This window comes from Rhodococcus sp. 5A-K4, assembly GCF_046097995.1.
Taxonomy (GTDB): domain Bacteria; phylum Actinomycetota; class Actinomycetes; order Mycobacteriales; family Mycobacteriaceae; genus Rhodococcus_F; species Rhodococcus_F erythropolis.
On record NZ_JBJURM010000023.1, the window covers coordinates 1 to 57,671 of the forward strand.

Annotated in this window: 42 protein-coding genes (1 of these 42 running past the window's edge); 30 read left to right on the top strand and 12 right to left on the bottom strand. The window is 62.4% G+C overall.

Annotation, left to right across the window (positions count from 1 at the left end; all coding sequences use genetic code 11):
• From ACKAMS_RS25145 to ACKAMS_RS25230, 18 genes are all read left to right on the top strand, one after another.
• Positions 1–846: polysaccharide biosynthesis C-terminal domain-containing protein (locus ACKAMS_RS25145; protein WP_408989738.1), on the top strand; the 846-nt coding region annotated here is incomplete at its 5' end.
• A complete protein-coding gene (locus tag ACKAMS_RS25150; protein WP_408989739.1) occupies positions 839–1,903 on the top strand; it encodes a polysaccharide pyruvyl transferase family protein in 1,065 nt (354 codons plus the stop codon). The genes ACKAMS_RS25145 and ACKAMS_RS25150, both read left to right, overlap by 8 nt.
• Before the next feature lie 100 nt (positions 1,904–2,003).
• Positions 2,004–3,035 carry a GDP-mannose 4,6-dehydratase gene (gene gmd, locus ACKAMS_RS25155; RefSeq protein WP_020968749.1) on the top strand — a complete coding sequence of 344 codons (1,032 nt, stop codon included), beginning with the start codon at positions 2,004–2,006 and terminating at the stop codon, positions 3,033–3,035.
• Positions 3,032–4,000, top strand: coding sequence for a GDP-L-fucose synthase (locus tag ACKAMS_RS25160; RefSeq protein ID WP_019747431.1), 969 nt, complete (start codon positions 3,032–3,034; stop codon positions 3,998–4,000). Before gmd (ACKAMS_RS25155) ends, ACKAMS_RS25160 begins: the two co-directional genes overlap by 4 nt.
• 52 nt (positions 4,001–4,052) lie before the next feature.
• Positions 4,053–5,378 (top strand): UDP-glucose/GDP-mannose dehydrogenase family protein, encoded by a 1,326-nt coding sequence (locus tag ACKAMS_RS25165; protein ID WP_019747430.1) that lies wholly within the window; start codon positions 4,053–4,055, stop codon positions 5,376–5,378.
• A 682-nt stretch (positions 5,379–6,060) separates the two neighbouring features.
• Positions 6,061–7,506 carry a polysaccharide biosynthesis tyrosine autokinase gene (locus tag ACKAMS_RS25170; protein WP_019747429.1) on the top strand — a complete coding sequence of 482 codons (1,446 nt, stop codon included), beginning with the start codon at positions 6,061–6,063 and terminating at the stop codon, positions 7,504–7,506.
• Between the two features lie 418 nt (positions 7,507–7,924).
• On the top strand, positions 7,925–8,302 hold the full coding sequence (locus ACKAMS_RS25175; RefSeq protein ID WP_408989759.1) for a GNAT family N-acetyltransferase: 378 nt from the start codon (positions 7,925–7,927) through the stop codon (positions 8,300–8,302).
• 825 nt (positions 8,303–9,127) lie between these two features.
• On the top strand, positions 9,128–10,651 hold the full coding sequence (locus ACKAMS_RS25180; protein ID WP_269577931.1) for a sugar transferase: 1,524 nt from the start codon (positions 9,128–9,130) through the stop codon (positions 10,649–10,651).
• On the top strand, positions 10,638–11,948 hold the full coding sequence (locus ACKAMS_RS25185) for an O-antigen ligase (RefSeq protein WP_070797266.1): 1,311 nt from the start codon (positions 10,638–10,640) through the stop codon (positions 11,946–11,948). The genes ACKAMS_RS25180 and ACKAMS_RS25185 overlap by 14 nt, the downstream gene beginning before the upstream one ends.
• A 1-nt stretch (position 11,949) precedes the next feature.
• The gene (locus ACKAMS_RS25190) at positions 11,950–13,161 is read left to right on the top strand and encodes a glycosyltransferase family 4 protein (RefSeq protein ID WP_021333834.1); all 1,212 of its coding nucleotides are present in this window, start codon (positions 11,950–11,952) and stop codon (positions 13,159–13,161) included.
• Positions 13,158–14,369: a hypothetical protein gene (locus tag ACKAMS_RS25195; protein WP_408989740.1), complete on the top strand. Its 1,212-nt coding sequence runs from the start codon at positions 13,158–13,160 to the stop codon at positions 14,367–14,369. The genes ACKAMS_RS25190 and ACKAMS_RS25195 overlap by 4 nt, the downstream gene beginning before the upstream one ends.
• Complete coding sequence (locus tag ACKAMS_RS25200; protein ID WP_355334069.1) at positions 14,366–15,262, top strand: glycosyltransferase; 897 nt, start codon at positions 14,366–14,368, stop codon at positions 15,260–15,262. Before ACKAMS_RS25195 ends, ACKAMS_RS25200 begins: the two co-directional genes overlap by 4 nt.
• Positions 15,259–16,425, top strand: coding sequence for a glycosyltransferase family 4 protein (locus ACKAMS_RS25205; RefSeq protein WP_355334066.1), 1,167 nt, complete (start codon positions 15,259–15,261; stop codon positions 16,423–16,425). Before ACKAMS_RS25200 ends, ACKAMS_RS25205 begins: the two co-directional genes overlap by 4 nt.
• 5 nt (positions 16,426–16,430) lie before the next feature.
• Complete coding sequence (locus ACKAMS_RS25210; protein WP_019747422.1) at positions 16,431–17,228, top strand: WecB/TagA/CpsF family glycosyltransferase; 798 nt, start codon at positions 16,431–16,433, stop codon at positions 17,226–17,228.
• A gap of 97 nt (positions 17,229–17,325) precedes the next feature.
• Positions 17,326–18,357: a GDP-mannose 4,6-dehydratase gene (gmd, locus tag ACKAMS_RS25215; RefSeq protein ID WP_019747421.1), complete on the top strand. Its 1,032-nt coding sequence runs from the start codon at positions 17,326–17,328 to the stop codon at positions 18,355–18,357.
• Positions 18,354–19,322, top strand: a complete 969-nt coding sequence (locus ACKAMS_RS25220) for a GDP-L-fucose synthase (RefSeq protein WP_029254711.1) — start codon at positions 18,354–18,356, stop codon at positions 19,320–19,322. The genes gmd (ACKAMS_RS25215) and ACKAMS_RS25220 overlap by 4 nt, the downstream gene beginning before the upstream one ends.
• Before the next feature lie 53 nt (positions 19,323–19,375).
• A complete protein-coding gene (locus ACKAMS_RS25225) occupies positions 19,376–20,701 on the top strand; it encodes a UDP-glucose dehydrogenase family protein (RefSeq protein WP_408989741.1) in 1,326 nt (441 codons plus the stop codon).
• 130 nt (positions 20,702–20,831) lie between these two features.
• Complete coding sequence (locus ACKAMS_RS25230; protein WP_019747418.1) at positions 20,832–22,256, top strand: polysaccharide biosynthesis tyrosine autokinase; 1,425 nt, start codon at positions 20,832–20,834, stop codon at positions 22,254–22,256.
• Here ACKAMS_RS25230 and ACKAMS_RS25235 read toward each other — a convergent pair.
• On the bottom strand, positions 22,228–22,752 hold the full coding sequence (locus tag ACKAMS_RS25235; RefSeq protein WP_029254712.1) for a protein-tyrosine-phosphatase: 525 nt from the start codon (positions 22,750–22,752) through the stop codon (positions 22,228–22,230). The genes ACKAMS_RS25230 and ACKAMS_RS25235 overlap by 29 nt on opposite strands.
• Positions 22,753–22,860: 108 nt before the next feature.
• Here ACKAMS_RS25235 and ACKAMS_RS25240 point away from each other — a divergent pair, with 108 nt between their 5' ends.
• Positions 22,861–24,180, top strand: a complete 1,320-nt coding sequence (locus ACKAMS_RS25240) for a UDP-glucose dehydrogenase family protein (protein WP_408989742.1) — start codon at positions 22,861–22,863, stop codon at positions 24,178–24,180.
• A 149-nt stretch (positions 24,181–24,329) separates the two neighbouring features.
• Complete coding sequence (locus ACKAMS_RS25245) at positions 24,330–26,006, top strand: Hsp70 family protein (protein WP_229757253.1); 1,677 nt, start codon at positions 24,330–24,332, stop codon at positions 26,004–26,006.
• Between the two features lie 9 nt (positions 26,007–26,015).
• Here the strand turns inward: ACKAMS_RS25245 and ACKAMS_RS25250 are convergent, their stop codons facing one another.
• Together ACKAMS_RS25250 and ACKAMS_RS25255 are read right to left on the bottom strand one after the other, a co-directional pair.
• The gene (locus ACKAMS_RS25250) at positions 26,016–27,278 is read right to left on the bottom strand and encodes a YibE/F family protein (protein ID WP_019747414.1); all 1,263 of its coding nucleotides are present in this window, start codon (positions 27,276–27,278) and stop codon (positions 26,016–26,018) included.
• A 488-nt stretch (positions 27,279–27,766) separates the two neighbouring features.
• On the bottom strand, positions 27,767–29,020 hold the full coding sequence (locus tag ACKAMS_RS25255) for a pyridoxal phosphate-dependent aminotransferase (RefSeq protein ID WP_019747413.1): 1,254 nt from the start codon (positions 29,018–29,020) through the stop codon (positions 27,767–27,769).
• A gap of 76 nt (positions 29,021–29,096) precedes the next feature.
• Between ACKAMS_RS25255 and ACKAMS_RS25260 the strand changes: the two genes are divergently transcribed.
• Positions 29,097–31,025, top strand: coding sequence for a prolyl oligopeptidase family serine peptidase (locus ACKAMS_RS25260; RefSeq protein WP_408989743.1), 1,929 nt, complete (start codon positions 29,097–29,099; stop codon positions 31,023–31,025).
• Here ACKAMS_RS25260 and ACKAMS_RS25265 read toward each other — a convergent pair.
• Positions 30,950–31,933, bottom strand: a complete 984-nt coding sequence (locus tag ACKAMS_RS25265) for a hypothetical protein (protein WP_408989744.1) — start codon at positions 31,931–31,933, stop codon at positions 30,950–30,952. The two genes, ACKAMS_RS25260 and ACKAMS_RS25265, sit on opposite strands and share 76 nt — an antisense overlap.
• A 245-nt stretch (positions 31,934–32,178) precedes the next feature.
• On the opposite strand from ACKAMS_RS25265, the gene ACKAMS_RS25270 reads away from it, so the two are divergent.
• On the top strand, positions 32,179–33,456 hold the full coding sequence (locus ACKAMS_RS25270) for a DUF6745 domain-containing protein (protein ID WP_408989745.1): 1,278 nt from the start codon (positions 32,179–32,181) through the stop codon (positions 33,454–33,456).
• Positions 33,457–33,516: 60 nt separating this feature from the next.
• A complete protein-coding gene (locus tag ACKAMS_RS25275; protein WP_029254716.1) occupies positions 33,517–33,972 on the top strand; it encodes a hypothetical protein in 456 nt (151 codons plus the stop codon).
• A 177-nt stretch (positions 33,973–34,149) separates the two neighbouring features.
• Here the strand turns inward: ACKAMS_RS25275 and ACKAMS_RS25280 are convergent, their stop codons facing one another.
• On the bottom strand, positions 34,150–37,344 hold the full coding sequence (locus ACKAMS_RS25280) for a (Fe-S)-binding protein (protein WP_259120647.1): 3,195 nt from the start codon (positions 37,342–37,344) through the stop codon (positions 34,150–34,152).
• 359 nt (positions 37,345–37,703) lie between these two features.
• Between ACKAMS_RS25280 and ACKAMS_RS25285 the strand changes: the two genes are divergently transcribed.
• On the top strand, positions 37,704–38,354 hold the full coding sequence (locus ACKAMS_RS25285; protein ID WP_029538545.1) for a glycine zipper family protein: 651 nt from the start codon (positions 37,704–37,706) through the stop codon (positions 38,352–38,354).
• A 95-nt stretch (positions 38,355–38,449) separates the two neighbouring features.
• Here ACKAMS_RS25285 and ACKAMS_RS25290 read toward each other — a convergent pair whose 3' ends face one another.
• From ACKAMS_RS25290 to ACKAMS_RS25310, 5 genes are all read right to left on the bottom strand, one after another.
• Positions 38,450–39,760, bottom strand: a complete 1,311-nt coding sequence (locus ACKAMS_RS25290; RefSeq protein ID WP_029254718.1) for a S1 family peptidase — start codon at positions 39,758–39,760, stop codon at positions 38,450–38,452.
• 223 nt (positions 39,761–39,983) lie between these two features.
• Entirely contained in the window at positions 39,984–41,324 is a 1,341-nt protein-coding gene (locus ACKAMS_RS25295) for a S1 family peptidase (RefSeq protein WP_019749373.1), read from the bottom strand.
• Between the two features lie 109 nt (positions 41,325–41,433).
• Entirely contained in the window at positions 41,434–42,681 is a 1,248-nt protein-coding gene (locus tag ACKAMS_RS25300; protein WP_020968770.1) for a hypothetical protein, read from the bottom strand.
• A gap of 111 nt (positions 42,682–42,792) precedes the next feature.
• Positions 42,793–45,228 (bottom strand): LuxR C-terminal-related transcriptional regulator, encoded by a 2,436-nt coding sequence (locus ACKAMS_RS25305; RefSeq protein WP_029254720.1) that lies wholly within the window; start codon positions 45,226–45,228, stop codon positions 42,793–42,795.
• A 14-nt stretch (positions 45,229–45,242) separates the two neighbouring features.
• Positions 45,243–46,964 carry an Hsp70 family protein gene (locus ACKAMS_RS25310; RefSeq protein ID WP_408989746.1) on the bottom strand — a complete coding sequence of 574 codons (1,722 nt, stop codon included), beginning with the start codon at positions 46,962–46,964 and terminating at the stop codon, positions 45,243–45,245.
• 335 nt (positions 46,965–47,299) lie between these two features.
• Between ACKAMS_RS25310 and ACKAMS_RS25315 the strand changes: the two genes are divergently transcribed.
• The 5 genes from ACKAMS_RS25315 (at position 47,300) to ACKAMS_RS25335 (ending at position 55,414) form a co-directional block, all read left to right on the top strand.
• Positions 47,300–49,585 carry an IniB N-terminal domain-containing protein gene (locus ACKAMS_RS25315; protein ID WP_408989747.1) on the top strand — a complete coding sequence of 762 codons (2,286 nt, stop codon included), beginning with the start codon at positions 47,300–47,302 and terminating at the stop codon, positions 49,583–49,585.
• Positions 49,586–49,708: 123 nt separating this feature from the next.
• Complete coding sequence (locus ACKAMS_RS25320; RefSeq protein ID WP_408989748.1) at positions 49,709–51,577, top strand: dynamin family protein; 1,869 nt, start codon at positions 49,709–49,711, stop codon at positions 51,575–51,577.
• Positions 51,574–53,058 carry a dynamin family protein gene (locus ACKAMS_RS25325; RefSeq protein WP_021334269.1) on the top strand — a complete coding sequence of 495 codons (1,485 nt, stop codon included), beginning with the start codon at positions 51,574–51,576 and terminating at the stop codon, positions 53,056–53,058. Before ACKAMS_RS25320 ends, ACKAMS_RS25325 begins: the two co-directional genes overlap by 4 nt.
• Before the next feature lie 104 nt (positions 53,059–53,162).
• On the top strand, positions 53,163–54,746 hold the full coding sequence (locus tag ACKAMS_RS25330) for an MFS transporter (protein ID WP_019749380.1): 1,584 nt from the start codon (positions 53,163–53,165) through the stop codon (positions 54,744–54,746).
• A gap of 23 nt (positions 54,747–54,769) precedes the next feature.
• Positions 54,770–55,414, top strand: coding sequence for an FMN-dependent NADH-azoreductase (locus ACKAMS_RS25335; protein ID WP_019749381.1), 645 nt, complete (start codon positions 54,770–54,772; stop codon positions 55,412–55,414).
• A gap of 19 nt (positions 55,415–55,433) precedes the next feature.
• Here ACKAMS_RS25335 and ACKAMS_RS25340 read toward each other — a convergent pair whose 3' ends face one another.
• Together ACKAMS_RS25340 and ACKAMS_RS25345 are read right to left on the bottom strand one after the other, a co-directional pair.
• Entirely contained in the window at positions 55,434–56,438 is a 1,005-nt protein-coding gene (locus ACKAMS_RS25340) for a TIGR03617 family F420-dependent LLM class oxidoreductase (RefSeq protein ID WP_182261666.1), read from the bottom strand.
• Positions 56,435–57,010: a hypothetical protein gene (locus tag ACKAMS_RS25345; protein WP_021343221.1), complete on the bottom strand. Its 576-nt coding sequence runs from the start codon at positions 57,008–57,010 to the stop codon at positions 56,435–56,437. Before ACKAMS_RS25345 ends, ACKAMS_RS25340 begins: the two co-directional genes overlap by 4 nt.
• Positions 57,011–57,272: 262 nt before the next feature.
• Here ACKAMS_RS25345 and dnaK point away from each other — a divergent pair, with 262 nt between their 5' ends.
• Positions 57,273–57,671, top strand: the beginning of a protein-coding gene (gene dnaK, locus ACKAMS_RS25350; protein WP_019749384.1) for a molecular chaperone DnaK. The gene runs 1,455 nt beyond the window's last position; the window shows 399 of its 1,854 coding nt (coding positions 1–399); it begins with the start codon at positions 57,273–57,275; the stop codon falls past the right edge of the window.

Here is a 57,671-nt window from a genome sequence, read left to right on the forward strand (position 1 = left end):
AATTACGTCGAGACGCTGCTCTCGCTACCACTCGCTGACGGGAATACCTGGCAGAACGCGGTGTCGTTGCTCCTCCGGCGAGCACTTGCTCTCGTTTTTGTTGCGGCGGCTTGGCTCGCAGGAGTCGACGCAGTGTTCTGGTATTCCGTGGGCCTCGCGTTCTCTTCGATGATCGCTGTCTTCGTGGCCATTCGGCTCGGACCGGCGATCACTCGTGTGAGATCGAGACGCTCGTACAAGTCGATCATCGGCAAGTCTTCGCACTTCTGGTTGAATTCCGTTGCTACTCAGACGCGCAACTTCGACGTACTGCTGGTTGGACTTGTCACGTCGCCGGCCGTCTCCGGAATCTACGGCGTGACGAGTCGTATCACCACGCCGTTGCGGCTGATTCCCACATCATTTGCGGCAGTTCTCATGCCGGCGGCGGCGCGCTCGACGACCGGGCGAATCACCCAGGGCATTCTGCGACCCGCGATGTACGTATGCATCGCAAGCGCGGTGATCTTCGGTGTGATCGCAGCTGCCATACCTGTGCTCGTTCCACCGATTTTGGGCGATGCGTACGTAGACGCGGTACCGGTAATGCAGGTCGTCTGCTTCAGTTTGATCTTCGCAGCGATCTCGTCCCAATTGAATGCGATTCTGCAAGGTACGGGCAGAGTTGAAATTGTCTCCTACATAACGGTTGTGAGCACCTTGATCTGCCTCGTCGGAATCGTGCTTGCTGCCCCCCGTTACGGGGCGCTCGGAGCGGGGTGGTCGCTCTCGCTCAGCTATGTACTTCAAACCGCATTGCTGACCTGTGTCGTTGTCGTTGCAATGAGGAGGGATCCCCATGCGTAGGTTCTTCATGAGTATCGCAGCAGCTCAGGGCAATCTGGGTGACATCGAGATACGGCGAACAGCAGTCGACTACATGCGTGAACTGGGGTTCAAACCCGTTGTCTTTTCCGGCAGTATGAGCGCGGAGTACGTCGATACCTTCGATTGGGAACCAACCGACGAGGTCATGGATTCGGGTATCAGCTTCTGGCGAGCGATTTTGTCCGATACGGTGCGCCGAAAGCGGGCAGTGATCGTGATGGCACCTGGGCCGGCGGTTCTGGGGGCTTCAGCAGCAAGCGTCGTCAAGCACTCGTTGTTGGTGACAGTCTTTGCGGTGCTGCGCATTTTCGGTACACGAGTCCTCGTTTTGGGACGGTCGATCGAGGTGCGAAGCTCGATGGCGGCAGTACCCGAGAAGATCCTCGTCGGCGTAGCCGACGTCTACGCGGCACGTGACAAAAGGACGTGTGAGTACCTGCGAGGCAAGAGTCGGTTCTATCCCGATCTCGCGTTCCGGGCCGGCGTATCCGACGGAGCGAAGTCTGCAGGCCGAGAATCTGCGAGCCGAGAAATAGCCTTGCTTTCACTTCGGCATGACCGACCGGTGAACTACGCGGTTCTTCGGTCGATCCACAGTCAGGTCGAGGCAATCGGCTTGAATCTGGTGGCCTGCTGCCAAGTTGCCGAGGACGACAACCACAATCGTGAAGTTGCTGCAACGCTGGGTATTCAGTACGTGGGATGGGACGATGACGTGACCCATCGGCAACAGGAGTCCGCTGTCCGCGCCCTGTACGAGCGCGCTGCCGTAACCATCAGTGACCGCCTCCATGTTTTGATCCTGAGCGCTCGAGGCGGATCGATACCGGTGATGGCGGGCAGCAGTTCGGTACCGAAGCTGAGGGATTCGCTGGAACCGGTACTCGCGCCGCAGGCCTCCTGGATGGACGATGCGACGGGTGGCAGCTTGAATCTCGGGCACGACGAATCTACCCGTATCTCTCGCGGAATGGATTCCGCTGCCGCGGAACTGGAGGATTTGAGATCGCGGATCAAGGGGGCAGTAATGCCGTGAGGGTTTCTCAGTTCTGGTTGTGGGTTCGTTACTCCCACACAACACAATTCGGCCGATGACTACTCGCAGACAAGTATCTGCTTCGAGGACGGAGTTTCAAGTGAAACGTGCACTGATTACAGGAATTACAGGCCAAGACGGTTCATACCTGGCCGAGCTGTTGTTGAGCAAGGGATACGAGGTCCACGGACTTATTCGTAGGTCGTCCACGTTCAATACAGCTCGAATCGATCACATGTATGTGGATCCCCACACGCCGGATGCAAAACTGTTCCTTCACTACGGAGATCTCAGCGACGGGGCGCGTTTGGTCACTCTTCTCGCACAGATACGCCCGGACGAGGTCTACAACCTCGCAGCGCAGTCCCATGTACGGGTGAGTTTCGACGAGCCAGAACATACCGGTGACACGACCGGAATCGGGTCGATCAGGTTGCTCGAAGCAGTCCGGATGGCTGGTCTCGAATGCAGGTTCTACCAGGCATCCAGTTCCGAGATGTTCGGTGCGACACCGCCTCCGCAAGACGAGCAGACTCCCTTCTACCCGCGATCGCCGTACGGTGCGGCGAAGGTGTACTCGTACTGGATCACCAAGAACTACCGCGAGGCGTACGGGATCTTTGCCGTGAACGGAATTCTGTTCAACCACGAATCTCCCCGGCGAGGCGAAACATTCGTCACTCGCAAGATCACGCGAGCGGTGGCGCGGATCAAGGCCGGTCTGGAAAGCCATTTGTACATGGGCAATCTCGATGCAATCCGCGACTGGGGCTATGCGCCGGAGTACGTGGAGGGAATGTGGAGAATGCTTCAGGCCGACGAACCGGACGATTACGTGCTCGCGACAGGCGGTAACTACTCGGTCAAGGATTTCCTGACGGTGGCCTTCGAGCACGCCGGCCTGAACTGGGAAGATCACGTGCGCTTCGACGAGCGCTATCTGCGGCCGACGGAAGTAGATGCGTTGATCGGAGATGCCGGTAAGGCGGAGCAGAAGCTCGGTTGGAAGGCGACTGTGCATACCCCGGAGCTGGCTCGAATCATGGTCGATGCGGACATCGAGGCTCTGACGTGTGAGGGCAAGCCCTGGATCGACCGTCCGAATCTGGTGGATTGGGAGCACGCTCGATGACGGGGGAGTACACGCAGAAGTCCCTCGATCGGAGCGACGCGGTATACGTTGCGGGCCATCGTGGACTCGTTGGTTCAGCGATTTGGCGTCGGTTGGAAGCCGACGGCTTCAATCGCCTTGTCGGTCGCACGTCCGCCGAACTCGATCTTCGCGACCGCGGTGCCGTGTTCGAATTCTTCGCCGCTGAGAGGCCGAAGAACGTGGTCCTCGCGGCGGCCAGAGTGGGCGGGATACTGGCGAACAGCACACTGCCGGTGGACTTCATCTCCGACAACCTTCGCATCCAGGTGAACGTGATGGACGCGGCGGCCGAATTCGACGTAGATCGCCTTCTATTCCTCGGATCATCCTGCATCTACCCGAAATTCGCGCCTCAACCGATTCGCGAAGAGTATCTACTGACCGGTCATCTGGAACCGACGAACGATGCATATGCCATCGCAAAGATCGCGGGAATCCTGCAGGTACAGGCTGTTCGCAAGCAGTTCGGGCGACCGTGGATCTCCGCGATGCCGACGAACCTCTACGGCCCGGGTGACAACTTCTCTGCCAAGGGCTCTCATGTGCTGCCGGCCCTCATCAGGCGCTTCGACGACGCGCGCCGTGATGGAGCTGCGTCAGTCGTGAACTGGGGCAGCGGGACGCCGAGGCGCGAGTTTCTCCACGTCGACGACATGGCGGATGCCTGCCTTCATTTGCTCGACCACTATGACGGAGCAGAACACGTCAATGTTGGTACGGGCGAGGACCAGAGTATCGCGGAGATTTCCGCGATCGTGGCGGACGAGATCGGGTTCGACGGCGAGATCGAATGGGATCACTCGAAACCTGACGGGACGCCGCGGAAGTTGCTTGACATCGGGAAGCTTCGAGATTTGGGGTGGCAGCCCAGGATTGATCTTCGTGCGGGGATCGCATCGACCGTGGAGTGGTATCGACAGAATGTCGATTCGATCAGGACATGAAGTACTACAGCATTATTCGACGTAAACCCGACTTCGACAGGCAGACATCGTTATGACTTCTCGTATTGCGGTATTCGGCACCGGCTACCTCGGGGCGACACATGCAGCTTGCATGGCCGAGTTGGGTCACGAGGTTCTCGGGGTGGATGTTGATCCGAACAAGCTCGCTATGCTCGAAGCTGGGGAGGTTCCCTTCTACGAACCGGGCCTCGAGGAAGTGCTGCGCCGCAACATAGCCGCGGGACGTCTTCGATTCACGGCTTCCTACGAGGAGGCCGCAGAGTTCGCCGACATCCATTTCCTCGGCGTCGGTACGCCGCAGAAGAAGGGGGAGTTCGCGGCCGACATGCGTTTTGTCGATTCGGTGATCGAGACGCTTGCACCCCTCTTGACCAGGCCGACCGTCATTTTCGGGAAATCAACTGTGCCAGTGGGTACAGCAGAGCGATTGGGTTCGCGGGCACGGGAACTGGCCCCTGCCGGACAAGACGTCGAGGTGGCGTGGAACCCGGAATTTCTCCGGGAAGGCTACGCGGTGAAAGACACGCTTCACCCGGACCGGCTTGTGCTCGGGGTCGACCGTAATCGACCCGGACGTGCGGAATCGGTTGCGCGTGAAGTGTACGAGCAGCTCTTGAACGAAGGTATTCCCTTCGTTGTGACCGACCTTGCGACTTCGGAGTTGGTCAAAGCGTCAGCCAATGCATTTCTGGCGACGAAGATCTCGTTCATCAATGCGATCTCGGAGGTGTGCGAGGCGTCGGGCGCGGATGTGACCGTTCTTGCCGATGCCATCGGCCACGACGAGAGAATTGGTAGGCGATTCCTCAACGCCGGAATCGGTTTCGGTGGTGGCTGCCTACCTAAGGACATCCGTGCTTTCATGGCACGTGCGGGTGAGCTGGGAGCAGACCAAGCACTCACTTTCCTACGCGAAGTCGACAATATCAACATGCGTCGTCGTACTCGGATGGTCGAACTGGCTCGAGAAGCGTGTGGTTCTCTACTCGGAGCCAATGTGGCGGTTCTCGGTGCAGCCTTCAAGCCTGACTCCGACGACGTGCGCGACTCACCTGCGCTGAACGTTGCCGGCCAGATTCAGCTCCAAGGCGCTGCCGTCAATGTCTATGACCCGAAGGCCATGGGAAACTCGAAGGCGTTGTTCCCCACCCTCACTTACACTTCGAGTGCACTTGACGCGTGTGCAGGGGCTGATGTCGTCTTGGTTCTGACCGAGTGGACCGAGTTTCGAAAGTTGTTGCCGTCGGATCTCGAAGCGGTCGTCCGCAAGAAGGTCATCATCGACGGACGTAACTGCCTGGAACCGACCACCTGGCGCGACGCAGGGTGGACCTATCGAGGTCTTGGAAGGCCGTAGATCGGTGAAACCATCAGTGAGGGATGGTTATTGCACGGCGTCGAGGGGAGTGCCCGCGTGTCTGGGACGAAGGTCCGTCAGTAGATGAACTGTTCCGGTGTGGAAACTTCGATCGCCGCCCGTCGATTTCGGGGCGAGTGGTGTTTGCCCTGTTCGATTGGTGTGCACCGGCTTCCGGTGGCGGCGGGCGTTGTTGGATGTTCGCGGACTTTGGTCCTACGGCCGGCTGAGGGTGTGTGATCTTCGCGTGGTCAGCACATTCGGCTGGCGAAATCGAGGGGTTTCGATGCTGCGTTGCGGTGGTGAAAAGAACCACGACACAGTAGAGTTCAGCCTGGCTGCACGTTACGTCCGCTCTCTTCGATGTGCAGTGAACTCCAGGTGGCGGTGTCGGCCGATGAGGCTGACGAAGAGAACTGGACCCGATGTCCGTGTCGCAGGTTCGCCGCTGCGTCAACATGTAGTCGTGCCGTCAAGTGTGGACCACGAACTGAGATGCGTGAGATGCCACGAAGGTTTCTTGTCCCTGCCTGTTTCGGGATCGACCTCTCTGTGACGCAGGGACGCGCGATAAAAAGATTGGCTGCCTCGTTCAGCCTGGATTGAGTGCAGCGGCTCGACAAGCGGCTGTCGATTACTACTCGAATACGTACTACGTGCTCGAGCCGAAGGAGATTCGACGATGGATGTACGGGACTACCTGAAGATCTTGCAGGCACGGTGGAAAATAGTCGTTGTCGTCACCGTGGTTGTGATCTTGGGCGCTTTGGGTGCCTCGTTGATTGCGACACCGGTCTACCAGGCTTCCACGCGCCTGTTCGTGTCGACTTCCACTGGAACGACTGTGAACGAGGCTTACCAAGGCAACCAGCTTTCACAGCAGTTGGTCACCTCCTACGCCAAGCTCCTCACTGGGGAGACGCTCGCGCAGCGAACAATCGATGCAGTGGGGTCAGATCGATTGGGTGGGCTGTCCGCGGCGGAGATCTCGTCGAAGGTGACCGCCACATCGGCGCCGGATACTGTACTTCTCGATTTGAGCGTGCAAGATGCGTCGCCTGAACTGGCACGCGAAATCGCAAATGCGCTGTCGGACGAGTTTGTCGTGATGGTCAAAGATCTGGGTACGCCCGCGAATGGTGGCACAGCGCCGGCGCGCGTCGTTGTCGAGCAGCGAGCACAAACTCCCGCGGAACCGGTGTCGCCGAAGACTTCGCGGAACGTGGCGCTCGGTGCCGCGATCGGGCTTCTGCTGGGGATCGGATTGGCTGTCGTGCGTGATCGCCTGGACAACACCGTCAAAGAGCGCAAGGTGGTCGAAGACATCGCCGGCGCGGCGATGGTGGGAACAATTCCGTTCGACAAGGAACGCGAAGTTCATCAAGCGATCAACTTCCACGAGGGCAACTCCGCAAGTGCCGAGGCGTACCGCGAACTGCGAACCAATCTGCAGTTCCTGGCCGTGGATCGTCCACCGAGTGTCATCGTCGTCACGAGTTCTCTTCCCTCCGAGGGAAAGACCACGACCGCGGTGAACATCGCACTCGTGCTGGCCGAGGCAGGCAAGAAGGTGTGTCTCGTCGAAGGTGACCTCCGTAAGCCTCGCGTTTCGAAGTACCTTGGACTTATCGGAAGCGTCGGTCTGAGCTCGGTCTTGGCTGGGCAAGCAGATCTCGACGACGTACTTCAAGTCACGAGCAACGCTGACCTGACGGTTCTTGCTTCAGGTCCGATTCCCCCGAACCCGAGCGAACTGCTGGGGACTGACACTGCCCATGCAGTCTTTACCGATCTCCGCAGAAGGTTCGACTACGTCATCATCGACGCCTCGCCGTTGCTTCCGGTTACGGATGCTGCAGTGCTTTCAGCGCTGGCGGACGGTGCGCTCGTGATTGCTCGTCACGGCTCGACGAAGAGGGATCAGCTGAGCAGGGCGGTCGGCAATCTCCACAGTGTGGGCGCGACAATTCTCGGCACTGTCATCACGATGACCCCGCTGAACGGTCGTGGTGTCTACGAGTACAAGTACTACTACGATTCCGATCCGGTTGTCGCAGACGTGGCCGTGGGAGGTTCCGTGGACAGCAATCCAGTCGGCGAACGAAGGGTAACGTCGACAGTCAACTGATCTGGTCGTACGTTAAATCCCGACGCCTCACAGGGCCCTCGAGCAACGCTCGAGGGCCCTTCTCTATGTGGTGAATCGGACGCAATTCACTAGTCGGGGCCTCTGAGTCTGCGACGCTGCGGTCTGACCTGTCCTACTTGACCGGTGCCGCTGTGGCTTTCGATCTGGTTGCGCCTGACGAGCCGTTGTGGGCTTCCTGTCGGAGTCGTGTGACGAGTATGGCGGACCGCAGGCGGACCAGCACGGTTCGGCGATTGGAGTTGCGCAACGTCTAGATCTCGGTTTGGCATCCCGTGCTGGATTCAGGCAGTGGGTGCAGTAGCTGTTGGCGCAGCCAGAGTCGTGGACGGGGCCCGACATTGTCCCGGCAACCAACTGGTGGATCGCTCGCGGCGGCCGGTATCTCGGTGCTATCCAGATGCGGCACAGCATGAACGAGATCTTGGCCGATTTCGGTGGTCATATCGGCTATGGAGTCCGGCCGCCGGAACGCCGGCAAGGTATCGCGTCGACGGCTCTGCAGGAGATGCTCACGTATGCCACACAACCGGTGGGCCTCGGTCGAGTCCTGATTGCCCGCAACGAGATGAACGTGGGTTCACGCAAGGCCATCGAGGTTTGCGGGGGTCTACTCGCGAGCGTGCGCCCAGCTGATCAGTCGACCGCAACCTCGGCTGTTCGAGAGACACGCTCCGCTACTGGGCGCCAACGAGCATGTCGAGCGTCAGTTGACCTATACGCGGCCGCGCACACTTGCCATGGCCGCGCACGCTTGCATGGACATAGCCGTCGGTAGCGGTCGCCCCGCTTTGTAGTCGAACGGCTGCACAATTCCCCCTTCTCGAATTGGATTGTGCTGCAGATTTTTCTGCACCGCATAGACGGTCAGTGGCGGTCCAGGCTCCTCCTTTTGCATGTCTAAATTCTCGGTGTCGCCCGATCGTAGGTTCGCGCATTGCCGGCCAGTCGTAAGTAAAGCGCGCAGAGGCCAAGTGCCGGACAATCGTCCAAGTCTGAGGCGACGCTGAACGCATCAAAGTATGGTTTGCAGAGCGATTACCAACTGCGTGCTGGTTTCCGTCCAAACGTGGAGTCCAATTGATCAAGGCGATGAAAACTATAGGTACGCAATGGTAATGGTGAGGAATGTTCGCACCCTCCTGATTGGAGGGTGAATAACTGACCTCAATGCTGGCGTTCGGAAGAAGTTCGGAAAGCGCTATTGCCACACTGTCCGGAATGTGGCAAACTCCTCACTGGTACTGACCAGCTAGCCGAAAAATTGCCAAGACGTGAGTCCTGACAATATCGAGGCTGGCGACGTCAGCGGGCGATGAGAAATCGCCGATCGTCCTGTGTTTGGGTCGTTAGTGGACTCTGCTTCAATCATGGGGTGTGAGCTGCGGCAATGCCGCATAAATCGACAGTTGGGCCGAGGCCTGACAACAGTCGCCGGGTTAACTGCAAGGCGCACGTAATGCGACCATTCGCACTGAACGCAGCAATGCGGAGCAGTTGCTTCGCTGTCGAAGTTTCGGGATTCGGCAAGGCGGTCCGATGGACCTCGGCCGGCGAACAGCTTCAGGCCGAATTTTGTGCATGGGGAAAGGTTTCTGAACACATGACGGTTCTCGAGATGGCCGCGCCCACGAAAGAACGGCCACAACAACACCGACGAGTAGCGCCGGAGAGGGCTGGTGGAGTTTCCGCACGCAGGAAATGGCAATCTGCGTATCTTCGTCGTCTGGCGATCACCGACACGATCATTGTTGCGGCAGTTGTGTTTCTGGCTCAATGGTGGCGATTCGGTAGCGACGCGGATGTCGTCGACGGTGAAGCATTCGGCCATTTCAGCTACACCGCACTGTCTTTCGCCTTGATTATCGGCTGGTTCGCCGTATTGAGAGTATTTCGCACCAGATCTCCTCGCGTGATCGGAAGCGGCCCTGAAGAGTACCGATTGATCGCTGTCGGAACGCTCCGCCTGTTCGGACTGATTGCGATTGCCAGCCTTCTCCTTCACCTGGAGATCGCGCGCCTGTACCTGGCCGTGGCGTTTCCGATGGGATTGACCGCCTTGATCGCGAGTCGTTGGATCTGGCGACGGGTGATTGCTCGTGAGCGAGCCCGAGGTGAATTTCGAACTGCCGTACTTGTGGTCGGTGTGCGAGGGGCAGTTGTCGATCTTGCACGCAACCTCGAGCGAGACGATGCCCATGGATACCGAGTCGTCGGAGTCTGCGTACCTGGCTACGGAGGAGACGTGGGCGAAGTTGTCACAGTGAACGGTCGGGACATTCCGGTGCTCGGAGATGAGCACAGTGTCACGGACGCAATCGAACAGGTCGGTGCCGACACGGTGGCAGTGACGGCGTCGGAGCGATTCGGACCGGAAAGGCTGCGCACGTTGGCCTGGGATCTCGAGCGCGATCATGTGGACCTTGTTGTTGCACCAGGGATTCTGGATGTGTCCGGACCGAGACTGTCGATGCGCCCGGTCGCTGGATTTCCGCTGATCCATGTCGAGCGTCCGCGCTATCACGGCGCGCAGAAGTTCACGAAGACGACCTTCGACATCGTCTTCTCGACCGTGGTACTCGCCGTGATCAGTCCGGTGCTTCTGGCGGCTGCGATCGCAGTCAAGCTCACGAGCAAGGGGCCGGTTCTGTACAAGTCCGAGCGGATGGGGTTGGACGGGCAGCCGTTCCCCATGCTCAAGTTCCGCTCGATGGTCCAGAATGCGGATTCTCAAGTCACGGCGCTGATGAAGGAGAACGAAGGCGCCGGAGTGCTTTTCAAGATGCGAGATGATCCGCGTGTGACGACGGTCGGTCGCTTCATGCGTCGGTACTCGATCGACGAGTTGCCCCAGTTCGTCAATGTTCTTCGGCGCGAGATGAGCGTCGTCGGACCGCGGCCACCGCTTCGGCGCGAGGTCGAGATGTACGACGGTGCGGTCAGTCGCCGGCTACTGGTCAAGCCCGGTGTCACCGGTCTGTGGCAAGTCAGCGGACGTTCTGATCTGTCGTGGGAAGACACTGTCCGCCTTGATCTTTCCTACGTCGACAACTGGTCGATGATGGGTGACGTCATGATCGTCGCGAAGACGCTCAAGGCGGTGGTGGGAAGTGATGGCGCCTACTGACAAGAATGCGGCACCGGCGCCTTGCGAAAATGAGGCACCGAACAATCCGCTGATCTTGCGAACGGCATTGGTGATCGCGGTCATCGGCGCGACCGGAGCCTTTCAGGCCTACACGCAGAAGACAGCGCTCGGATCGTTGCTCGTACACGGTTCGGCTGTTCTCTCGGCGACACTCGCGTTGGTCTACTTCCTCGACCGGCGATACTCACGCAACGCGTCCTGGCCTGTCTTCACGCTTCTGATCGCGGCCGGCGTTCCGGCAACCAGCTGGTACTGGTCGACGTTGCCCCGGAACTCCGTCGTCGCCGGCATCGTCATCGTGTGCCTGGCGATCACGGGAATCATGGTCGCCCGCGAGTTGACCTTCCCGGTGCGAGTGCGGACTGTGGCCGTCACCTTGCTGGTACTACTCGTGCTGTCGCTGATGGTCGTGGTCCTCGATCCTTCGACCGGCATCGATGTGGACACCCGCACTGTTGCCTATCGCGGAATCTTCACGCACAAGAATACTTTGGGCCGAATGGCTGCGATCGAAGTTGTCCTTGTTGCTGTCATGCTCATGCTTCCCGACGTCAAGCGTATTCCGTGGGTGGCGGCGCTGGCTGTTGCCGGCATCGTGTTGTTCGAAGCCCGGAGCCAGACCAGTCTCGTCGCTGCAGGCATTGCGCTGGCGACAGTGCTTGCTCTGAAGTGCCTTCGACGGACACCTAACGCTCGCCTCGCCTCGACGGTGATCATCGGGCTGTACATCGGGGTGTCCGGCGCGATGAAGGTGCTCGGACCCGATGTCGCAGCGCTACTCTCGCGAGATGTCACGTTGACCGGCCGGCTGCATCTCTGGACGGTATCCGAGTACTACGCCGAACAGCGGCCCCTGCTCGGATGGGGCTTCGGCTCGGTCTGGGCACCTGACAGCGTTGTCGGACAGATGATCCGGTCCAAGCTGTCCTTTCCGGCGACCAGCGCGCACAACGGAATGCTCGACATTCGTCTCCAGATCGGTTGGATCGGATTCCTGCTGCTGTTGGCCGGCTATTACCTGCTTCTGAACACGGCGCTCGGGCGAGCTCGCAGCAGAACGGAGTACATCGCCGTCGTCGCGATCATGGTTCTCGTCTTCTCGATGGACTTGACGGAGTCGACGCTCTTCTTCGGCGCCATGTGGCTGATCGCATGGGTCTTCCTGGCGCCGTACGGACCCTCGACGCACCGCTCTCACAGTGCAGGCAACGCCGAATTGTCGATCCGTAGGGGTCGTGCGTACGGGTTCGCTCCGGAGCGAAGAGGAGGTCAGTGAGATGTACAAGTCGTTCGATGTGGCGCGTTCGAAGCCTGAAGTGAACCCGACGTCCGCCGGTGGATCCACGCCGCCGAAAGCCTTGATGTTCCATGCGATCTATCGGAATCCGGGTGGTGAGGAGCAGAGCTTCGCGAACGAATCCAAGCTCCTCGAATCGATCGGATACGAGACGGTTCAGTGCACCACCGAGAATTCCAAGATCTCCCGGGGACCGTGGGCGGCAGTCACCGCAGTGTTCAGTCCTCGAGTACTCGTCGATGCGTTGCGCATCATTCGTTCGGAGCGACCGGACATCGTCTACGTGAACAATCTCTGGCCGGCGTTCTCGGCTTCGTTGCTCGTGGCCGCACGAACCGCCGCAATTCCTACGTTGCAGGCGGTTCGGAACTATCGCCTGGCCACACCGTCAGCCAAGTTGCGCGCAGATGGCACGTGCACCGAATGCGGTTCCACCAATTACTTCACGAGTTGTGTCCGCAACGGATGCTACGGAAACAGCCGACTGCAGAGCCTTGTCTGCTACCTGAGCGCTGCGGCGGTCAAGCTGAGCGTCTTGGGGTGGAAGCAGCACAGGTTCGTCGCAACGAGCGCAATGACAGCACGTCTGGTCGAGGGACGACTGATCGATTCTGGTCGCGTCGTGGTTCGTCCGAACTTCGGATTCGAAGAAAATGAACCCGAGTTCCGGAGCACTGATTCGGTTGTGTGCGTCAGCCGACTGACACCGGAGAAGGGCGTCCTGGACTTGGTGCGCAACTGGCCGCAGGGCGCTGGAAGTCCCTCGCTCACAGTTCTCGGTGACGGACCGCAGTACGGCGAGATCTCCAGCATAAGCGCAGCTCTCGACAACGTCACGCTGGCCGGATTCACTTCACACGAAGATGTGATCGAGATACTCCGCGACAGTGCGGCGTCCGTGGTGCCGTCTCAATGGGCAGAACCGTTCGGGCGGGTTGCGATCGAGTCGATGTCGGTTGGCACCCCGGTCATCTACGCAACCAGCGGTGCACTCGCGGACATCGTCGGACCGGGCGGAACGCCTCTCCATACCTTGGAAGAGTCGTCGATACGCGAGGCCCTCGACCGAATCTTCGGAGCGGACGACCGATCGGCGATACGCAGATCCGCTTATCGTCACTACTCGAATCGCTTCACATCGAGCAAAGCGGCGACGTCGATGCGTGAGCTCATCAACGAGGTGAGATCGTGAACGATCGCACTCGGCATGTGACATTCATGGCCGATCAAGGGCTTTCGAGCGTCCTCACTTTTGTCGTTCTCACCTCGGTGGCACGACTCGGTGGTCCGATCGAAGTCGGCCAGGTTGCCGTGATTCAATCGGCGGGTCTGTTGGCACTGGCACTGGGGAGAGCGATCGGCGTCGACGTCTGGCTGTCGCGAGGGGCGGGGTCCGACGAGCGTGGACCGGCGTTGGCACCCACGATCGTGCTGGCGGCGGTATCGGTGACATCGGTGTGGGCACTGTTCCTGATCGGCGGCTCGGACTCGATGAATCTCACGGTATACGCCTTGGCTGCAGCTGGTTTCGTGGTTTTGGACGTGATACGCACGATGCTGATGCACGACGGAGCGAGTTGGATCTCTGCGTCGATACAGATCGTGACACTCTCGTTCGTCCTTATTGCAGCTTTCCTGGTCGAGAATCTGACACTTGCACTCGTGACCTATACGGTCGGTGTCTTCGTCGCGCTCGCGCTCGGTCACGCATCCATGCGTCTGGTACCGCCGGTGCCGTCGGTCAGGTACTCGCGCACTCACCGATATAGATCCGTGCCGTTTGCGATCGAGATATTGATGGGATCAGCTGCGCAGCAGGCGATGTTCTTGATACTCACCGTGGTGGCGTCGATCTCGATGATCGGTGAGATCAGAACTGCCCAGACACTGCTCGGTCCACTGTCCTTGATGTTCGCGGGCATCTCGCCAATTCTGATGCGTAAGTTCGGCAGTGGTGTCGAAGCGAGGAGCGCGAGCGAGTGCATGGCACTCGGCCGCCGAGTGGGCTTGCAGATCTTCTGGGTTTCGATCATCTGCGTTTCGCTGATCTGTCTCACGCTCGAGATTCGACTCTCGGGAGTGCGATTGATGGATCATCTGGTCGGGCCGCACTTTCCGAACTTGATACCGGTCATTCTGCTCTGCGGGTTGGCGGTGGCGTTCAACGGGATTCTGCTGGGAGTCGGCACGTCGATCCGCGTCGTGGACAAGACGGGAAACCTCAACAGATTTCGCGCCTTGCTGTTGCCTCTGCAGTTTCTGATCGTTCTCGGGGCAGGACTGACCGACAGCGCCGTACACGTCGCAGGAGCATTGGCCGCGTCGGCGTGCGTCAGCGCGAGCGTCGCACTCCTGGTCTCGATGAACCGTGGCGCCCGACCGAAAGTTGACCTCTCATGAAGAATCCCAGCGGCGTCATAGTGGCGATTCTGACCTTCCGTCGCGAATCGGAACTGGCTGTATGCATCGACAGCGTCCGGGCATCGATCCAGGCTTCCGGTGTCTCCGCCCAGGTCGTAGTAGGCGACAACGACCCGGAATCCACCACGCCGACGTATGTTGCCGACGGGATCGAACGACTGCATCTCGGATTCGGCGGGGTATCTCCGGCGCGACGTGCGCTGGTCGATCTCGCCCGTGCACGAGATCGTCGGTACATCGTCTTCGTCGACGACGACGAGTACGTCGATGTCGACTGGCTGTCGAATCTCCTCACCTGCGCCGCAGATTTCGACGCAGGTGCTGTGGCCGGTCCTGTGATTCCGGTGGGTCTGCCTGCCTCAGAACTTCCATTGCACACTCGCGTTCGCCATTCGACCGGCACCCCGGTCGCGTCTGCAGGCGCTGGAAATCTGTTGTTGGACCTGAAGACTTTGAACGGCTTGAACTTCAGTGACGACTGGGATCTACCTGGCGGCGAGGACACCGAGTTCACGCTCAGAATGAGCGCCGGCGGTGTCCGGTTGTTGTGGTGCGACGAGGCGCTTGCGTACGAACCCGTCGACGAGGATCGGCGTCGGGACTCCTGGCTCTTCGCCCGGTATGTCAACAACGGACGAATCCTCGCGGTCTGTCAGGGACAGCTCGACCTGCCACTGTTGACGGCTCAGAGTGCCAAACGCGCTCTGCTCGTACTCGCGTCGGCGACGTTGATCCCCGTTGCCCTGATCAGTCCACGGATCAAACGCGTGGTTCTCGACCACGGTGCACGCAACATCGGTTGGTTCTCAGAGCGATTCAGCTGCCGCGATTCTCGGAAACCGCGCGCACAGAGGCTGGTGGTAGCGCGATGACACGGTTGTTGATGACGGCATACGCCTGCGATCCGAATCAGGGGAGTGAATCCGGTGCGGGTTGGGCGCTTCTCTCGGCGGCTTCCGAACTGTGTGAGTCGATCACGGTGGTGACTCGCTCCGGTGAGGCTCCCGCATTGGAATCGGAGTGTGAAAAGCTCGGTTGCGAAGTTCGTGTCGTGCGAATAGCGACTTTGACCGCCGAAGAAGCCGGATCATACGGTCGCTACCTCCGATGGCTCTGGCGCACTTCAGTGTTCGTTCGGCGTGAAGCGGCAAACTACGACGTCCTGCACCATGCAACATTCGCCTCCGACTGGCTGCCTCCACCGGTGCTGTTCGGTGGAGCCGGCGGCGCACGACTCGTATGGGGGCCTGCCGGGGGCAACACCTACCCGCCGATGCCGCTCGCCAAGCGCATCGGTGTGCGGTATCTGGCATCCACGGTAGTTCGAACCTGCTCGACGAAAGCCGTTCGGTCACTGACACATGTCTTCATGGCCGGAAGAGTCGACACTTTCATCGCGATGAACTCCGACAGCGGGCGTGGCGCACCGCGGGCACGCAACGTCGTCATCCAACCCAATTGTGTTCTGGACTACGACGGAATCGAGAAGCAAGCGGTACCCCGGCCGAAACGAAGGCTCTTGTTCGTAGGAAGACTGTTGCAGTACAAAGGAATCGACCTGATTCTGGACGCGCTCGAGCATTTGGGCGCCGAGTGGTCCATGACCTTTGTCGGGGAGGGACCCGCCCGCGGGCGGATTGAGAAGTCGCTTCCGTATCGGCGCGGTCAGGTCACGCTTCGCGGGTGGCTCGACAGATCGGAAGTGGTGGGCGAGATGGGGGCCTCCTCCGTTCTGCTCTTCCCGAGCATGCACGATTCGGGCGGCTGGGTGGCGGCCGAAGCGGCTGCGGTGGGCCTCCCGGTGGTCTGTTTGGATCTCGGCGGTGTGCCGACACTGGCCGGTAGTAACGCCGTGGCGATCCCGGTTGCTCCGGCCTCGACTCTCGCCTCTCGTATCGCTCGATCGGTTGTCGAGACAGAACTTTCTTTCTTTGAACCGCAGCGTGATTGGACTCGATCTCGGTTGAAATCGGTCTTGTCGCGCAGTTACGGCCAGTGCAATGAACGTCAACAAACGAACTCGAAGAAGTGGTGAGACAGATGAGCAGTCCGTTCGAGGTCATCGAGGTGGGTGGCATTCCGTTTGCCGCGACCAATCTCGAGGGAGCTACCGATTGGGTAGTCAACGACAGACGAGAGGGAGCGGGAACCGGAGTCTCCGTGAGGTTGTCGAACTCCTACTGCGTGTCGGCGGCGCACAGCGATCGCGACTACTCCGCGGTTTTGAAGGGTCCCGGTGTGAACTTCGCAGACGGAACCCCGGTCAACTGGGTGATGCGCCTGATCGGCGGCACCGCTTCCGATCACGTCGGTGTTCGACCAGTCCGGGGTCCGTCGTTCTTCGAGGCCACCCTGGACAAGGGGCGCCGCTACGGCCTCCGTCACCACTTTGTCGGCACGACAGAAGAGACGTTGAGCCTCTTGACGGATCGAGTCGAGGAGTTATACCCGGGCATCGAGGTGGCTGGCACTTATGCCCCGCCGTTTGCCGCGTTCAGCAAGGAGTTCGTCGATGACATCATCACGAAGGTCGGTCCGTCGGCCCCGGACATCGTGTGGGTCGGCTTGGGAGCTCCGAAGCAGGATTTTGTCACGAAGGCGATAGCGGATCGAACCGACTACGTGGCCGTCGGTGTCGGCGCGGCCTTCGACTTCTTGGCCGGAACTGTCTCGGAGGCACCATCTTTCGTCCAGAACTCGGGTTTCGAGTGGCTGTATCGACTTGCATCGGAACCCAAACGTCTGTGGCGGCGCTACCTGTTCGGTAACTCGACCTTCGTTCGGTTGGCATCGCGCGACATTCGAAAGTTCCTCGGCCGTTCGGGGGGACGCACATGAGCGAGATCAAGACTGCCGGGCGATTCGGAGGAATACGGACCACAACCGTGGTTTCGCAACTATCAGGCGGGCTGTCCCGCAACGGAAGGAACGCAGGATGAAACGCGCACTGATTACCGGAATCACGGGACAGGACGGCTCTTACCTCGCCGAGTTGCTGCTCTCCAAAGGCTACGAGGTTCACGGACTGATCCGTCGATCGTCGACGTTCAATACTTCGAGGATCAACCACATTTATGTGGACCCCCACCATGCGGATGCACGGCTTTTCCTTCACTACGGTGACCTCAGTGACGGAGCGCGCCTGGTGACGCTGCTCGCGCAGATCAAACCGGACGAGGTATACAACCTCGCTGCGCAGTCTCACGTCAGAGTCAGCTTCGACGAACCCGAACACACGGGGAACACGACAGGTGTGGGGTCGATCCGACTACTGGAGGCGGTTCGGATGGCCGGACTCGACTGCCGGTTCTACCAGGCGTCGAGCTCTGAGATGTTCGGTGCCACACCACCACCGCAGAACGAGGAGACACCGTTCTATCCACGCTCGCCCTACGGTGCGGCGAAGGTGTACTCGTACTGGATCACCAAGAACTACCGTGAGGCGTACGGAATCTTCGCGGTGAACGGAATTCTGTTCAATCACGAGTCCCCCAGGCGCGGCGAGACGTTCGTGACGCGCAAGATCACGCGGGCAGTCGCACGTATCAAGGCCGGGATCGAGGATCATCTGTACATGGGTAATCTCGATGCGATACGCGATTGGGGGTACGCGCCGGAGTATGTCGAGGGAATGTGGCGCATGCTGCAGGTCGACGAGCCTGAGGATTTTGTGCTGGCCACCGGTGGCAACTACTCGGTGCGCGACTTCCTCACAGTCGCTTTCGAACACGCAGGTCTGAACTGGGAGAACCACGTTCGATTCGACGAACGGTATCTTCGGCCGACCGAGGTGGACGCACTGATCGGGGATCCGAGCCATGCCGAGCGCAAACTCGGTTGGAAGGCCGGCGTGCACACACCCGAACTGGCTCGGATCATGGTCGAGGCAGACATCGAAGCGCTCGAACATGAAGGGCGCCCGTGGATCGACACTCCGGCACTTCCCGACTGGTTGGCGACGCGATGAGTGATTCATTCGCAGCGCGACCACTCGATCGAGGCGCACCGTTCTACGTGGCTGGACACCGAGGTTTGGTCGGCTCTTCGGTGTGGCGAAAACTGGAATCTGCCGGCTTCTCACGGTTGCTCGGACAGACCTCCGCCGAACTCGATCTGCGTGAGCGGGAAGCTGTTTTCGATTTTTTCGCCCGCGAAAAGCCGACCAACGTGATCCTTGCAGCAGCAAAAGTTGGTGGGATTGCGGCGAACAGCACGTTCCTCGTCGACTTCCTGTCGGAGAATCTTCGTATCCAGGTGAACGTGCTCGACGCTGCCCTTGCACACGGCGTCGAGCGTCTCCTGTTCCTCGGATCATCGTGCATCTACCCGAAATTGGCGCCGCAGCCGATCAAGGAGGAATACCTGCTCACCGGGCATCTCGAGCCGACCAACGACGCCTATGCAATAGCAAAGATTGCGGGAATACTCCATGTTCAAGCTGCCAGGCGGCAGCATGGTCGATCGTGGATCTCGGCGATGCCCACCAACCTGTACGGCCCGGGAGACAATTTCTCGCCGCGTGGATCGCATGTACTTCCCGCCCTCGTTCGGCGCTACGACGAGGCGCAGTCATCCGCAGTGCCGTTGGTTGTCAACTGGGGGAGTGGCAATCCTCGACGTGAATTTCTGCATGTCGACGATCTGGCGTCGGCGTGTCTGCATCTGCTCGACAACTACGACGGTGCATCGCACGTCAACGTGGGAACCGGCGAGGACCACACAATTCGTGAGATCGCTTCGATGGTCGCCGACGAGGTCGGATACACCGGCGAGACGCGGTGGGACACCTCGAAGCCTGACGGAACAATGCAGAAACTTCTGGACGTGAGCATGATTCGTGAACTCGGATGGCGGCCGACAATCGGATTGCGCGAAGGAATCGCGTCGACGGTCTCGTGGTACCGAGACAACATCGGTGCCGTGCGCACCTGAATTACCCATCCCATCAACACTTCACACACTGTCGAGAAAGCAGATCGAGCAACATGAGCACTCGCATAGCAGTTTTCGGCACGGGATACCTGGGCGCGACACACGCGGCGTGTATGGCCGAACTCGGTCACGAGGTCCTCGGAGTGGATGTCGACGCGGCAAAGCTGGAGAAACTGGCAGCAGGGGAAGTTCCTTTCTACGAGCCAGGTTTGGGCGAGGTCCTACGACGAAACATCGATCGAGGAAGGCTGAAGTTCACGTCGTCTTACGAGGAAGCCGCTGAATTTGCGGACGTGTTCTTCCTCGGGGTCGGTACGCCGCAGAAGAAGGGTGAGTTCGCCGCTGACATGGTCTACGTGGATGCCGTGATCGAAACTCTGGCACCGCTGCTCACCAAACCCGCGGTCATCTTCGGGAAGTCCACGGTGCCGGTGGGAACCGCGGAACGGCTCGGTAAGCGCGCGCGGGAACTGGCACCGGTTGGTGACGGCGTCGAAGTCGCATGGAATCCCGAGTTTCTGCGCGAGGGGTTTGCCGTCCAGGACACATTGCATCCAGATCGTCTGGTGCTCGGGGTCGACCGCGGTCGACACGGTCGCGCGGAATCTGCTGCGCGCGAGGTTTATGCAGACCTCCTCGATGAGGGAATTCCCTTTCTCGTCACGGACCTCGCTACGTCCGAGTTGGTCAAAGCGTCAGCGAATGCATTCCTGGCCACGAAAATCTCGTTCATCAACGCGATTTCCGAAGTGTGCGAGGCTGCCGGCGCCGACGTCACAGTGCTCGCCGACGCGATCGGGTACGACGTTCGGATCGGACGTCGATTCCTCAACGCGGGAATTGGTTTCGGCGGCGGTTGCCTACCCAAGGACATCCGTGCCTTCATGGCTCGCGCCGGTGAACTCGGCGCCGACCAAGCACTGACGTTCCTACGCGAAGTCGACAACATCAACATGCGCAGACGGACACGCATGGTCGAACTGGCGCGGGAGGCATGCGGATCGCTTCTCGGTGCGAGAGTCGCAGTTCTGGGTGCCGCGTTCAAACCGGACTCGGACGACGTTCGTGATTCGCCGGCGCTCAACGTCGCGGGTCAGATTCAGCTTCAAGGCGCAGCAGTGAACGTGTACGACCCGAAGGCCATGGAAAATTCGCGTGCGCTGTTCCCGACGTTGACCTATTCGGCAAATGCGTTGGAGGCGTGCGAAGGCGCCGATGTCGTCCTGGTGTTGACCGAGTGGCCCGAATTTTTGAAGTTGCAGCCGTCCGATCTCGATGCAGTCGTTCGCAAGAAGGTGATCGTCGACGGGCGCAATTGCCTTTCCCCCGACGAGTGGCGAGGCGCAGGTTGGAACTACCGCGGACTGGGACGCCCGTGAGCACAGGACGTTTCGTCCGTCGCAGCTGATCGATATCGAAATTGAGAAAGCCCGGTTCGCCCTCGCGGTCTGACCGGCAAAGACCGCTCAGACCCGCAGTGGACATGCGTGAGCCGAAGGAGACATCAAGATGGAAATTGTCGACTACCTGAAGATATTGCAAGCCAGATGGCGAATAGTCGCTGCTGTAACCGTGCTCGGAATCCTGGGAGCCCTTTGCGCTTCTCTTCTTTCGACGCCCGTTTACCAGGCCTCGACGAGGCTGTTCGTTTCGACGTCGGCGGGTACCTCGGTCAACGAGGCACTGCAGGGCAGTCAACTTTCACAGCAGCGAGTTCTGTCCTATACAAAACTCCTGACCGGCCGGACACTTGCGCAGCGGACGATCGACGAACTGGGACCGAGGGTGGTCGGCGGGATGTCGGCTGAAGAGTTGGCCTCCAAGGTCACTGCGACGTCGGCGCCCGACACTGTGTTGATCGACCTCGGAGTCAAGGATCCTTCACCGGAGCTCGCGCGAGAGATCGCAAATACTCTGTCGTCCGAATTCGTCGCACTGGCAAAGGAACTGGAGACACCCGAGAACGGCGGAACGCCGCCTGCACGTGTGGTCGTCGAGCAACAGGCCCAAGAGCCGTCTGTTCCCGTTTCGCCCAAGACTTCGCGCAATCTCGCTCTCGGAGCAGTGGCGGGACTGGTGTCGGGAATCGCGCTTGCGTTGATTCGCGATCGACTCGACAACACGGTGAAGGATCGTCGAACGGTGGAAGAGATTGCGGGTTCGGCAATGGTGGGCACGATCCCGTTCGACAAAGTCGTCGAAGTCAACCATGCGATCACTTTCAGTGACGGAAATTCCGTGAGTGCCGAAGCCTTCCGTGAATTGCGCACCAACCTTCAGTTCCTCGAGGTGGATCATCCACCGCGTGTCATTGTCGTCACGAGTTCGCTTCCCTCCGAGGGTAAGACGACGACCGCCGTGAACATCGCTCTTGTCTTGGCGGAGGCCGGTAAATCAGTGTGCCTGATGGAAGGCGACCTCCGGAAGCCGCGAGTGTCGAAGTATCTGGGGTTGATCGGAAGCGTCGGCGTCAGTTCGGTGCTCTCCGGTCAAGCGACGCTGGACGATGTGCTTCAGCCGACCGAATTCGACGGGCTGACAGTGCTCGCCTCCGGACCGATCCCGCCGAACCCGAGCGAACTACTCGGCACCGACACGGCCAAACATGTTCTCGATGAACTGCGGGCGCGATACGACTACGTCATCATCGACGCCTCGCCGTTGCTACCCGTCACGGATGCCGCGGTCCTGGCCGCGATGTCGGACGGTGCCCTGGTGATCGCCCGACACGGCTCCACGAAGCGCGATCAACTGGCGCGCGCGGTCGGAAACCTACAGAGTGTGGGTGCACACGTCCTGGGCACTGTCATCACGATGACGCCGTCTCGCGGACGCAATGCGTACGAGTACAGCTACTACTACGAGTCGGACAAGTCGCTACCGCAGTTGACCGCGGTGCCCGCGCTCAGCGCTCACCGAAGCGAAGTCGGCTGAGCAGCGGGCCGAGGAGATCGGCGATCTCAAGTCCGATCTCGTGAAACACGTTCTCTTCCTTACCCATCGGATCCATGACATTCTCGGGTTCGGCGGCACGAAATCGGGGCCTGGCGGCGGCGAGGTCCTCGACAGTTCGTGCATCTGCGAGCGAGCTCAACCGTGCGGCTTCTCGAAGTGTGAACGTGCGCTTGAGCCGCGCCGGAGCCATCGCCAGGACTTTGTCTCGCTGACTTTCGGTCATCGTGAGAATGAGGTCGGCGTCCGAGGCCAGCGCTGTTGTCATGCGTCGGGCTTGAAACTCCGTGGGGTCGCCGCCGAGCCCCGCGAGAACCCTCGCAGCAGTCGGCTCGATCGGGTGTCCGACCATCGCCCGGGTTCCGGCACTCGACGCGGTGAATCCGGAAACTCCGGCTTCGGCGGCATAAGCACGTGCAAGGCGTTCGCCAGTGGGTGATCGGCAGATGTTTCCCGTACAAACGAAGAGAACGTGCATGCCAGAAGCATAGGTTGCACGCGCGACGTACTCGTCGTACGCCCGATGTTGGTTTCGCGCCCACCTGGCGTACGCGTTTCGGAAAGTTCGGACGCATACCAACAACACATGAAGATGACCGTGTTCGGAACGGGATACCTGGGGGCGACCCACGCAGTGTGTATGGCCGAACTTGGTCACGACGTGCTGGGAGTCGACATCGACCAGTCCAAGGTCGACAAGTTGTCTCGTGGGGAGGTCCCGTTCTTCGAGCCGGGTCTGACCGACATGCTCGAGAAGAATCTGGCGTTGGGTCGGCTGCAGTTCACGACTTCCTACGCCGATGCCGCGGATTTTGCCGACATCCATTTTGTCGGTGTGGGGACGCCCCAGAAGAAGGGGGAGTACGCCGCAGATCTCAGTCATGTTCATTCGGTGATCGACATGTTGGCGCCGTTGTTGCGAAAGCCTTCGCTGATAGTCGGGAAGTCGACGGTGCCGGTAGGCACGGCAGCGGCTCTCGGCGAGCGACTCCGAGCGACTGCGCCGGCGGGTGGCTCGGTAGAGGTGGCCTGGAATCCGGAGTTCCTGCGTGAAGGACACGCGATCGCGGATACCTTGAGCCCTGACCGGTTGGTTCTGGGGATCGATCGTGACCGGCCGGGAAACGCCGAAGGCGTTCTTCGCGAGGTGTATGCCGAGATACTGGGCGCGGGGGTGCCGTTCCTCGTGACCGATCTGGCGACGTCCGAGTTGGTCAAGGGATCTGCGAACGCGTTTCTCGCGACCAAGGTGTCCTTCATCAATGCGATTGCGGAGGTGTGCGAGGCGACCGGCGCCGACGTCACGATGTTGGCCGACGCTCTCGGGTACGACGCTCGGATCGGTAGACGGTTCCTCAATGCGGGCTTGGGGTTCGGCGGTGGGTGCCTGCCGAAGGACATTCGGGCGTTCATGGCACGCGCCGGGGAATTGGGTGTCGACCAGGCTCTGTACTTCCTCCGCGAGGTAGACAGCATCAACATGCGACGACGCACAAAAGCTGTGGAACTGGTGACGGCAGCCTGCGACGGCAGTTTGCTGGGAGCTAACGTCTCGGTTCTGGGGGCCGCGTTCAAGCCCGAATCCGACGATGTGCGCGATTCGCCTGCGCTCAACGTTGCCGGAATGATGCAGTTGCACGGGGCAGCGGTCACCGTTTTCGATCCGAAGGCCATGGACAATTCTCGCCGACTGTTTCCCACCCTTCACTATGCAACCTCCACGTCAGAAGCTTGCAGAAATGCTGATGTGGTCTTGATCGCCACGGAATGGGACGAGTTCGCCTCACTCGTGCCCGGCGATTTGGAACCACTCGTTCGGCGGCGGGTGATCGTTGACGCCAGAAATTGCCTCGATCCGGACCTGTGGCGCGGCGCCGGTTGGAACTACCGCGGATTGGGGCGGTAGGTCGACCGTCCAGGTTGCGAAAAAATAGCTGCGAGAAGGCCTTAGGTGAGATGCGCGAACCTCGCAGACCATGCCCAGTGGGTAGACTTCCGGCCGGGGAATGACGGGGTCTGCTGACGGAACCCGTCGCCGGTCGACGAAGGTGGATCATGAACTTGGTTTTGGGTGTGACGGTGGGAGCCAGCGCTGTGCGTTTGGCGCGCCCGGGGACGCCCGACCACAGTGGTCCGGTGTTCCGATCCAGAGCGGTCGATCGCGGTCGTGAGATTCCGGAGGAAGTCGCAGCGGAGGCAACCGGCGTGGCCTTGACCGAGAATGCCGATCTCGGCAGCAATACGGTCGTCGCCTACCGGGATCAAGCGCAGGCCGGAGCACTCCAAACAGCGTTCGAACAGAAAGGCATCGACAACTTCGAGCTGGTTCCCGAAGTAGTCGCGACGCTTCGAATGCTCGAGGCGTCCGGTGCGCTGACCGACCAGAGCACACTCGTCGTCGTCGACATCGGTAGTTCTGGATCGACGATCAGCATTGTGGACAGGCAGATGCGGTCTACCGTCGTCACCGCCCGGTCGACGCGGGTCAGCGGAGATCACTTCGACGAGCTCGTCTACTCGGATCAGACCGTGCGTCGCCGTATAGCTACGCCGGCCGACCCGGGTGGCGATGCAGAACTGCAGGCGCGATGCCGACTCGCGAAGGAACAGCTGTCCTCACGAAGTGCGGTGTGCCTGCCCGGGCCCGGCGGGCTTCTCCTGCTGTCGCGGGAAGTTTTCGATTCGTTGGTCGTCACGTCGGTGGAGGCCTTCGCACGCGAGATACGAGAGGTCATCGCAACGTCCGGCCGTAACCCCGACGCGATTCTCCTGATCGGTGGCGGTGCACGCATTCCGATCGTGCGGGCGACCCTCGCCGCGTGGCTGGAGTGCCCCCTCATCGCGCCCGAGCAGCCGGAACTCGTGACTGCGCAAGGCGCTGCGCTGATCGCGGAGTCGTCGATGACGCCATCGGCGCGCGCGGTATCTGCCCCGGTTCAGGTTCCGGCTGTAGCGCCGATCTTTGCGCCGTATCCGATCCACACCCCGGCGGAGGTACCCGTTCCGGTTCAGGCGTTCAGCCACGGAGGGGTGGCAACGCTCGCGGAATCGGAGCGGCCGAATGCCTTGTCCGAAGCCGCTTCCGGCACGAAGTCCGTTCCGCAGGAACAGGTGCCGAGCCCTTACGCGGCGGAACTGCCTCAGCCGCGACCGAACCGACACGAGCAACGATTCGATCCGGCCGCAGATCTCGCGGTCGCCGACAGTGACCAGGCCACGGACGGATTCGGCACAGAACATGACGCCGACACCGAGGCTGTGATGGTTGACGCCCAGGCGTACTCGGCGATGTACGAAGGCGAGGCACCCGGGGCAGGAACCGCACACCCGTCCTGGCTCGCCGGGACACAACCCGTCGAATCGACATCCAAAGAGCCGAGAAACCCGCTACGGTTCGCGGGCCTCGGCGCCGGTGTGATCGCGGCGATCGTGATCGTGGGGTTGGGATTGGGCTACGGAGGAAAGGTCTTCGATTCCGAGGATGCCGGACCTGTGGCAACCGAGGTGACTACGCCGCCGCCGACGACCACGACTACCCCGCCGCCTACGACCACAACGACCCCGCCCCCGACGACGACGGAGGAACCCCCTCCGGTCGTCGAGGCTCCGCCAGTCGTGCAGGACACTTACGTGCCGCCCGCGCCCGCTCCCGCGCCGCCACCGCCCGCGATCTACATTCCGGGGCTTCCGCCGATTCTGTTACCGGTTCTCCCACCGATTCCCGGACTCTGAGGCTCGCTTTCAGCGTTTGGAGTGTCGGCCGCCTGACGTGGGGCCGGCCTTGACCGCACTACCGGGTGGGCGAGCCAGAATCACGGCGATAGCAGTAGTGAGCGGAACAGATAGCGCCAGAGCAATCCCGCCGACCGCGGACCGTACGATTTCGATCGCTACAGCGTCACCGACCAGGACGTCCTGAAGAGGGCGACCGCTGACGCTGAAAAGCAGAAGCAGTGGCAACGCCCCGCCGGCGTACGCGAGAACCAAGGTGTAGACCGTGCTGGCGATGTGATCGCGTCCGACCCGCATCGCCCCGCTGAACACCTTTCGGCGGGGTGCGTGCTTGTCGAGTTCGGCCAACTCGAACGCCGAAGATGCCTGGGTGATGGTGACGTCGTTGAGAACACCGAGCGATCCGATGATGAAGCCCGCCAGCAGCAGGCCCGTGATGTCGATGTGCTCGATGTATGTCTGCACATTGGTGTTCTGCTCTTCGGACAGCCCGGTGAGGTGCGTCAGTTCGATACAGAGGTAGGAGAGAACGGCAGCGAGCACCATCGCGGCAAGGGTGCCGAGCAAAGCCGAACTGGTCTTGAGTGAGACACCGTGCGCCAGATAGAGAACCGCGTACAAGATCACCGCGCCGGCGACCAGTGCAACCGGTATCGCAGGCTTACCGTCGAGCAATGCGGGCAGGAGAAACCCGACGACGACGCCGAAGGCGATCACCAGACCGACGAGTGCGCGCAGTCCGCGCCACCGCGCAACGGCGATGATGACGACGGCGAACGCGATGACGATCAGCGCCAGTGGGAGACCACGCGAATAGTCTTCGAAGGAGTACTGCGTGTTTCCGTTCGGGTCGGTCTGACGCACCAGGCGAATGTGGTCACCGACCCGTAGATCCGGTTGTCCGGCACCCGGGATGATCTCGAGGAGTGTCTTCGTTCCGGCATTCGGCCCGGACTCGATATCGACGATACTGCGCTGGCACTGATAGGCGGAGGTGGGTGGCGGTTGCGGTGCACCGACGAATACCCTTCCGGCGGAGGAACTTCCGCAGTCGCCGAGATCCTGCATCGTGACGGTGCCCGCCTCGGTCTCCACCGAACTGCCGTCGGCATTCTGAAAGGGGAGCGGGACGGGAATGGTGTTCTTGTCCGGCCACAGCGCGATAGCTGCCGCGACGACAACCATGCCGATGACGACGAGCAAGCCTATGACGACGCGTGATGCGGTGGGGCCGATCTGAATGGGGCCACCGTGGCCGTGGCCGTGACTCATCGGAAACTGAGTGTCGGACTGGGGATTTGCACCGGTGCAATGTTATCGGCTCCGAAGCGAATGGTCAGCTTCTGCGGATAGTGTCGATCGACGACAGCGTCGGCGCAGGTGATTTCCGGGAAAGAGGCGAAACTGGGATTGGTCGAGCTGGGTGGCGGGGAACAGGGGGGGTTGTCCCCGCCACCAACCTGGTATCCACAGGGGGGGGAGGGATACCAGGTGCTCGCGGCACCGAAGTGCTGATAACCAATGTACCCAATTTCAATCGGGTTTGGCGCGTTGTCCAACTACCAATTTCACGACGAATCACGTACCGGTTGGACCGTTTTCGCATCAGGGCAGGTCACTAAATAGTTAAAGTGTCAATCAAACCGCCTGGTATGCGAATGTTGTGACGAAGGTCTCACAAATACCCCGCACTTTTACGTTTACGGGGTATTTGTACAACGAATTGTTTACCTGATTTTGCCCGATTCGACGGGCCGAAATCACTGCTTGTAACTGGTGAGGAAGTTGCCGAATCGCTCGATGGCCACGGCGAGATCCCGGGCCCACGGAAGGGTGACGATCCGAAGGTGATCGTGGTTCGGCCAGTTGAACCCGGTGCCTTGAACCATCAGGATCTTCTCCTGGAGAAGCAGGTCCTGAACCAACTTCTCGTCGTCGTGGATCTCGTAGACGTTCGGATCCAGACGAGGGAACGCGTAGAGCGCACCGCGGGGTTTCACACACGAAACACCCGGAATCATGTTCAATCGCTCCCACGCGACGTCGCGCTGCTCGAGCAGGCGACCGCCGGGCAGGATCAGGTCTTCGATGCTCTGGTGTCCGCCGAGGGCGACCTGAATGGCGTGCTGTCCGGGGACGTTGGGGCACAGGCGGGTCGACGCCAAGAGGTCGAGTCCCTCGAGGAAGCCGGCGGCGTGATCCTTCGGGCCCGTGATCGCGACCCAGCCGGAGCGGTAGCCGGCGACGCGGTAGGCCTTCGAGAGGCCGTTGAACGTCAGGCACAGCAGGTCCGGGGCAAGCGTTGCCAGCGAGATGTGCTTTGCGTCGTCGTAGAGGATCTTGTCGTAGATCTCGTCGGCGAGCAGCAGAAGCTGATGCTTGCGTGCCAGATCGACCAACTGCTGCAGAACCTCCATGGAGTACACCGCACCCGTGGGGTTGTTCGGGTTGATGACGAGGAGAGCCTTGGTCTTGTCGGTGATCTTGGATTCGATATCGGCGATATCGGGATTCCAGTCGTTGGCCTCGTCGCAGAGATAGTGGACGGGCGTGCCTCCGGACAAGCTCGTCATCGCAGTCCACAGCGGGTAGTCGGGCGCTGGGATCAGAACCTCGTCGCCGTTGTTGAGGAGGGCCTGCATGGTCATCGTGATCAGCTCGGAAACACCGTTACCGAGGTAGATGTTGTCGACGTCGAGCTCGGGGAAGCCGGGAACCAGCTCGTAACGCGTCACGATTGCGCGCCGCGCCGACAGAATGCCCTTCGACTCCGAATAGCCCTGCGCATAGGGCAGGGCGGCGATCATGTCGCGCATGATCACATCGGGAGCATCGAATCCGAACGGTGCCGGGTTGCCGATGTTGAGCTTGAGGATCCGGTGTCCTTCCGCCTCCAACCGGGCGGCATGCGCGTGCACCGGCCCACGGATTTCGTACAGGACGTTCTGGAGCTTCGACGACTGCTCCAGCTCGCGCTGCGGCTGACGATGGCGGACGGGTTCTGGTGTGCTCACGAGTTACATGATTCCACCACTGTGCAAGTGCATTGTCGGGGACCGTGTCGCGCGACCAGTTGGCTATTGTCGAGCGATGACCCCCAGCGAGCAGATTGCAGCCCCGTACGGATCGTGGACTTCTCCGATCGGAGCAGCGGATCTGGCTGCAGGTGGCCACCCTGTCGAGGGTGGACGATACGTCGGTGACGAGATCTGGTGGGCTGAACTTCGTCCGACCGAGGGTGGTCGGACATCGATCCGTCGATCCGGTCTCGACAACCAACCCGTCGACATCCTCCCTGCGCCGTGGAACGCCCGGACCAGGGTTCACGAGTACGGCGGTGGCGCCTGGACCGTCACCGAGTCCGGAAAACTGGTCTTCAGTGAATTCTCCGATCAACGGGTGTACATCCTCGAAGGAGTCACTCCGCGGGCTCTGACGCCTGAACCCGCGTTGCGATACGCAGACCTGCAGATCGTGAACGGTGAGGTGTGGGCGGTTCGGGAAGCGCACGCGGAGGACGGGGCGATCACTCGCGATATCTGCGCGATTCCGCTGGACGGTTCCGGCAAGGTTCGCTCGATCGTCGGCGGCTCGGACTTCCTCTCGTCACCGAGGCTTTCGCCGAGTGGAACCAAAATAGCCTGGATCGCGTGGAACCATCCGCAAATGCCCTGGGACGGTACCGAACTGCGGGTAGCTCCACTCGTCGACGGCGTCGCTCAGAACTACTCCGTGCTGATCGGCGGACTTGAAGAGTCCGTCCTGCAACCGGAGTGGATCACCGACGACGAACTCTACGCAATCAGTGATCGCAGCGGCTGGTGGAACATCTATCGAGTCGGCGGCAAGATCACCCCGATCTGCCCGGTGAATGCGGATTTCGGTGGCCCACAGTGGCGCTTCGGTGCGCGCTGGTTCGTCGAACTCGACAACGGGCACCTTCTCACCGCACGCACGGTGGGAACCGACACGCTGGCGGTACTCGATCCGGCGTCGGGGGAACTGCGCGACATCGCGATCCCGGGTGTCACCAGCATCGGCCTCATGCAGGTTCGCGGCGATCGGTTGCTGCTCACCTCGGGAGGCGCGAAACTGGCGGGCGCGCTACGCGAGTTCGACCTCGGTACCGGCGAACTCACCGAAATCCGTTCGTCGGTCGAAGAATTGCCCGAGTCTGCATACCTTCCGGAAGCGCGAGCTGTCGTGGCTCACGGACACGGGCGAGAAGTTCACGCCGTTGCGTATCCGCCGCGCAGTCCGCGATACAAAGGACTCGACGGCGAACTGCCGCCATACGTTGCGTTTGTTCACGGTGGGCCGACGGCGCACGTCGCCCCGGCCCTCAACCTCGTCTACGCCTTCTTCACCAGCCGCGGAATCGGCGTCGTCGATGTGAATTACGGCGGGTCGACCGGTTACGGACGTGAGTACCGCAACCGGCTGCGCGGACAGTGGGGTGTCGTCGACGTGCAGGACGTCGTCACCGCCGTCACCGGGTTGGCCGAGCAAGGGCTTGCCGATCCGGCCCGCCTTGCCATCGAAGGCGGATCTGCCGGTGGATGGACCGTTCTGGCCGCACTGACGACGTCCGACGTGTTCGCTTGTGGTGCTTCCTATTTCGGCGTGGCCGAACTGGACCTGTTCGTGCAGGAAACTCACGATTTCGAATCGCGCTATGTCGACGGTTTGATCGGCCCGCTGCCGGAATCTGCCGACCTGTACGCGGAACGTGCTCCGCTCAACAACGTCGACGGGTTGAACTGCCCGGTGTTGCTGCTCCAGGGTCTCGACGATCCGATCGTGCCACCTTCGCAGGCGGAGCGATTCCGGGATGCTCTGGTGACCAAGGGTATTCCGCATGCCTACCTGGCCTACGAGGGTGAATCTCACGGATTCCGCAAGCAGTCGACCATCATCAGCTCACGCAACGCCGAGCTGTCCTTCTACGGGCAGGTGCTCGGATTCACCCCACCCGGCATTGCGACGCTCGAGCTGTGGAAGCCTGCGATCAGTAGCTGACGGCCCCGCGGCTGCGCGCAAAGGCCGCGAGGATCCGACCTGCCACCAGTGACGGGGTCGACAGGTCGGCCCACGACTTCCCACCCCGCGTCACGGAGTCGGTCTTCGCGGAGCTTCTCGTTCCAGAGCACGTCCTCGGCGCTGCGCCCGGCGGGCACCAGTCGGCCGTATTTGATGCGGCCGTCGAACTCTCCGATGGTGCGCTGCTCACGCCACAGGAAGTCGACGCGGCCGGCCAACCCTCGAGCGTCGTGGATTTCGACCTGGGGTTCGGGGAGTGGTAAGTGCTCCTGCAGGAACAATGCGAGGCTCCGTGATTCACCGACGCTTTCGATGCGCGAGTCCATCGCGGTGAGCGCGTGGAGCGCATGTCGATGGCGCGGATGGTTCGGGCTGAGTGCAAGCGAGGCCGCAACTGCATCTTTGGTCAACGCTGAACGGTGCAATGCTGAATTGCCCACCACGAGAGCCGGTTCGAAAGGGAGCGTCCTCGCGAGATCCGCAACAGTTCGTGCCGGAGTCGTGACGCGTAGGCCGTCGACGTGGGTGACCTCGTCGTCGGTGAACGATACCGAGTGCACGTGTCGTCGAGCGGATTTACGGCCACCGCCTCGTCGGTCCCGAGAGAGGTGCACAACTTCGAGCGGAGTGTTCCAGAGTTCGAAGCCGTGCACCACCGCTGCCGAGATGTGGCTGACCGCTGCATGTGCCGAAGCGGTACCGGCCACAGCCTCGACGCGCAATCGATGTAGCCCGTAGGCGCCGAGGCGTGACAGGTGGTCGCTGGGTACGTAGGCACCGCGATGGATTCTGGACCAGTTTCCACTCGCGCAGGCCTGCCGGATCTCGGAATCGGTACGACCTGTCGACAGTTGCTCTGGCCGACGGATGCGTATTTGTTCCCCCATACCGATCGATCTTGCTGCGCCCGGCGCTGGAAAGGAAGCCGTGAACCCGGGGCTGTGGATAGCCGTGAGTGAACACCACTTGTCCACAGTTCGAACCGGTTTCGCGTCGCTGGAGAGGGTGTTGGGTGTGGGGAAACGGTGGCAGGTTCTCGGTGTCGCACTCTAGGCAACCCTTGCGTCCGGAGCGTTTGCGTGCCAGGCTGTTGAACTATGACTACAGGAAAGGCGGACCCCGCCACCGTCGCGTGAGCGCCGCACCGTTTCGCTCGTCGACGTCACGTCGAGCGACATCGACCGAGAACATCGATATCTTCGATGAAGACAATCAGGCCTTGGAAGCAGTCCGCGACGTATGGCTCGAACGCGGTCTGTGTACACGTCCGGCCGATCGATCCACGGCAGAATCTGCTGTCGCGCAACTATACCGACGATCCGGGCTCCCGAAACCGGAGTTCGTCTGGGTTCAGTCGCCCTCTGCTGGATCGGATCTGATCGCCGCCGAAGGTCTGTCGAACAAGATGTCCTTCGACGGCACTGGACTCGACTGCGCTTGCGGGCACATCGCGAGCATGTTTTCGGCGTCGCGCCGACGTATGAACGCGCGTATCGAACGTCGGAGCATTGACTGGCAGATAGAACGCTGGAAGATGGAACGTCGCGCGTTCGGGGGCGTTGGTGCCAGCGTGTCCGAGGGGTCGGATCAGCGGGGGTCGACTCAGCGGGGTTCGACTCAGCGCCGCGTCAATCCAGCGCGGATCATCAGATCCGCAATCTGGGAATCGTTGCACACCACACTGTTCGACGGCGTCGCAGCTGCGATACGAACGATGTCGACCCCGGTGGCGGGTGGAGTGACCTGGTACGGGCAGCAGGACGCCCATCGAATCGCGTACTACGACACATGCCATCGATACGGTCTTGCGACCTTCCGCTCGGAAGACCGTGAACTTCTCGATGTGCAGACCGCACTGGCTGACTCGACCGGGTGGTGGTGGGCGTTCGACGACGTGTGCATCATGGCGGAACGACCCAGGGTCTTGCACTCGGAGCGGATACCGGGCAGTGCGCGGGGAGAACGCCGACTCCACCACTCTGATTCCCCGGCACTCGAATTCGCAGACGGAACAAAGGCGTTCGTTCTGCACGGAGCGATCGTTCCCGACTGGGTAGTGCTCGACCCGACCGCCGAACGCATCGCACACGAGCGCAATGTAGAGATCCGTCGATGTGCAATCGAGCGGATCGGGTGGGATTCCTACATCGAGCTGGCCGGCCTGACACTGGTCGACCAAGCCGACGATCCCGGTAATGTCGGTTGCCTGCTGCAGCTCCACGCGTCACCGGAGGGCTGGGGCCGAAGTGGACGCATTCTCCTCGCGGTCAACGGTTCTTTCGAACGCGACGGGCATCGGCGTCGATACGGCCTTCACGTACCCGGATGGTTTACCTCCGCGTTGGATGCCGCCGGTTGGACTTACGGCATCACCGGCGCCGATTACTCCCGTCTCGTTCGTCGAACCTGAATCTCGACCCCTCAAGCCCCAATCCTCAAACCCTCAATCCTCAAACCCTTGGTGATACTTATGAACTCGAACATGACCTTGTCCGCTCTCACCACCCTCACCGGCCTCGATGTCTTCGACTACCTGGACCAGGAAGTGTCCATTCCTGTGATCGACGGACTTCAGGCGCAGGGCGATCTCATCGTGATCCCGTTTTCGCTGCTCGCAAATATCGTGGCGCCTCTGCCGTGGACACGCTCTGTGAGAGTGCCGCTCTCGGGAGTGGAGTTGCTGCGAAGCGCGGCGGGCGGTAACCCCCACAGTCTGGTTGCAGACGAAGGGGAGTGCACGTGGTCGACGCCGGTGAAAGATGCTCGGGGCCTTGCGCTCGGCATGCTCGACACCCGAGTGACCGCGTACCTGATCCATCCGGAGCACGGCGCGACCGGAATCGCTCCGGGGCGATACGTCATCGGACGGCAGCAGGAAAGGGGCGTCGGGCGTGCGCGCGGTGCGGTGATGCTTGTCGCAGATTGACAGGGCGACCTCGATTTGGCAGCGGGGGAGTGAGCACCACTTGTCCACGGCGAGCACCGCTTTCCGCGTAGAGCAAGGTGTGTTGAGTCGAGGGAAAGGGTGCTCGGTCGGGATTGGCTCCCCGCACAAACACGAATGCCCTCACCATGACGGTGAGGGCATTCGCGTGTGGAGCGGTTACTTCTTGCGGCCGGGAGCCTTTGCGCCGGCCTTGAATCCGAGCCCACCTGCCTTGGGGGCGGGCGGCGCGGCAGCAGGCGTCGGAGCTTCCGCGGGTGCGGACGCTTCAGCAGGTGCTTCGGCGGCGGGTTCTGCCTTCACAGGTTCGGCGGCGGGTTCTGCCTTCACAGGTTCGGCCTCGGGAGCCGGTGCCGCAGCTGGCGCCGGGGCTGCAGCAGGAGCAGCCTTCCGAGCGCCGGGAGCCTTTGCGCCCGACTTGAATCCGAGTCCGCCGGCCTTGGCGACCGGTGGAGCCTTCGGGGCTTCCGCCTCGGCGGCCGGAGCCTCTGACGGTGCAGATGCCGGTGCAGCGGCGGGTGCAGCCGGAGCAGCGGCAGGTGCTTCAGCAGCAGGTGCAGCCTTCGCACCAGGAGCCTTGGCCCCGCCCTTCATCTGCAGTCCCTTGCCGCCGGGAGCCTTGGCGCCGGACGCCAGGCCCAGACCCTTCGGCTTGGCGACGGGTGCAGCAGCTTCGGGTGCAGCAGCCTCAGCTGCCGGTGCTTCCGCTGCCGGTGCGGCAGCGGCCTTTGCTCCGGGTGCCTTGGCGGCGCCCTTCATCTGCAGTCCCTTGCCGCCGGGAGCCTTGGCTCCGCCCGCAAGACCGAGCCCCTTGGGCTTTGCCACAGGTGTGGCCGGTGCAGCAGCGTCGGCGGCGGGAGCTTCCGCGCTTGCGGCGGGAGCTGCCTTCTTGGCGCCGGGAGCCTTTGCCCCGCCGGCCATTCCGAGGCCCTTGCCTGGTGCCTTGGCTCCGGGAGCTTTTGCGCCTGGTGCTTTGGCGAGGCCCTTCATGGCCAGACCCTTGCCTGCCGGTGCAGCCTTGGCTTCCGGAGTCGCGGCGGCTTCCTCGACTTCGGCGACCCGATCCTGCTCGACGGTCTCAGCCTTTGCCTCAGCAGCGACCGGGGCCTTCTCACGCGGGATCACCTTGATGTTCTCGCCGAGTTGGGCGGGATCGAGGCGGGTGACGGAGTTCAGCATCAACTGCGCGACGTCGACGACCTCGACGCCTTCGCCCTGGCCTTGCTCCTGGCGGGCAGTGACGCCGTCGGTGAGCATGACGCGGCAGAACGGGCAACCCGTGGCGATCTTCTTGGGGTTGGTGGAGAGCGCTTCGTCGACGCGGTCGACGTTGATGCGCTTACCGATGTTCTCTTCCATCCACATGCGAGCACCACCGGCACCACAGCACATGGAACGTTCGCCGTGACGCGGCATTTCGACCAGCTTGGAGCCTGAGGCTTCCATGAGTTCACGGGGAGCGTCGTAAACCTTGTTGTGGCGTCCGAGGAAGCACGGGTCGTGGTAGGTGACGTCTTCGCTCACGGACGCAACCGGGATCAGCTTCTTCTGGCGCACCAGACGGTTGAGCAGCTGGGTGTGGTGCACGACCTCGTAGTCGCCGCCCACCTCCGGGTACTCGTTGCCGAGGGCGTTGAAGCAGTGCGCACAGGTGACGACGATCTTGCGCTTCTTCTGCTCGATACCGTCGAAGACCGAGTTGAGCATCTCGATGTTCTGCATTGCGAGCTGCTGGAACAAGAACTCGTTGCCGGCACGACGTGCGGAGTCGCCGGTGCAGGTTTCGTCGGCGCCGAGGACCATGAACTTCACTCCCGCGGTGGCAAGGAGTTCGGCGACGGCCTTGGTGGTCTTCTTGGCACGGTCTTCGTAGGCGCCGGCGCAGCCGACCCAGAAGAGGTACTCGTAGTCCTCGAAGCTGTCGGCGTCCTTGCCGAAGACGGGGATCTCGAAGTCCATCTCGTTGATCCAGTTGAGACGGTCCTTGGAGTTCTGGCCCCAGGGGTTGCCCTTGTTCTCGAGGTTCTTGAACAGGCCGGCGAGCTCGGAGGGGAACTCCGATTCGATCAGGACCTGGTAGCGACGCATGTCGATGATGTGGTCGACGTGTTCGATGTCGACGGGGCACTGTTCGACGCAGGCACCGCAGTTGGTGCAGCTCCACAAGGTTTCGGCGTCGATGACCGGGGCCATCTCACCTTCGACGGTTTCACCGACGAGCTTGCGGTCGGCCTCGAGGCGTGCGGCCTCGGGGATTGCTGCGAGTGCGGCTTCCTTGACGTTGCCTTCGCTGTCGACGAGTCCGATCTCGTCGCCGCCCATGTCCTTGCGTCCACCAGCGAGCAGGTACGGGGCCTTGGCGTAGCCGTGGTCACGCAGCGACATGATGAGCAGCTTGGGGGAGAGCGGCTTTCCGGTGTTCCAAGCAGGGCACTGGGACTGGCAACGCCCGCACTCGGTGCAGGTGGTGAAGTCCAGCCAGCCCTTCCAGGAGAAGTCTTCGATGTTTCCGGCGCCGAGAGTGTCGGTGTCGGGGTCGACGTTCTCCATCGTCAGGACTTTGCCCTTGGACATCATGGGCTTTGCCGCGCCGAGCGCGACGGTGCCGTCGTCTTCACGCTTGAAATAGATGTTGAAGAACGCGGAGAAGCGGTGCCAGGCGACGCCCCAGGTGATGTTGCGGCCCACGATCGCGAGCCAGATCATGCCGGTCATCAGCTTGACGAACGCGAACACCGAGATCATGACGGGGCTGGCGGGAAGCAGTTTGGCGACCTGCATGGTGAAGAAGTCGGTCCACGGGTTGGCGTGACCGTAGGTCGCGATCTTGCCGGCCTTGACCATGATCATGCCCAGGCCCTCGAGCAGGACGATGCCCTCGATGACGTAGGCGGCCTTGAAGTTGGAGCCGCCGAACCGGGACAGGCGTGCAGGCAGACGCGGGTGGTTGAGCTGACGGATCACGATCAGCGTGGTGATACCGATGACGGTGCCGAGGCCCAGGATCTCGTCCCACAGGTGCCACGCCCACGTGTTACCGAAGATGGGCCAGTGGAACTCGGGGTTGAACGTCTGGCCGTAAGCCTCGAACCAGAGCAGGAATCCGCCGAGGAAGCCGACCATGACGAGCCAGTGGGCCCAGCCGACGCTGCGGAACTTGTTCATGCGCGTGTGCGCGATGAACTCGATGATCATCTGCTTGAAGCGAGGGAAGAACGGGCGCCATCGATCGGGTGCCGACTGGCCGATGCGCACGGTGTTGAACATCCTCAGCGCGCCTGAGAGGAAGATGTACCAACACACCAAGCTCAGCAGAGCACCAATCGTGCCCAACGTAATCGTCAGGGCATTCATGTCGCGGCCTTTCGTTTCAGGGCGACGCGTCGGCCACCTCGGGACAGCCCACTGATACTAACCTGCGTTATGTTACCCGCCAGTAACTAGCATTACCAGCCTGTAGATACCGACTGGTAACCGCTCGTGGCCTGGAGAGATCAATCTTCTGCGTCGGACGGGCTTGGTCAAACGCAGACATGTCTGGTCGTCACGTTAGGCGGTGGCCGTCGGGCTCCTTTCTGTCAGGCAGCCCTAACTCGGTTTCCGGGCAGGTGAGGACAACCGACCGGCTGTTATCGTTACGCCCGTCACGCACAGGGGAAACGGGTGGTGTGAGTCATCGACTTGCGCCCGCTCGCTCCCGGGGAGGATCAAAAATGTTCATTCGTAAAGCTGCGGCCATCGCAGCGATGACCATTGCCGCTACGGGCATCGCTGCAGGTACTTCTTACGCAGCTCCGGAGACGTCACCCGACGTTTCGTACACCGCCGAGGTCGTCGACCAGGCTGTTGTCACCACCATCGATGCCGGGGCATTCCGGGTATCGGGTGACGGCACACACGTCGACTTGCAGAACAGCCAGGGCGCAACTCTCGTGAGCCTGCCGCTCGCGTTCAACCTCGGGGACGTTCAGTTCCCGTTCGACGAGACCATCAGTGAGGACGGCAAGACCCTCACCCTCAAGCCGAACCTGGACCCGGCCAGCTCCAAGCCGAAGCCGGTCGCTGCCGAGTTCACCCCGGTTGCTTCGCCTGACGAGGATCAGAAGGCAATCGAGAAGTTCCAGTCACAGCTCGGGCTTGCCACGCAGATCGGTAGCCTCACCGGCACGATCGTCGGTGCAGTCATCGGTTGCATCGTGGGTCTGCCCGGCCTGGTTATCGGCTGCCTCCCCGGCATGGTCACCGGTGCCGGTATCGGTGGAGTCGCCGGTACGATCCTCGCCGGCGGCGGAACCGCAATCGTCGCGGGGATGGACCTGATCCAGGTCCTGAACGCTCCGGCCGGAACAACTCTCTTCCAGTAAGCAGCGCTTCCGGTTAGACGTCACGAACGCCGAAACGGGCGCCACACCTTCGAAAGGTGTGGCGCCCGTTTTGCTGTCTCGGGGAATGCGTGCGATCAGTAGTCGCGAACCTTCAGGCCTGGATTGGCGGCGAGGATGTCGTTGATCGGCGTCGCGTACTGCGTCGGTGCTTCTTGTCCGAACAACGTCTCGGCCTGAGCGATCTCGCACAGGGGAGAGGTGGCGACGTTGGACGCACTCGTGATGCCCACTGCCAATGTTCCGGAGACGATGGGGCCACCGCTGTCACCCTGCAGGACGCAGATGTTGGTGGTGAAGCCGTTGTCGAGGGTGTGATCCAAGACCTTGGCGACGCGGTTGACGCCGGTGACGACGCCGCAGCTGAAGCCTGTGGTCGATCCTGCCTTGCAGACCGGGGCGCCCACAATGGGATCGGCGGTACCGGTGATGTTGACCGAACGGTTGAACGGGACCCGCACGCTGTTGTTCTCGAAGCGGTACTTCGCGTTGTCGTCGATGTTGATGATCGAGTAGTCACGCCCGTCGAAGCTGCTCTTGGCGAAGTATCCGACGCGGGGCCCGGTCTGGTTGTTCACCATCGGGAAGACCTGGCTGGAGTTCGAGGTGCCGGCAGCGGCACGGTTGGGATCGCAGTGACCGGCGCTGATGTTGACCGTGCGTCCTGAACCGTCGGTGCCGTTGAAGCCGAATGAACAACGCAGTCCGGTGTTACCGGAGGTTGCGCCGAAGGCGTCTCCGCCCAGTGCAGCGTCGCCGGTTGCGGATCCGGTTGCGGGAATGAGGTCCGCGACGATCGGGGGAACCAGTAGCGGAGCAGCGGTGTGGACGACGGTCCGCTTCAGGAACTCAGGCAATTCGATGCCGGCGGCAGGATCGGCGGTGAGGGCGACTCCGTTGCCGACCACGTCGACGGCGATGCCACGCACGAGGTCTGCGACCTCGGCAGGCTGCGAATCGAGCCAGGTGTTGAGTGCCGAGAGTTGACCTTGCAGAGCCTGCTCGCTCTGCGCGACGTCCTTGACCTCGAAGCCGGCCTTCTCGGCGGCCTCGCGGGCAGCATCCTTGTCGCGACCGTCAGCGAGAGCGACGATGCCCTTGCCGAGGTCGTCGAGCCACACGCCGGCAAAAGAGTCGGGAAACTGGACGCGCGCGATGGCGGCGAACTCTGCGAGCTTCTGCGCGAGTTCGGAACGCGAGACGAACTGGTCGGGCGTCAGCGCCAAGTCGTGCTGTAGGGCTTCGGCGAGTTCGACGGGCAGATGGGCTGCCTGATCGGATACCCCGGATTCATTCGGTTCTGCGTTCGCGACCGCGGTAATCGGTCCGAGGAGCAGCAGCGCGGCCGAACCGAACACTGCGGCGCGACGTGCGATGGAGCTTCGCATGTGGGCCTTTCCACTTCGTTGACCGCGTACCACCCCCCTGGGAGCACACGGATACGGCTCACGGACTTGTGGTGAGCCGATCACAGTCGACCATGACTATATGGGTTCGAACGCGCTATTCCCACCCGTTACATGAGCAAACAGCGCTGACCCCGACCGACAACAGCACTGTGCCCGCCGATCAGAACAGATCGGCGGGCACAGTGCGTGAATCAGGCGTTGGTCAACCCGCAGTGCGAACGCGGATTCCGGAACCGACACCGCCGCCGGATGCGCGATCTGCAGCGTCGAGGATGTCTCCGACCGGGATACCCAGATTCGAGGTTCCACCGGAGGTCGCGAGTACCAGGTTCGCTTCGTTGCAACTGGGTGCGCCGCTGCTGTTGGAACCACTGGTGATGCCCAGCGCCAGGGTTCCGGAGACGATGGCGCCGCCACTGTCACCGGCGAGGGTGCACGCGGTACCGGCGAACCCGCGGACGGTTCGTGAATCGCCGTCAGCCATGACCAGTTGTGTTTCGACGCGATCGGCTGCCACGACGCCACAGGTGAAGGACGACGTCTGACCCGACTTGCAGATGGGAGCGCCGATCACGGGACGTGCTGTTCCGGTGATCGCGAGGGTGGTCCCGTTGGCACCGCGGACGGCAGCGCGGTCGAGGCCCGCGTCGATGCCCGACTGGTCGAACTTGATGACCGAGTAATCGAGATCACCGGCGTTGTTGCCGACGGAAGACTGTGAGAACGCGCCGATCAACTGACTGTCGTCGACGTTCGCGTGATTCGGCAGGTAGACCGGCGACTTCGAGCCCTCGGCCGGATTGCAGTGTCCGGCACTGATATTGAGTGCATTGTTCTGATCGTCGACGGCGTTGAACCCGAACGAGCAGACCGAGATGTTCTCGGTCGGCGTCTCGCGAATGGGTCCCGTCGACGTGATGTAGGTGTCGCCGCCGAGCGCTCCGGGATCAACCGATCCGCCACCGTCCGGGCTGAGAACGATCTTGGTGTTCTCGAGCAGGGTCGGAAGATTGAGTGCCTGCCCGACGGGGCTGTTCGCAACGTCGATGACGACCTGATTGTTCAAGACGTCGATGGTCGCCGAATTGACTGCGCGTGATATTTCCTTGGGCAGCCCGGCGATCCATCCGTTGACGTCGGCCAGCGTCTTCTCGAGGGTGTCGGCGGAGACGGGGGCGACGTGGGTGCGGTATCCGTCGTCGGCCGCGATTCGAGCAGCTTCGGTGGTGGTGACGGCTACGACGGGTTGACCGTCGAGTCCCATCCACGATCCGGCGTAGTCGCCGGGGCGCTCGGACTTGAATTCCTGGGCGTACGCGCCGAGTTCCTGAGCTTTGGCAGCGCGGTCGAGATACTCCTGTGGGGAGATCTTCAGATCGCGTGTGATCGCCTCGACCAGCTCAGCCGGAAGCTGGTCGGCTTCGAGCTGTTCGACATGCGTGTCGGAGGCGGGCTCTGCCGATGCCGTCGTGGTGAATGGAGCTGCGAGCAGTAGTGCCGAGGCGCCGACCACAGCGGTGCGGATCGCCAACGAGTTACGCATGAAATCCCTTCAAGTCCCCGGCACCGAGCCGGTAGGTACCGCACCCACCATAGGGGAAAAGTTTCGACGAGGAATATGCGCCTCCTGTCTGGCTGTTCAATCGTTCTGTCTAACTTGGCATTCCGGGTCTCGGGGCCAATGGCATGACGGGCATGTCGGGATTCGGCACCACCGGATCGGTTGTGTCGGTCGGGTTGGAGGGCTGCGTCGGCGTTGTCTGTGTATCGGTGGGGTCGGTCACGGCGGGAGTGTCCGGGGTAGCCGGATCGACCGGATTCAGCGGTCCGACGACCGGCGGCAGGTTCTCGATCCGAAGGGGGTCGAGCTGGATGGTGATCGGCGATCCCTGTTGCGCGGGGACGTTCGCCGTAGTGGATTTCTCGGTACCGGTGCCCGGACTCGCCGGGATGGGCTGGGATTCGGATGAGGTCGATTCCGCGTCGGATGACCACGACTGCGCCGTCGGCTGCGCGCCGAGAGCGGGTACTTCCGACGGGAGCGAGGTCGCTGAGTGCGAAACCGTGCCGGGCTGACTCGCCGCAGTGGCGGGCGTGGTGCCGGTGGGCAGGGGAGATTGTGCGTCGAGAATCCCGGGCGCTGAAATGGTCGGAGTGTGTCCGATGATGACCGCGGCCGCGCAACCCGACACCGTCAGAAAGACTGCGGCGGCTGCTGCGGCGATGATCGGTCGGCGCTCTGATCGCCACTGACGATTCAGCCAACCGTCGACGCTCGGTGCTTTCGTGCCCGGTACTTCCACGCCGGATTCCGGCTCCGGTTCGATCAGGACGAACGGCGGAAACTCCTCGATGGTGTCCTCTGGCTCGGCAAGATCGGTTGGTTCGGGTTCGGAACAGGTAGAGGTGATCGAGTAAGGCGCGGCCAACGCTGCGGCTCCGCGGGCTGCACTGTCGTCGGCATCCGGATCCGCGAGCCAGGCCGCAGAGGCTTTCTCTTCCGGAATCAGTTCGACGCCGTCGAGATCCATGCTGTCGAGTGCGCCGCGCAGTGCGTCGACGGAATCGCTCGACCAACCTGCCGGGATCACCGCAGAGATGTTCAGGTTCTGATCAGTGAGTGTTCGGACCTCCTTGACCAGGCAATACATTGCTGTCGCTACGAGTTCCTCTCCTCGCGTCATGTGCTCGGAGAAGTTGTCGGTATCGTCAGTTCCGACCCTGTCGAGGAACCCGCGCAAGCCGGTTGACCCCAACGCGGTTTCACCTAGCTGCACGGTGCCGTCAGGAGCGTGGTGCAGCACCGATTCGCGTTCGAGGATCACTGGTTCCGAGTCGGGTTTCGCGATCGCAGCAATGCTTCGTTTATTGCCGACGGCGAGTTCGACTCCCCACTTCATAGCGATCCCCGTTTCACAGTTACCGAACTTTGCTCGGCATGCATGTCCTGATTCCTGTGAAAACTATCACTTAAACGGATATACGCAACCCTCCGGACAATATGCAGCTAACTATTTGTTCGGCGGTGTCATGCTGCGAAGGATGGTGAGTAGTTCCGAACGAGACTGCGCCCCGACGCGCCGCTTGATGCGTGCGACATGGTGCTCGACGGTTTTTGCGGAGATGTAGAGGCGTTCGCCGATTTCCCGGTAGGTCAGGCCGACGACGACGAGTTCGGCAACTTCTTGTTCGCGCTCGGTCAGTACCGACGGTGGTGCCGCGCTGTCGGTCGAATCGGTTGCATTGGTCTCGGCCGTCGACGTTGTGCGTAGCGAGCGCGCAACGTGGAGCAATGCGGTGGCCGATTTGGTGTCCGGTGTGCGCAATGCTGCTTCGCCCGCCAAGCGGGCCGCGTCCCAGGGCAGCCCGATGCGGTTGAGTGTTCGCGCTGCAGCTTCCACGTCGTCTGCGTCGACGCTGCCCTGCATGAGTAGGAGCCATTGGCGTCCGGCGGTCGCCAAACCGGCTGCGTAAGTGTGGGTTTTGGCTGATTCCGCGAGTGTATGGGCGTGTGGAAGGAGATCGGCCGGTGACTGCGAGAGGATCGACGCCTGGACGCCGTACCAATGCAGCGGCGAAGACCACAGCGGAGGCTCGCCGAGTGCTCGGAGGAGCGTGCGTGCGTCGTCGACCAGATGCTCGACCTGCTCGGCCTCGTCGAGTCGTACTGCCGCAAGCCACAGTTCGCCGATGGGAAGCAAATTGAAGAGATCCACGCTGCAGGACGAGAGGGTGCCGGCTGCGCCCGACCAGGCGCGCCGCAGCTGGGCGAGATCGCCGGAGCGTCGAGCGAGACCCACGATCATGGCATGCAGAAACAGTGCGTCACGCTCACGGAGGGGGCCGCGGACTACCTCCTCCGGTAGATCTTCGACAGCAGTGTCGTGCCCACGGGTCATCGCGATCCACGCGTCGAGAAGGTGAAGCCGCGCCCACGTGTGACTGCTTGCGTCGTCGGCGGCGATCGCGGCCGCGACGACAGCGGCGGCCCGTTCATGGGCGCCGTTGTGCAGGAGTGCAAGAGCTACCAGCGCCGGGGCGGAATCAGGCTGGAATTCAGATGTGCCGGAGCCGCCGGGGAGCGAAAGTGCGCGCGACATCGTGTTGAGCGCACTCGGTGCACTCCCCGTGACCGATTGCATCAGTCCATTGGCCAGTGTGGCAGCGCCGACCGTGGAGCTCGACGGTGATCCAGTATGCCCGGCGAGCGCCGCGTTCGCGTCATCGACGTTGCCGATGCCGAGGAAGGTGATTGCGGCGAAGGGGGATTCGGTTTCGGTGCGCCCTGGCCCGAGCCAGGTGTAGAGATCTGCGGCGGCGCGGAGTTGGCCGCATGCTGCGGACGAAGCTGCGCGGATTCGCACCGCCGCAGCCAGTCTCGCGTTGTCGAGATCGGGTTCGGCGATGACGGAATCGGCCAGGCGGCAGGCAGTGTCGAGGTCACCACTCCGAGCCGAGACCTGGGCGTACAGCAGCGTGTCCGCCACGCCGAGAGGCTCGATCGAATTCACACGACGAAAGAGATCTGCCGCGGCCGCCGGCGTGCTCGCGTCGACTGCGTCTCGTAGTACAGCCGTGAGATCGCGGTGTCGGATGCCGGAGTCGAAAAGTCTTCGTGCTGTACCGATATCGAGGGTTCTCGCGTTCGCGCGTGATTCGACGATTCTGATCAGCTCGCTGCGGATACGTCCTGTGCTGGTCGACTCTGCCACAACGCTCGCGACGAGAGGTGATCGCGAACCGAACAGTCCGGTGGCCAGTGCTCGGTCGAATGCCGCTGTGAGACTGAACTTCTCCTGTCCCAGATCGAGCTCGAAAGCGTCGATGTCCGGGACGGCGAATGAAACCTCGAGGATCTCACGCTCGATCGGATGCAGAGCGGTGACCTGATGGAGGATGTGTGTGCGTACGGCTGTCGCCATTTCCGGGCGGCCCGCCGAGGCGGCGGCGAAATACGCTTCGACGGCCCCGAAGGAACCACCGGCCAGATGCTCGAGCGTCAGCACGGCACGATCGTCGAGCGGAACTCTTCGCTCCGCGGCGATCTTCCGAATATCTGACCGGTTCAACGGGTTCAGATGTAGGACGGTACCGAAACTCGAGATGTTCGAGTAGATCGGTGCGAGTGGAGGATCGATCCGATCGGAGGCGATGACAACTCCGAGGTCGTCACGTTGAACCAGTTCGTTCAGGGCACGGATTTCATCGGAGGTCAGAGCCTGTGCGTCTGCGATCACCACAATCGCATCGGCCGGGGCGTCATGCGTGACGACGGTGACCACAGGTCTGTCACCAGATTCGATCCTCTTGCGCACCGCCCTCGTCACTTGGGGCCGAGCGCTGGCGTCGGTCCCGGTGACGAACAGGCGCAGTGGCGATGCAGTCAGGTCGATGCCGCGCAAAAGTCCTGCAATGTAAGACGATTCGGTGCCGCTGTCACGGTTCATCGAAAGCCCGCCGGTCAGCGGATCGGCGCGGTGACGCCGCCGACGACACCACCGACCACGTTTCCGACACCACCGACGACGTTACCGAGACCTCCGACCACGCCGCCGACACCGTCCCCGACGCCGTCGACCAAACCGCCGACACCGTTGCCGATGCCGGTCGCAGCATCACCGATACCGGTTCCGACGCCTGCTCCGGGCGCGGGCGCCGGTGCCGGGGCGGGAGCCGGTGCGGGCGCCGGGGCGCCGGGTGCGGCAGGTGCAGGCGCCGACTGGGCGGTCTCACCTGGTGCGGGAGCAGATCCAGCTGGTGCGCCGGCAACCGGAACTGCCCCTGGTGCCGTCGTCGAACCGCCTGCGGCAGCAGGAGAGCCGGGCTGATTGTTCTGAGTAACGTTGTTCGCAGTCGTGGATCCGTTGCCTGCTGCTTCGGCTGCCGTGGTGCTGCCGGGGGTAGAGCCCGGCGTGGTCGAAGCGGTGGACGAGGTGGACTCACTGGTGGTGTCCGCCGAACTGGACGGAACGTTGATCTTGTCCATGGCCGTTCCGATTCCGAGTCCGCCTGCGGCGAGCACGATGAACGCTCCTACCACCGCAGCAACGACGCCCACCCTCGACGAGCGTCGAGTCGCCGTGTTCTCTTCCTCTGTCGGCTCGGCAAGCAACGGAGTGGAGAAGGCAGGAACCGGTGCGGGCTTGCGCGACGGCTCGGCGGGAATCAATGCAGTGGCGGCGGCCGGCACGTGCGAGTCTCGGGCGTCGAGGGCGAGTGCCGCGGCGCCGGACGCCGCGCACGACGCGGGATCGGCGTCGGCGATCACCGGAACACGAAGCTCCGCGGACAGTAGTTCGGCGACAAGGGGAATGGACGAGCTTCCGCCGGCCAGAACAACCTGATTGACATCACTGGACTCGACGCCGGCAGATCGCAGGCTTTCGCGCACCAAGGCCACCGATTCGGTGAGGGCGGGCCTGATCAGATCCTCGAGCTCGGAACGAACCAGTCGAATGTCGCTGACGGCGCCGGGAAGCGTCACGCGAGCAACGGTTTCCGTCTCGGTGGAAAGTTCCTCCTTGGCTGCGCGGGCTTGCTCGCGCAGAGTTTCCAGCGCTGCAATCGTCTCGGGAGCAAAGGGATCAAGGGCTGCGAAGTGGTCGGAAACCGCATCGAGCAGGTGCACGGTGACGAGGTGATCGAATTCGTCGCCGCCGATGTCCTCGCTGCGCAGTGGCTTTCCGAAGATCTCGCTTCGTCCGCCGGTCGTGGACATCATCGTGACGTCGAGCGAGCGAGCGCCGAGGTCGTAGACGACGGTCAGACCGTCGTTGGCAGCGTTTCCGGAAGCGGCGAGCCACGCCATGACGGCCGCGGGTTCGGCGACGAGAGTAGCCCCGTGAACCCCGGCGTCGTCCAGCGCGGACTCCATGGTGCGTGCTGTGTGACGATTCCACCCCACCGGGTGAGCCAGGACAACAGCTGGACCTTCTTCGCCGCCAGCCTGGCCGACGAGCGCGCCTACCGCTGTCGCTGCGAGAGACTCGCCGCGGTACTCGGTACCGTCGGCGGCAAGTATCGGGATCGGGTCTCCGACGCGCTCGACAAATCCGGTGATGACGGTTCCGTCGTCCAATTGCAGCGCACTGGGTAAGCGGACCTGTTGCGTTTCACCGGTCGAGCCGTCGGTGACAGCTACGAGAGTGGCCGAACCGATGCTGATGCCGAGCCCTGCCGCCATGAACGAACTCCCCTGGTCGTGGGCGACAGAAGGACTGTCGCGGTTGTCTGCGATGTCGGTTTCAGGACCTGGATCGTTACCGGATCGGAGGCGTCGCGGCGAAGTAGGGGACCGATCCCCTAATCGGAGCAAATCCCCCTATTCCGAGCGGGCGTACCCCGTAGGGGGCTTCCCCGTCTGTCCACGCAGAAGAGGGGGGTGCTCCCCGTTGGCCCCAGTCGCAAAAGTTCTTAGCGTTAATTCCACTCGCTACCTCTGGCAGCGCACCAGTTTCCGGATCACCGGCAACAACCCACCGGCAACAACCCGGTCAACGAACTTCAGGAGAACCCGCCATGGCAACGAACGCCGTACTCGAATTCATCCTCGGGCTACTTCGTGACGACGAGGCAGCTGCCAACTACTGCGCCAACCCGACCGCGGCACTCAACGCTGCCGGTCTGTGCGACGTCAGCCCCGCCGACATCGTCGCCGTCGCTCCGCTGGTTGCCGAGTCCGGACTGTTTGCCGGTGGCGGCGCCGACCTGTCCGCGATCGTCAACGCCGGCGCGTCCGCTGCGGGTGCCATCGGCGGCGGTCTCGGAATCGGTGGTGGTCTCACCGGTGGACTGGGTGGCGGCCTCGGCGGCAGCCTGGGTCTCGGTGCCGGTGCAGGCCTCGGAGTCGGAGGCGCCCTCGGCGGCCAGTTCGACCTGGTCGGCGACTTCGCAGCAGCCCTCAGCGCTGCGCTTGCCATCGGCGGCGAGATCAGTGCCGACCTCGGCGCAGCCTTCGGCGCCGTCATCGAAGCCGGCCTGGGCCTCGGCGGTGCACTCGATCTCGAAGGAGCTCTCGATCTGGGCGCACAGCTCAGCGCGGCTCTTGGCGGCGCCCTCGGAGTGACCGGCGGTCTGACCGCGGAACTGGGCGCAGCCCTCGACGCCGCCATCGGCGCGGTCGGCGGACTCGACCTGACGGCGGGGCTCAGCGGCGCCCTCGCACCCGTCTTTGCCATCGGTGGCGACCTCGGAGCCGACCTCGGACTGGCTCTCGGTGGACTCCTCGGCGGCGCAGCAGACCTCAGCGGACTCCTCGACATCGGCGGCGAGCTGGGCGCGAGCCTGACCGGCGCACTGGAATCCGCCCTTGCACTGGGTGGCGGCCTCGATCTTGCCGGCGCTCTGACGGGCGACCTCAGCACGGCGTTGTCCGGCGCGCTCTCCGGTGTCCTGGGAGCCGGCGGCACGATCGGCGCCGATCTGGGTGCATCACTCGGCGGCGTCCTCGGAGCGATCACGGATGTCAGCGTTCTCACCGATATCGCGGGCGGCCTCGATCTCGGTGCTGCACTGAGCGGCGCACTCGGCGGAGCTCTCGGAGTCGGCGGCGGCTTGGAAACTGCACTCGGCGGCGCACTCGACGCAGCACTGGGCCTCGGCGGAGGACTCGACCTCGACGCCGTACTCGGCGGGGGTGCAGACCTGGGCGCGCAGCTCAGCGCGGCACTCTCCGGCGCCCTCGGTGCCGGCGGAACGGTCGGAGCCGACCTGGGCGGCGCACTCGGTGGACTGCTCGGGGGAGCACTCGACCTCGAAGGCGGTCTCGGCGCAGACCTCGCAGCGGCTCTGGGCGGCGGTGCGAATCTGTCGACGGCTCTCGAAGGTGTCCTCGGTTCGGCACTCGGCGTCGATGCCGGGCTGGCGGGCGGTCTCGGCGGCGCACTCGACGCAGCGCTGGGCGCAGGCGGACTTACCGGAATCGACCTCGGTGGTGCACTCGGCCTGGGCGGCGAAGCAGGCTTGGCAGCCGGTGTGGCTGCGGCTCTCGACACCGCTCTCGCAGGTGCAGGCGGCTTGGGGGCTGTCGGTTCCGTGGGCACGGACCTCACCGGCGCGCTGGATGGTGCGCTGGGCGCCGGCCTCGGGCTGGGGGGCTCTCTCGACAGCGTTCTCGGTGCCGAAGGCGCACTCGGTGGAGCGCTGGACACGGCACTGAACCTCGGCGGAATCGACACCGGTTCGATCGGCGCCGACCTGCCCTCCGTCGACCTCGGCGCAGTGAACCTTGGCCCGATCTCCGCTGAACTGCCTTCCGTCGACCTCGGAAGCATCGCGGCAGACGGCCTGAACCTCGGCGGTGTGACCGGCGACCTCGGAGCAACGGTGGGCGGTGCTCTGGACGCAACAGCAGGTCTCGACGCAACAGCAGGTCTCGACGCCGCCACGAACGCTGCGGCTGGTTTGGGTGGGTCGCTCGGCGGAGCACTGAACGGCGTCACCGATCTCGGTGGATCGCTCGGCGGGGCTGTCGGAGCAGTCACCGAGGTGACAGGTTCGATCGGTGCCGACGCAGCCGCGGCTGCCGGTGGCACCGTCGACGGTGGCGGTACCGTTGGCGGCGGCGGAGTCGCTGACCTGGGTGGATCCCTCGGTGGAGCAGTCAGCGGCGTGTCCGACCTGACAAGTTCCTTGACCGGTGCGCTGAACCCGTGGTCGTCGATCGATGCGACCGACGCTTTCGGTGCGGGCTCCGATTCGGGACTGAGCGCCGATACCGGACACTCGCTCTTCGCCGAGGATTCGGTTGCAGCACCGGTCGATCACATCGACCCGGTTGCGGTTGTCGATCACCTGCATCCCTGATCTGCTGACGCAGGAACTGAAATCGGTCAAAATGACCTGATGTAACAAATCCGGCCCTGCGTGCGCTATGCGTTCGCAGGGCCGGATATTCGAGTCGGGAAGAATTGCGGGTCAACGTAGCTCATGAGTGATTCAGCGAGTCAGGTAAGCAGTCGGAAGGCGCGCGTCGCGTCGTCGACGGCGTCGTTGCTCGAACGAACAGCCGTCGTGGCGAAGGATTTCGGGCGCACGGATCTGGTGCGCCGACTCGAGAATGCTCAGGTCAGAGTCAATGATCCACGTATTCGTATCGTGGTGGTCGGTCCCCTCAAACAGGGCAAGAGCCAGTTCGTCAATTCTCTGCTCGGCATCGACGTGTGTTCGGTCGGTGACGACGAGACCACTGCCGTGGCGACGGTCGTGCAGTACGCGGAGACCGCGGTCGCCGAATTGATTCTCGCCGATCCGGGTGCGGCGCCCATCCGGGTGCCCCTCCCGCTCGAAGAACTGATGGGGATCACCCCGGCCACGCCTCGCGCCGAAGGGCGTGAAGTTCTGCGTGTGGAAGTGGGTGTTCCCAGTCCGCTGTTGGCCGACGGTTTGGTTCTGATCGACACCCCCGGTGTCGGTGGTCATGGAAATCCGCATGCTGCAGGAACATTGGGATTGATCACTGCGGCCGATGCCGTGTTGGTTCTGTCGGACTCCAGTCAGGAGTTCACCGAACCCGAGCTGGGATTCATCCGCCAGGTCGTCAATCTGTGTCCTGCGGTGGCCGGTCTGATCAGCAAGACCGATCTGTACCCGCACTGGCGACAGATCCTCGACGCCGATCGCGGACATCTCCAGCGCGCCGGGTTGGACCTGCCGCTCATTCCGATCTCCTCGGTACTGCGGTCGCACGCACTGAGGCTGGGGGACAAGGAACTCGAGGCGGAATCCGGATTTCTGGACCTCTATCAGTTCCTGCGGGACAACGTGGTTGCGCGTGCCGAGTCGAACACGCGACGCGCAGTTGCGATGGACGTGCGTTCCTCGGCAGCACATCTGACGTTGGAGATGGGCAGTGAGCTTGCGGCGCTGAAGGATCCGTCCACCGCTCAAGCGGCGGTCGCCGGCCTGCAGCGTGCCCGGGCAGCGGCCGAGGAACTGCACAAGAAGACCTCGCTCTGGCAACAGAGCCTCGGCGACGGCATTGCAGACCTTGCCGCCGACATCGATCACGACCTCCGGGACCGGTTGCGCCGGGTCACCCGCCAGGCCGAAGAGACGGTCGACGAAGGCGATCCAGGTAAGGACTGGGACGTAGTGGGGGAGTGGCTCGAACAGGAGATCGCCACCGCTATCGGTGACAACTTCGTGTGGGCTCACGATCGAGCTCAATGGTTGGCAGAAGTTGTGGCGCAGCACTTCGCGGAGACCGGCGACGTCGCGCTCCCGCATCTCGACGTCGCCGACACCGACGGTTTCCTGGAACCGGTTGGCGCGTTGTCGGACCTCGAATCCGGCCATATCGGCATCACTCAGAAGGTCCTGGTCGGCATGCGCGGCTCGTACGGCGGCGTCTTGATGTTCGGCTTGATCACCACGATGATGGGCATGGCACTGGTCAACCCGATCTCCATCGGAGCCGGGGTTCTGCTGGGTACCAAGGCTTATCGCGAAGACAAACAAGCACAGGTGCTCAAGCGTCGGGCCGAGGCGAAAGCGGCAATCCGACGGTTCGCCGACGACGTCAGCTTCCAGGTGGGCAAGGAGTCGAAGGACCGCCTCCGCCTGGTGCAGCGGCTTCTGCGGGATCATTTCACCGACATCGCCGAGCAGGCGCTGCGCTCGATCAACGAATCCCTCCGCGCCACGCAGGAAGCCGCGCAGTTGGAGTCGAGCGAACACGCCGCTCGTATCAAGCGTCTGGAGACCGACATGCGCGTCGTCGCAGAGCTTGACGCCGTTGCCGGAACGTTGATCGGCGAAACTCCGGCTCCTGCTTCGGCAAAGGTGAGCAACGCATGAGTGCCACGACCGCCGTGACCGCTGTGGAGTCGGCACATGCTCTGATCGACCAGGCCAGACGGGTCTACGCGGACCAGCCGCAGACGCGAGCCCAGTTGGACGAATGCGCTGCCCGACTCGGCGAGCCACTCCGGGTGGCGCTCGCCGGCTCCCTCAAGGCGGGGAAGTCGACGCTGCTCAATTCGCTTGTCGGACAGGATATAGCGCCTACCGACGCGACGGAGTGCACGCGCGTCGTCACCTGGTATCGGAACGGGACAACGCCCCAGGTGACTGCGACGGCTGAGAACGGTGCCGAGTTCAACGTGCCGGTGACGCGCCGCGACGGCAGACTCACGTTCGATCTGGGGGAGTACACCGCAGACTCGGTGGACCGCATCGACGTCGACTGGCCGTCTTCGGCATTGGCTCGTACGACGATCATCGACACCCCAGGTACGTCGTCGCTCTCGACCGAGGTTTCGGCCCGAACCTGGGACATGCTGGTTCCCGATGGTGGTGCGCCCGGCGCGGACGCGGTGGTCTACCTGCTGCGCGCCCTGAACGCCAGTGACATGCAGTTCCTCGGGAAGATCGCTGATCATGTCGGCGGAGAATCCGGCCCGCTCGGAGTGATCGGTGTTCTCTCGCGTGCCGACGAGGTCGGCGCAGGCAGGCTCGACGCGTTGTCCTCGGCGAAGGACGTCGCGGCACGATTTGCCGAGGAGTTGGAGCGAACCGGGCTGTGCCAGTCGGTGGTTCCCGTGGCAGGTCTGCTGGCACTCGCCGCACGGACGATGAGGCAGAGTGAGTTCGCTGCCTTCTCGGCGCTCGCGCAGGTTCCATCCGAGGATCTGAGCCTGGCACTGCTCTCCGCGGATCGTTTTGCCAGGCAGGACAGTCCACTCCCGGTCGATGCGGCGATGCGGGCGCAATTGGCCGATCGGTTCGGGCTCTTCGGAATTCGCCTCGCCGTGACGTCGATAAAGCTGGGTGCCACTGATTCGCCGAGTCTGGCAGCCGAATTGCTGGAGCGAAGCGGACTGGACGAACTTCGTCAGGTGATCGACGTTCAGTTCGGGCAGCGCGCGGATCAACTGAAATCGCACACCGCGCTGGTGACGTTGGGCCGAATCCTCGAAGCCGATCCGAGTGAGGAAGGCGATCTGATCGCGGCGGAGGCACAACGGTTGCTTGCCGATGTTCACGGTTTCCACGAACTTCGCCTGCTCGGGCGACTTCGTTCGGTACACACAGATCTGCCACCCGACGACCTGGCACAACTGCAAAGGCTGATCGGTGGCTACGGAATCCGGGCCAGTGACCGGTTGGGCTGCGAACCGGAAGAATCGCCGGAGGTCCAGCGTGCGCGGGCTACCGCGGCTGTCCGGCGATGGCGGGAGTTGTCCAGGCATCCGCTCTTCGACAGGTTCACCTCCCGCGCCTGCCTGGTTGCTGCCCGCAGCGCCGAGGGCGTCTTGGCTGAAATTGTGCCCGAATAGGGACCCGTTCACTGTGCGAGCGCTTGGAGAGGGTTCTATCTTGAGTTCGGGATGACCCGGACATAACTCCCAGGTTCGGGTCCCACCTCGATGGGAGCACGCGCATGGCGAGTGACATCAAGTCCGCTTCACCGGATCGAGCCACCCTCGTCCTGGGGACGCTCATCCTGGTCGCTGCGGTCGCGAATCTCAATCTCTCGGTCGCGAATGTCGCGCTGCCGGACATCGGGCGGGCCTTCGACGCCAGCCAGACGCAACTGAACCTGATCGCGGTCGGGTACTCGTTGGGCCTGGCCGGAACGGTGCTCTACCTTGGGGCGTTGGGAGACCGATACGGCCGCAAGATGCTGCTGGTCACCGGCATGGCGCTGTCTATTCCGGCGTCGATCGTGGCTGGATTCGCCGGGAACTTCGAAGTGCTGTTCCTTGCTCGGATAGTCGGAGGCGTCTCGGCAGGTCTTGCATTCCCGACCACGCTGGCGATCATCACGGCGCTGTGGGCCGGACCGGCACGGACCAAGGCGATTGCCATGTGGTCCGCAATCGGTGGCGCGATTTCAGCACTCGGTCCGATCGTCTCGGGGGCGCTGCTCGAGCAGTTTCACTGGGGTTCGGTCTTCTTCGTCACCCTTCCGTTGGCTCTCGTGGCACTGATCTGTTCGCTGGTGTTGGTGCCCGCGCACGTCAACGAGACGACCGAGCGAGTTGATCACCTCGGCGGCATAGTGTCGATCGTCTTCATCGGGGCGCTGGTGCTGTCCATCAACTTTGCGCCGGTGAAGGGTTCGGGCACGTTGGCTCTGGTGCTCGGGGCGATAGCGGTCGTCGCGGGTATCGGGTTCTTCCTGCAACAGCGACGCGCGGTCAATCCGCTGTTCGATCTTCACGTAGCTGCGCGCCCGACCTTCTGGGTCGCGGCGGTGGGCGGGTTGGTCGTGTTCGGTTCGCTCATGGGCGCGATGTTCATCGGCCAGCAGTTCCTGCAGAACGTCCTCGGCTACTCGACGCTGGCAGCCGGTGCGGCCATCATTCCGGCTGCGCTGGCGATGGTGATCGTTGCGCCGCGCTCGGCGACCATGATCGAAAGGTACGGCGCCCGCGTCACGCTGCTCTCCGGCTACCTGTTCGTGGTTCTCGGGTTGTTTGTCGCGCTTTTCCTGTGGAACGAAAGCACACAGTATTGGCAGGTCGCGCTGGCCTATGCGCTTGTCGGGATCGGGGTCGGCCTGGCAGGCACACCGGCATCGCGTTCGCTGACCGGATCCGTTCCCGTGCACCGCGCTGGTATGGCGTCGGGAACCTCGGACCTGCAACGCGACCTGGGCGGCGCCATCATGCAGTCGATTCTCGGCGGAATACTCACGGCCGGGTACGCAAAATCGTTGGGGAATGCGATCTCGTCCTCGCCGAACGCATCCGAGGTGACTCCCGAAACTCAGGCCGCGCTCACCAAATCTTTCTCCAGCGCCGAAGTTCTCGCGGAACGCTACCCGCAATACGCGGACCAAATCATGACCGCCGCCAAAAACGCCTTCCTGGACGGGGATACAAACGCCTACATCGCGGCGATCATCATCGTGTGTGCCGGTGCCGCGGTGGTGACGTTCTTCTATCCGCGCCGCGAGCGCGAACGTGTCCTGCTGGCGCAGTACGCGGCAGAATCCGATCTCGCCGCGGAGAAGAGTTGAGCGCGCTCTGGTACTGATGAAGGATGCCACAGCTACTTCACATTGATTCGTCTGCCGAACTCCACAACTCGACCTCTCGTGATCTCACCGCCCTGTTCGCTCAGCAGTGGTCGAACAACAGTCCGGATCACACGACGGTGACGGTGGACCTGCACCGGGATCCCTTGCCGCACCTCGCGGACGCGGCTCTGCACTATGCACCACGTTTGCGGGTCGAGGGAGAGATTCCGGATCCCGCCGCGGAAGCACTACAGGCTCGGGTCATCGAGCAACTTACCGCTGCAGACGTAGTCGTGATCGGCGCGCCGATGTACAACTGGTCGATCCCGTCCACGTTGAAGGCGTGGATAGATTACGTGCACGTCCTGGGGACTACGGTGCCTTTCGACACGCGTACTCAGCCGCTCGCAGGTAAGCCCGTGGTGATCGTGTCCAGCCGTGGGAACACCTATGCACCGGGCTCGGGGAACGAGGCCAACGATCACACCGTCCCGCCACTCGTTCAGGTGCTCGGGGTGTCGATGGGAATGGATGTCTCCGTCATCACCGCGGAACTGACTTTGGCGCAGCGTATTCCGGCGATGGCACCGCTGATCGAGCAGGGTGACGCGAGCCTGCGTGCTGCCCGGGAGTCGTTGACCGAGCTGGCCCGTACCTTGGGGGCCTGATCAGGAAGTTCGACCAGGTTCAGGTGAGAAGCGAGATCATCGACGCCACGTCAGCCGGCTCTACGTCGTAACCCGGGAAGTAGCAGCACACTTCGTCGGCATGCTCGCCGAACCGCCGCCGAATCTCGGCAGCACACTCTTCGGGGGTGCCGACGACGGCGAGTGTGGTCAGCATCGGATCGGTGATCAGTGATGCCATGTCGGCGTAACCACCTCGCTTCGACAGGGCATTGAGTTCCGGTTGGACCTCGCCCCACCCTTCGACGTCGAGCACCGGACGGTATGCGGGCGTCGAACCGTAGAACGAGAGCAGGGCTCTGACGCCTCGGGCGGCCGCGGCAAGTTGATCGTCGCCGCGGCCGACGCCGACGATGACCTGCGGGATGATCGTGAATTCGTCTCGGGTGCGGCCGGATTCACGGAGGCCGGCATCGACGGCCGGAAGTGTTCGTTCGAGGAAATGGCGTTGCGTGTGGAACGGCATGACCAGGAGTCCGTCGGCCACCTCCGCCGCCGTCCGGGTCATCACCGGTCCGAGCGCACCCATCAGGATGGGCGGCGGTCCATAGGGATTGGGGCCTGGATCGAACGTCGGGGGCATCAGAGTGTGGGTGAAGAACTCGCCGCGGAAGTTCAGCGTCGAGGTGTTCTCCCACGCCGTGAAGATCGCCTTGACCGCTGCGACCGTCTCCTTCATGCGGGCCGCTGGACGCGACCACGTTGCGCTGTAGCGTTTTTCGATGTGTGGTTTGATCTGCGATCCGAGACCGAGGCGAAAGTGGCCGCGACTGAGCAACTGTAGGTCGTTGGCCGAATGCGCCAGATGCATGGGACTGCGGGGGAATGCGATGGCGACGTTGGTCATCAGGTCGAGGTCGACGGCCGATGCCGCTTCGACGAGCGGGAAGAACACGTCGTGTGGTCCCTCGAAGGTGAACAGGCCACCGGCGCCGGTGTCCGCGAGTCCACGGCTGCGAGCAGCGCCCGCGCCCGGCGCGGAGTCGAGTTGTACGTGAACCTTCATCGGCGTACTCGCAGCCAGGTGCTGACACCGGGAGCAAACGGAGCGATCGCCGCCACTGCTACAAGGACGCAGTAGAGAATCGGACCCCATCTCAGAACTCCGGCGCCGATATCCGCGGCGCCGTCGACCAGAGACATGAAGCCGAGTCCGGCCGCGATGCTGAGGGCTCCGACGATCGCCGTCATCACCCGCCCGGCGTTCTTGCGGGCACGGAGGAGTTGAAGGCTCATGAGTGCGAGCAGGATCAGGACGAGAGCGCCGCCGCCACTGCCGGCCAGGACGACCGTGACGGCATCGGAGATGTCGGTGGACGAGTATCCGGGATTGTCGCGCGCAGTCGATTCTTCGAGGGCTGACCGGACGTCGTCGAGGCTGGTGACTACCACTCCGGCGATACCGGCCAGGACGACGAACGAGCCGATCCAGGCAGAGGTGGACAAGGTCACGGCCTTGGGTATCTCGTCGTTCGCTGCAGGTCGGAGCGGCCGAACCGAGACGTCGGGTCGCTCGGGTGCCGGGCGCGCCGGCGCCGGTCGAGCAGGTCGAACGGGAGAATTGTCGGGATCGGTCACCGGCCGATCGTAGCCATTCGGAGAGATTCGGAAGTGATGTGGCGCACTTTTTCGGCTTTTCGGGGAAGGCGGGAACAAATCTACGTGGGCTGTAGTTGACCATTTCGACAAGCTTGAGCGCCCTCGGCTCAACTTCAAGTTGACTCCCGGCCACGGTCGGAGGCAAACTTGAGCGGAGGACGCTCACCAAGCGAAAAACTCGCGGTCATGTTCGAGATCAACCACTCGGGCAGAGAACCGCAGAACGAAAGGTAGGAACACTATGGCTCGTGCAGTCGGTATCGATCTCGGTACGACCAACTCGGTAGTTGCAGTGCTGGAGGGCGGCGAGCCCGTAGTGGTCGCCAACGCCGAAGGCTCACGTACCACCCCCTCGGTGGTCGCATTTGCCAAGAACGGCGAGGTTCTCGTCGGTCAGCCCGCGAAGAACCAGGCAGTCACGAACGTCGACCGCACCCTCCGCTCCGTCAAGCGCCACATCGGCACTGACTGGAACGTGGAAATCGACGGCAAGAAGTACACGCCGCAGGAAATCAGCGCCCGCACGCTCATGAAGCTCAAGCGTGACGCGGAGGCTTACCTCGGCGAAGACATCACCGACGCCGTCATCACCGTCCCCGCATACTTCGAGGACGCACAGCGTCAGGCAACCAAGGAAGCC

What these genes read in the sequence shown, in the direction of transcription:
- ACKAMS_RS25150 (WP_408989739.1), top strand. Translation starts at nt 839, where the DNA reads ATGCGTAGGTTCTTCATGAGTATCGCAGCAGCTCAGGGCAATCTGGGT.
- ACKAMS_RS25160 (WP_019747431.1), top strand. Translation starts at nt 3,032, where the DNA reads ATGACGGGGGAGTACACGCAGAAGTCCCTCGATCGGAGCGACGCGGTA.
- ACKAMS_RS25165 (WP_019747430.1), top strand. Translation starts at nt 4,053, where the DNA reads ATGACTTCTCGTATTGCGGTATTCGGCACCGGCTACCTCGGGGCGACA.
- ACKAMS_RS25170 (WP_019747429.1), top strand. Translation starts at nt 6,061, where the DNA reads ATGGATGTACGGGACTACCTGAAGATCTTGCAGGCACGGTGGAAAATA.
- ACKAMS_RS25175 (WP_408989759.1), top strand. Translation starts at nt 7,925, where the DNA reads ATGCGGCACAGCATGAACGAGATCTTGGCCGATTTCGGTGGTCATATC.
- ACKAMS_RS25180 (WP_269577931.1), top strand. Translation starts at nt 9,128, where the DNA reads ATGACGGTTCTCGAGATGGCCGCGCCCACGAAAGAACGGCCACAACAA.
- ACKAMS_RS25185 (WP_070797266.1), top strand. Translation starts at nt 10,638, where the DNA reads ATGGCGCCTACTGACAAGAATGCGGCACCGGCGCCTTGCGAAAATGAG.
- ACKAMS_RS25190 (WP_021333834.1), top strand. Translation starts at nt 11,950, where the DNA reads ATGTACAAGTCGTTCGATGTGGCGCGTTCGAAGCCTGAAGTGAACCCG.
- ACKAMS_RS25200 (WP_355334069.1), top strand. Translation starts at nt 14,366, where the DNA reads ATGAAGAATCCCAGCGGCGTCATAGTGGCGATTCTGACCTTCCGTCGC.
- ACKAMS_RS25205 (WP_355334066.1), top strand. Translation starts at nt 15,259, where the DNA reads ATGACACGGTTGTTGATGACGGCATACGCCTGCGATCCGAATCAGGGG.
- ACKAMS_RS25210 (WP_019747422.1), top strand. Translation starts at nt 16,431, where the DNA reads ATGAGCAGTCCGTTCGAGGTCATCGAGGTGGGTGGCATTCCGTTTGCC.
- gmd (WP_019747421.1), top strand. Translation starts at nt 17,326, where the DNA reads ATGAAACGCGCACTGATTACCGGAATCACGGGACAGGACGGCTCTTAC.
- ACKAMS_RS25220 (WP_029254711.1), top strand. Translation starts at nt 18,354, where the DNA reads ATGAGTGATTCATTCGCAGCGCGACCACTCGATCGAGGCGCACCGTTC.
- ACKAMS_RS25225 (WP_408989741.1), top strand. Translation starts at nt 19,376, where the DNA reads ATGAGCACTCGCATAGCAGTTTTCGGCACGGGATACCTGGGCGCGACA.
- ACKAMS_RS25230 (WP_019747418.1), top strand. Translation starts at nt 20,832, where the DNA reads ATGGAAATTGTCGACTACCTGAAGATATTGCAAGCCAGATGGCGAATA.
- ACKAMS_RS25235 (WP_029254712.1), bottom strand. Translation starts at nt 22,752, where the DNA reads ATGCACGTTCTCTTCGTTTGTACGGGAAACATCTGCCGATCACCCACT.
- ACKAMS_RS25240 (WP_408989742.1), top strand. Translation starts at nt 22,861, where the DNA reads ATGAAGATGACCGTGTTCGGAACGGGATACCTGGGGGCGACCCACGCA.
- ACKAMS_RS25245 (WP_229757253.1), top strand. Translation starts at nt 24,330, where the DNA reads ATGAACTTGGTTTTGGGTGTGACGGTGGGAGCCAGCGCTGTGCGTTTG.
- ACKAMS_RS25250 (WP_019747414.1), bottom strand. Translation starts at nt 27,278, where the DNA reads ATGAGTCACGGCCACGGCCACGGTGGCCCCATTCAGATCGGCCCCACC.
- ACKAMS_RS25260 (WP_408989743.1), top strand. Translation starts at nt 29,097, where the DNA reads ATGACCCCCAGCGAGCAGATTGCAGCCCCGTACGGATCGTGGACTTCT.
- ACKAMS_RS25265 (WP_408989744.1), bottom strand. Translation starts at nt 31,933, where the DNA reads ATGGGGGAACAAATACGCATCCGTCGGCCAGAGCAACTGTCGACAGGT.
- ACKAMS_RS25275 (WP_029254716.1), top strand. Translation starts at nt 33,517, where the DNA reads ATGAACTCGAACATGACCTTGTCCGCTCTCACCACCCTCACCGGCCTC.
- ACKAMS_RS25280 (WP_259120647.1), bottom strand. Translation starts at nt 37,344, where the DNA reads ATGAATGCCCTGACGATTACGTTGGGCACGATTGGTGCTCTGCTGAGC.
- ACKAMS_RS25285 (WP_029538545.1), top strand. Translation starts at nt 37,704, where the DNA reads ATGTTCATTCGTAAAGCTGCGGCCATCGCAGCGATGACCATTGCCGCT.
- ACKAMS_RS25290 (WP_029254718.1), bottom strand. Translation starts at nt 39,760, where the DNA reads ATGCGAAGCTCCATCGCACGTCGCGCCGCAGTGTTCGGTTCGGCCGCG.
- ACKAMS_RS25295 (WP_019749373.1), bottom strand. Translation starts at nt 41,324, where the DNA reads ATGCGTAACTCGTTGGCGATCCGCACCGCTGTGGTCGGCGCCTCGGCA.
- ACKAMS_RS25300 (WP_020968770.1), bottom strand. Translation starts at nt 42,681, where the DNA reads ATGAAGTGGGGAGTCGAACTCGCCGTCGGCAATAAACGAAGCATTGCT.
- ACKAMS_RS25305 (WP_029254720.1), bottom strand. Translation starts at nt 45,228, where the DNA reads ATGAACCGTGACAGCGGCACCGAATCGTCTTACATTGCAGGACTTTTG.
- ACKAMS_RS25310 (WP_408989746.1), bottom strand. Translation starts at nt 46,964, where the DNA reads ATGGCGGCAGGGCTCGGCATCAGCATCGGTTCGGCCACTCTCGTAGCT.
- ACKAMS_RS25315 (WP_408989747.1), top strand. Translation starts at nt 47,300, where the DNA reads ATGGCAACGAACGCCGTACTCGAATTCATCCTCGGGCTACTTCGTGAC.
- ACKAMS_RS25320 (WP_408989748.1), top strand. Translation starts at nt 49,709, where the DNA reads ATGAGTGATTCAGCGAGTCAGGTAAGCAGTCGGAAGGCGCGCGTCGCG.
- ACKAMS_RS25325 (WP_021334269.1), top strand. Translation starts at nt 51,574, where the DNA reads ATGAGTGCCACGACCGCCGTGACCGCTGTGGAGTCGGCACATGCTCTG.
- ACKAMS_RS25330 (WP_019749380.1), top strand. Translation starts at nt 53,163, where the DNA reads ATGGCGAGTGACATCAAGTCCGCTTCACCGGATCGAGCCACCCTCGTC.
- ACKAMS_RS25335 (WP_019749381.1), top strand. Translation starts at nt 54,770, where the DNA reads ATGCCACAGCTACTTCACATTGATTCGTCTGCCGAACTCCACAACTCG.
- ACKAMS_RS25340 (WP_182261666.1), bottom strand. Translation starts at nt 56,438, where the DNA reads ATGAAGGTTCACGTACAACTCGACTCCGCGCCGGGCGCGGGCGCTGCT.